39 protein-coding genes (1 of these 39 running past the window's edge) are annotated in these 45,685 nt (G+C 38.3%); 9 read left to right on the forward strand and 30 right to left on the reverse strand.

Annotated elements, in window-relative coordinates:
• Nucleotides 1-1,079, reverse strand: the 5' portion of a protein-coding gene (locus tag A7A78_RS02935) for a GH3 family acyl-acid amido synthetase (protein WP_068760954.1). It extends 448 nt beyond the left edge of the window; only the first 1,079 of its 1,527 coding nucleotides appear in the window; its start codon is at nucleotides 1,077-1,079; its stop codon lies off the left edge, out of view.
• A 110-nt stretch (nucleotides 1,080-1,189) separates the two neighbouring features.
• Between A7A78_RS02935 and rluF the strand changes: the two genes are divergently transcribed.
• Nucleotides 1,190-2,044 (forward strand): 23S rRNA pseudouridine(2604) synthase RluF, encoded by an 855-nt coding sequence (rluF, locus tag A7A78_RS02940; protein ID WP_094746021.1) that lies wholly within the window; start codon nucleotides 1,190-1,192, stop codon nucleotides 2,042-2,044.
• A gap of 73 nt (nucleotides 2,045-2,117) precedes the next feature.
• Here rluF and A7A78_RS02945 read toward each other — a convergent pair whose 3' ends face one another.
• The gene (locus A7A78_RS02945; protein WP_068760956.1) at nucleotides 2,118-2,549 is read right to left on the reverse strand and encodes an Hsp20/alpha crystallin family protein; all 432 of its coding nucleotides are present in this window, start codon (nucleotides 2,547-2,549) and stop codon (nucleotides 2,118-2,120) included.
• Nucleotides 2,550-2,757: 208 nt separating this feature from the next.
• Here A7A78_RS02945 and A7A78_RS02950 point away from each other — a divergent pair, with 208 nt between their 5' ends.
• On the forward strand, nucleotides 2,758-4,032 hold the full coding sequence (locus A7A78_RS02950) for a DUF2254 domain-containing protein (protein ID WP_068760957.1): 1,275 nt from the start codon (nucleotides 2,758-2,760) through the stop codon (nucleotides 4,030-4,032).
• Here the strand turns inward: A7A78_RS02950 and A7A78_RS02955 are convergent.
• Nucleotides 4,029-4,424 (reverse strand): tellurite resistance TerB family protein, encoded by a 396-nt coding sequence (locus tag A7A78_RS02955; RefSeq protein WP_068760958.1) that lies wholly within the window; start codon nucleotides 4,422-4,424, stop codon nucleotides 4,029-4,031. The two genes, A7A78_RS02950 and A7A78_RS02955, sit on opposite strands and share 4 nt — an antisense overlap.
• 63 nt (nucleotides 4,425-4,487) lie before the next feature.
• Complete coding sequence (sucC, locus tag A7A78_RS02960) at nucleotides 4,488-5,678, reverse strand: ADP-forming succinate--CoA ligase subunit beta (RefSeq protein WP_068760959.1); 1,191 nt, start codon at nucleotides 5,676-5,678, stop codon at nucleotides 4,488-4,490.
• A gap of 194 nt (nucleotides 5,679-5,872) precedes the next feature.
• Here sucC and lysA point away from each other — a divergent pair, with 194 nt between their 5' ends.
• From lysA to A7A78_RS15185, 3 genes are all read left to right on the forward strand, one after another.
• Nucleotides 5,873-7,078, forward strand: a complete 1,206-nt coding sequence (gene lysA, locus A7A78_RS02965) for a diaminopimelate decarboxylase (protein ID WP_068760960.1) — start codon at nucleotides 5,873-5,875, stop codon at nucleotides 7,076-7,078.
• A gap of 160 nt (nucleotides 7,079-7,238) precedes the next feature.
• Nucleotides 7,239-7,430: a cold-shock protein gene (locus tag A7A78_RS02970; RefSeq protein WP_026451656.1), complete on the forward strand. Its 192-nt coding sequence runs from the start codon at nucleotides 7,239-7,241 to the stop codon at nucleotides 7,428-7,430.
• A gap of 160 nt (nucleotides 7,431-7,590) precedes the next feature.
• Nucleotides 7,591-14,763 (forward strand): M36 family metallopeptidase, encoded by a 7,173-nt coding sequence (locus tag A7A78_RS15185; protein WP_207489319.1) that lies wholly within the window; start codon nucleotides 7,591-7,593, stop codon nucleotides 14,761-14,763.
• Between the two features lie 81 nt (nucleotides 14,764-14,844).
• Here the strand turns inward: A7A78_RS15185 and A7A78_RS02980 are convergent, their stop codons facing one another.
• The 13 genes from A7A78_RS02980 to bshC all read right to left on the reverse strand — a co-directional run bounded on the left by A7A78_RS02980 (nucleotide 14,845) and on the right by bshC (nucleotide 30,646).
• The gene (locus A7A78_RS02980) at nucleotides 14,845-15,786 is read right to left on the reverse strand and encodes an NAD(P)H-dependent flavin oxidoreductase (RefSeq protein WP_068760961.1); all 942 of its coding nucleotides are present in this window, start codon (nucleotides 15,784-15,786) and stop codon (nucleotides 14,845-14,847) included.
• Nucleotides 15,786-17,420, reverse strand: coding sequence for a S8 family peptidase (locus tag A7A78_RS02985; RefSeq protein WP_094746017.1), 1,635 nt, complete (start codon nucleotides 17,418-17,420; stop codon nucleotides 15,786-15,788). The genes A7A78_RS02980 and A7A78_RS02985 overlap by 1 nt, the downstream gene beginning before the upstream one ends.
• 8 nt (nucleotides 17,421-17,428) lie before the next feature.
• Nucleotides 17,429-18,619, reverse strand: a complete 1,191-nt coding sequence (gene mnmA / locus A7A78_RS02990; RefSeq protein WP_068760962.1) for a tRNA 2-thiouridine(34) synthase MnmA — start codon at nucleotides 18,617-18,619, stop codon at nucleotides 17,429-17,431.
• Nucleotides 18,620-19,059: 440 nt separating this feature from the next.
• Entirely contained in the window at nucleotides 19,060-19,749 is a 690-nt protein-coding gene (locus A7A78_RS03000) for a toxin-antitoxin system YwqK family antitoxin (protein ID WP_068760964.1), read from the reverse strand.
• An 82-nt stretch (nucleotides 19,750-19,831) separates the two neighbouring features.
• Nucleotides 19,832-21,718, reverse strand: coding sequence for a membrane protein insertase YidC (gene yidC, locus A7A78_RS03005; RefSeq protein WP_068760965.1), 1,887 nt, complete (start codon nucleotides 21,716-21,718; stop codon nucleotides 19,832-19,834).
• 99 nt (nucleotides 21,719-21,817) lie between these two features.
• Nucleotides 21,818-23,437 carry a CTP synthase gene (locus A7A78_RS03010; RefSeq protein WP_068760966.1) on the reverse strand — a complete coding sequence of 540 codons (1,620 nt, stop codon included), beginning with the start codon at nucleotides 23,435-23,437 and terminating at the stop codon, nucleotides 21,818-21,820.
• A 111-nt stretch (nucleotides 23,438-23,548) separates the two neighbouring features.
• Nucleotides 23,549-24,199: a spermidine synthase gene (locus A7A78_RS03015; RefSeq protein ID WP_068760967.1), complete on the reverse strand. Its 651-nt coding sequence runs from the start codon at nucleotides 24,197-24,199 to the stop codon at nucleotides 23,549-23,551.
• Nucleotides 24,196-24,423, reverse strand: coding sequence for a DUF3820 family protein (locus A7A78_RS03020; RefSeq protein ID WP_068760968.1), 228 nt, complete (start codon nucleotides 24,421-24,423; stop codon nucleotides 24,196-24,198). Before A7A78_RS03020 ends, A7A78_RS03015 begins: the two co-directional genes overlap by 4 nt.
• Nucleotides 24,410-24,940: a DUF922 domain-containing protein gene (locus tag A7A78_RS03025; protein ID WP_068760969.1), complete on the reverse strand. Its 531-nt coding sequence runs from the start codon at nucleotides 24,938-24,940 to the stop codon at nucleotides 24,410-24,412. The genes A7A78_RS03020 and A7A78_RS03025 overlap by 14 nt, the downstream gene beginning before the upstream one ends.
• Before the next feature lie 72 nt (nucleotides 24,941-25,012).
• The gene (locus A7A78_RS03030; RefSeq protein ID WP_068760970.1) at nucleotides 25,013-25,417 is read right to left on the reverse strand and encodes an OsmC family protein; all 405 of its coding nucleotides are present in this window, start codon (nucleotides 25,415-25,417) and stop codon (nucleotides 25,013-25,015) included.
• Nucleotides 25,414-27,315, reverse strand: a complete 1,902-nt coding sequence (locus A7A78_RS03035; RefSeq protein ID WP_165593540.1) for a LysM peptidoglycan-binding domain-containing protein — start codon at nucleotides 27,313-27,315, stop codon at nucleotides 25,414-25,416. Before A7A78_RS03035 ends, A7A78_RS03030 begins: the two co-directional genes overlap by 4 nt.
• A gap of 51 nt (nucleotides 27,316-27,366) precedes the next feature.
• Entirely contained in the window at nucleotides 27,367-28,896 is a 1,530-nt protein-coding gene (guaA, locus tag A7A78_RS03040) for a glutamine-hydrolyzing GMP synthase (protein ID WP_068760971.1), read from the reverse strand.
• Between the two features lie 154 nt (nucleotides 28,897-29,050).
• The gene (gene bshC, locus A7A78_RS03045) at nucleotides 29,051-30,646 is read right to left on the reverse strand and encodes a bacillithiol biosynthesis cysteine-adding enzyme BshC (RefSeq protein ID WP_068760990.1); all 1,596 of its coding nucleotides are present in this window, start codon (nucleotides 30,644-30,646) and stop codon (nucleotides 29,051-29,053) included.
• A 181-nt stretch (nucleotides 30,647-30,827) separates the two neighbouring features.
• Between bshC and A7A78_RS03050 the strand changes: the two genes are divergently transcribed.
• Entirely contained in the window at nucleotides 30,828-33,290 is a 2,463-nt protein-coding gene (locus tag A7A78_RS03050; RefSeq protein ID WP_068760991.1) for a M14 family metallopeptidase, read from the forward strand.
• Nucleotides 33,291-33,294: 4 nt separating this feature from the next.
• On the opposite strand, the gene A7A78_RS03055 is transcribed toward A7A78_RS03050, so the two are convergent.
• The 4 genes from A7A78_RS03055 to A7A78_RS03070 form a co-directional block, all read right to left on the reverse strand.
• Nucleotides 33,295-34,047: a DUF6503 family protein gene (locus A7A78_RS03055; protein ID WP_068760972.1), complete on the reverse strand. Its 753-nt coding sequence runs from the start codon at nucleotides 34,045-34,047 to the stop codon at nucleotides 33,295-33,297.
• A gap of 85 nt (nucleotides 34,048-34,132) precedes the next feature.
• Nucleotides 34,133-34,552 (reverse strand): CopD family protein, encoded by a 420-nt coding sequence (locus A7A78_RS03060; protein WP_068760973.1) that lies wholly within the window; start codon nucleotides 34,550-34,552, stop codon nucleotides 34,133-34,135.
• Nucleotides 34,553-34,729: 177 nt separating this feature from the next.
• Nucleotides 34,730-35,251, reverse strand: coding sequence for a sigma-70 family RNA polymerase sigma factor (locus tag A7A78_RS03065; protein ID WP_068760974.1), 522 nt, complete (start codon nucleotides 35,249-35,251; stop codon nucleotides 34,730-34,732).
• 295 nt (nucleotides 35,252-35,546) lie between these two features.
• Nucleotides 35,547-36,524, reverse strand: a complete 978-nt coding sequence (locus tag A7A78_RS03070; RefSeq protein ID WP_068760992.1) for a GlxA family transcriptional regulator — start codon at nucleotides 36,522-36,524, stop codon at nucleotides 35,547-35,549.
• A gap of 136 nt (nucleotides 36,525-36,660) precedes the next feature.
• Here A7A78_RS03070 and A7A78_RS03075 point away from each other — a divergent pair, with 136 nt between their 5' ends.
• Both A7A78_RS03075 and A7A78_RS03080 read left to right on the forward strand, forming a co-directional pair.
• The gene (locus tag A7A78_RS03075) at nucleotides 36,661-37,110 is read left to right on the forward strand and encodes an SRPBCC family protein (RefSeq protein WP_068760975.1); all 450 of its coding nucleotides are present in this window, start codon (nucleotides 36,661-36,663) and stop codon (nucleotides 37,108-37,110) included.
• A gap of 13 nt (nucleotides 37,111-37,123) precedes the next feature.
• Nucleotides 37,124-37,537 (forward strand): VOC family protein, encoded by a 414-nt coding sequence (locus A7A78_RS03080; RefSeq protein WP_068760976.1) that lies wholly within the window; start codon nucleotides 37,124-37,126, stop codon nucleotides 37,535-37,537.
• A 14-nt stretch (nucleotides 37,538-37,551) separates the two neighbouring features.
• Here A7A78_RS03080 and A7A78_RS03085 read toward each other — a convergent pair whose 3' ends face one another.
• The 6 genes from A7A78_RS03085 to A7A78_RS03110 all read right to left on the reverse strand — a co-directional run bounded on the left by A7A78_RS03085 (nucleotide 37,552) and on the right by A7A78_RS03110 (nucleotide 42,478).
• Nucleotides 37,552-38,388 (reverse strand): hypothetical protein, encoded by an 837-nt coding sequence (locus A7A78_RS03085; RefSeq protein WP_068760977.1) that lies wholly within the window; start codon nucleotides 38,386-38,388, stop codon nucleotides 37,552-37,554.
• 18 nt (nucleotides 38,389-38,406) lie between these two features.
• Entirely contained in the window at nucleotides 38,407-38,706 is a 300-nt protein-coding gene (locus A7A78_RS03090) for a hypothetical protein (RefSeq protein WP_131811098.1), read from the reverse strand.
• Between the two features lie 70 nt (nucleotides 38,707-38,776).
• Nucleotides 38,777-39,433, reverse strand: coding sequence for an endonuclease/exonuclease/phosphatase family protein (locus A7A78_RS03095; RefSeq protein ID WP_068760979.1), 657 nt, complete (start codon nucleotides 39,431-39,433; stop codon nucleotides 38,777-38,779).
• 26 nt (nucleotides 39,434-39,459) lie between these two features.
• Nucleotides 39,460-40,038 (reverse strand): HutD/Ves family protein, encoded by a 579-nt coding sequence (locus tag A7A78_RS03100; protein ID WP_068760980.1) that lies wholly within the window; start codon nucleotides 40,036-40,038, stop codon nucleotides 39,460-39,462.
• A 49-nt stretch (nucleotides 40,039-40,087) separates the two neighbouring features.
• Nucleotides 40,088-40,957 (reverse strand): cation diffusion facilitator family transporter, encoded by an 870-nt coding sequence (locus A7A78_RS03105; protein ID WP_068760981.1) that lies wholly within the window; start codon nucleotides 40,955-40,957, stop codon nucleotides 40,088-40,090.
• A 1,140-nt stretch (nucleotides 40,958-42,097) separates the two neighbouring features.
• Nucleotides 42,098-42,478, reverse strand: a complete 381-nt coding sequence (locus A7A78_RS03110; protein ID WP_068760982.1) for a DoxX family protein — start codon at nucleotides 42,476-42,478, stop codon at nucleotides 42,098-42,100.
• A 113-nt stretch (nucleotides 42,479-42,591) separates the two neighbouring features.
• On the opposite strand from A7A78_RS03110, the gene A7A78_RS03115 reads away from it, so the two are divergent.
• Nucleotides 42,592-42,972, forward strand: coding sequence for a winged helix-turn-helix transcriptional regulator (locus A7A78_RS03115; protein WP_242649244.1), 381 nt, complete (start codon nucleotides 42,592-42,594; stop codon nucleotides 42,970-42,972).
• 20 nt (nucleotides 42,973-42,992) lie between these two features.
• Here the strand turns inward: A7A78_RS03115 and A7A78_RS03120 are convergent, their stop codons facing one another.
• The 3 genes from A7A78_RS03120 to A7A78_RS03135 form a co-directional block, all read right to left on the reverse strand.
• Nucleotides 42,993-44,177, reverse strand: coding sequence for a porin family protein (locus A7A78_RS03120; RefSeq protein ID WP_068760983.1), 1,185 nt, complete (start codon nucleotides 44,175-44,177; stop codon nucleotides 42,993-42,995).
• Nucleotides 44,178-44,558: 381 nt separating this feature from the next.
• Nucleotides 44,559-45,413 carry a DUF4435 domain-containing protein gene (locus tag A7A78_RS03130; protein WP_068760985.1) on the reverse strand — a complete coding sequence of 285 codons (855 nt, stop codon included), beginning with the start codon at nucleotides 45,411-45,413 and terminating at the stop codon, nucleotides 44,559-44,561.
• A 2-nt stretch (nucleotides 45,414-45,415) separates the two neighbouring features.
• Nucleotides 45,416-45,685: AAA family ATPase (locus tag A7A78_RS03135; protein WP_131811099.1), on the reverse strand; the 270-nt coding region annotated here is incomplete at its 5' end.

Here is a 45,685-nt window from a genome sequence, read left to right on the forward strand (position 1 = left end):
GTAAAAGCAATGGTATCACCAATCAAATAACGCCAAGCTCCGGAAACGGTGCTGATTATCAAAACGTAATCTGTATCGGGCTCGACTTCCGCAAGGGTTAGGGCAGGGGCGTCCTGAGAAAGCGAACCGTCCTCGTTTATATATTCAGGTTTAAAGGGAACGAATTCAAAATAGATTCCGTTATCGGTCACCAGTTTCATCGAAGTGGTATCGGGCCTATTCTGAAACGCCAAAAATCCTTCCGAAGCCAGATAAGTATCAATCACAATAATGGGATGTGCCAGCAATTGGTTGAAACTTTTCTCATACGGCTGAAACGCAACGCCACCTGTGGTATAGACTTGCAGGTTTGGCCAGATTTCGTGAATGTTTTTTGCATCGTGATATTCAATTACCTTTTTCATCATCAGTTCCATCCAAGATGGAATTCCGCTCAAGGCGCCAATGTCCCAATTACGGGCATTTTTGGCGATGGTTTCCACTTTTTGGTCCCAGTCGTCCATTTGCGCAATTTCCTCACCCGGTTTGTAATAACCCCGAAACCAAAACGGAATGTTGCTTGCGCTGATACCGCTTATTTCACCCTCCAAAAATTGATCTTGTTTCTCTAGATTTGTGCTGCTTCCGAGCATCATAATTTCCTTTTCGTAAAAATCGGAAGGGATTTCGAAATTGGTCAACGCGCCCACCTGCTTTATTCCCGTGGTTCTTATTGCCTCTATCATTTCATCGGTAACCGGAATTCTTTTTGAGGTTTTTCCCGTGGTGCCACTGCTTCGGGCAAAATACGTGGGCGTTCCCGGCCAGCTAATATCCTTTAGACCTTCTTGGGTTTTACACCACCATTCCTTCTCCATTTGGTGGTAATCAAAATAGGGCACTTTTTCAGAAAATGATTTTTCCAGATCTTCAGATTCCAAGATTTGTGAGAAACCGTAATATTTTCCGAAGGCGGTATCCTTTGCTTTTTCGAGCAGCTGTTTTAAAACCTCCTTTTGTGATTCAACGGGAGATTTTTCCGAAACGATTGCGCCGCGAAGATCTATCGCTGTTTTTATAATTGAGCCAAGTATTGCCATTTAAATTTTTTTTGAAACTACGATTTTTCATAAAGTTGGAAGGCGCAATTAAATCAATTTTAACCTTTTTCTTTTTGCGCTTCAATAGTGTTATCTTTACCAAAAAAAGAATGCACCACCCAGACTCAGTACGTTTAAACAAAGCAATTAGCGATAGCGGTTACTGTTCCCGCCGAGAGGCCGATACCTTAATTGAAAAGGGACGCGTAACCGTGAACGGCGAAAAGAGTGGGCTGGGCGATAGGGTGATGCCCAATGATGAGGTTCGCGTGGACGGAAAACTCATCAAGGAAAATACAGCAGAAGTATTTATAATGCTAAACAAACCTGTTGGAATTACTTGCACAACCGACACCCGTTTTGATGACAATGTGGTGGATTTTATAAACCATCCCGAACGTATTTTCCCCGTGGGAAGACTGGATAAGCCCAGTGAAGGCCTTCTTTTATTGACGAATGAAGGCGATATTGTAAACAAGATCCTTCGCGCTGGAAACAAACACGAGAAAGAATATATCGTAAAAGTTGATAGGCACGTAACGGATGAATTTATAAAACGGATGGGCTCCGGAATTCCTATTTTAGACACGGTTACCAAGCGATGTAAAGTTGAACGAATAAGCAGGTTTGAGTTTCGAATTATATTAGTGCAGGGTTTAAATAGACAGATTCGCAGAATGTGTGAGTATTTGGGGTATGAAGTGGTAGCACTGCAACGGGTACGATTAATGAATTTGGAATTGGGGGATTTGCCAGTAGGACAGTGGCGCGACCTTACTCCTGAAGAGCTAAAAACCCTAAGGGATTCCGTAAAGGATAGTGACGGTTTGCCTATGGCATACTTAAAGGATGGCCGCCAAAAGGCTGTGGAAACAATAAAACCGGAAAAGAAAAGGCAAGAGGAGCGGAATTTAAAGAGGGAGCAAAATAGTACTGGAGGACGAAGAAGGAGAGGCCCAAAATAGTGCCATGAAAAAACCGCGCACCGATTGAGTAGCACGCGGTCATTTTCAACTAACTAACCAAATTAAATTTCAATTATGAAATCTCAACCATTTTCTTCAATGCTTTCTTTTCTTCCATTTTAGGAAGGGTAACCCGAAGGACCCCATTTTCGTAACTGGCCTGAATTTCTTCAGTTTTTATGTTTTCAGGAAGCTTGAAAGTGCGCTCGAAACTGCTGTAATTAAACTCCCTTTTCTTGAAGTGTGAATCGCTGGTTTCTTCTTTCTTTTCTTCTACCTTTTTTGCAGCTATTTTAAGTGTATCTTCCTCAGCCTCAATGGTAAAATTTTCTTTCTGCAATCCCGGTGCAGCCAATTCGACTACAAAATTCGGCAAATTTTCAATAATATTTATCGCTGGAATGCTAAATGTTTCATAATTATTTAGCGCATCCATTCGGTTCTCCAAAAATAGATTGTCCAAAAGTCCGGGCAACCAAATACTGTTTTTATTAACTGTTTTCATAACTATATATTGTTTGTGTTATTTTTTAAATTCCCTATTACTTATTCAATAACAATTCCAAGTAATAAAACAGGTCATTTTGACCGATTTTTAATTTTTTTAAATGACTTTTTGTCTGGGTTTTGAATATTTATTTCAACATTTATTTCATTTTTAAGAATAATGACATTTGCATTGATTAATTTTAAAATTGAACTAACTCCCGTTTATGAAAAAACTCTTCATCCGAATTTTTGATTTCTTCAATACCATAGAAAGTAAGATTGCCTTTTATCCAACCTTGTTGGCCTTTTCAGGATTTTTGGTAGCGCTTTTAATGATATATTTAGAGCAACAGGGTATTTCCAGAAAAATTATGGATGTATTCCCTCTATTGATGGTCGAGGATGGAGATACCGCATTGACGGTGTTAAGCGCGTGTTTGGGTGGGCTTATTTCGTTAATGGTTTTTAGTTTTTCAATGGTGATGCTGCTTTTGAGCCAAGCATCGAATAATTATTCCCCGCGATTGCTTCCTGGATTGATTAGTGATAAGCGGCACCAATTGATTTTAGGGATTTATTTGGCTACCATTCTCTATAATATCTTTACGCTTTTTTCCATTGAGCCCAGTGAGGATAAATATACGCTTCCGGGATTTTCCGTACTCTTGGGGATTGCTTTCACCATTCTTTGCTTGGTTGCTTTTATATATTTCATCCATAATATTTCACAGAGTATTCAGATCAATAATATTCTTGAAAATATTTTTCACGATGCCGAAAAAAGGCTTCAAAAACTCATAAAATCTGAAGAAAATTCAAACAGGAATTTCCCAAATACTGAAAATTGGCATGAATACAAAGCTGGTCGCAGTGGCTATTTTCAGAATATTTCAACAAAAAATATTTTGAATATTTGCGACGAGGAAAAAACCAAGATTTACATAACAGTTCCCAAAGGATTCTTTGTTTTGAAGAACGGAATTTTTATAAAATCTGAAAAGAAGCTTGATGAAAAGGTTGTGGATGCTATTATTTCAAACATTAGTTTCGCACGGGGCGAGTTGGTGCAAGACAACTATCTTTTGGCGTTTAAACAGATTACCGAAATTGCCGTAAAAGCAATGTCTCCCGGAATAAACGATCCGGGAACGGCCATTAACGCTATAGACTATTTGACGGAACTTCTTGCGCTGCGAATGCAAAAAAGGGACAACGGAATAATTGTCCACGACGAAAAGGCGCTGCTGAAAATAGCCATTGTTAGTTTTAAGGAAGTTGTATATAATGTGATGGCGTCGCTGCGAACCTATTGCAAGCACGACCCGATTATGGTTGAAAAATTATTGTGGATGCTGAAATATCTTGAAAGACAACCTACTGCCCAAGAAAATTATCACACTGTTATAAAAGAGGAAATGGAAACATTGTTAAAGCAGGCAAAGAAGGCTTTTGACTCTAATAAAGATGTTGTTTCTATTGAGAATATTGCTTCAGACTAATTGTAATAGATTTTGAAGATTTTAAGAAGCTCTTCCGCTGGAACCATTTTATCTTCGTAGCATTCCATTTTTTTAAGGATTTGGTCGGCAACTATCGGACGGATACCCATTTTCAACCCAAAATTTTTTAAAGCGATTACTTCTTTTTCGTGGGTTTCATTGTCCACGTTCATCACTAGAATCAATTTGTAGAAATGCGTGATTCGTTCCACTTCAGAATATAAAGGTTTTGAAGGCTGTGGATTCTCAAAAAGCGCCATCACTTCTTTATTGGAAATGTCCATTCGCTTTGCAATCTTTTGGATAAATTCAACTTCGGAAACGTTTATTTTTCCGTCGGCCATCACCATATTTATTAAATCACTTAGTAAGGATTTGGGGTTTTTATCCATAATTAAAACTCAAAAAAAAGACCCTTGCTAAATGCGAAGGGTCTTTATGTAAATTATTAATTTTTAAGAAAGCACAGCTTTTACTTTATCTGCTGCTTCTTGAAATTCAATAGCGCTTTGTACGTCCAAACCACTGTCGTCAATCAATTTTTTTGCGATGTCGGCATTGGTTCCCTGCAAACGCACAATGATTGGAATGTGAATAGTTCCCATGTTTTTATAAGCATCAATAACGCCTTGTGCAACACGGTCACAACGAACAATTCCACCAAAAATATTTATCAAAATTGCTTTTACGTTCGGGTCTTTCAAGATTAGTTTGAAAGCAGCCTCAACACGCTCGGCATCTGCGGTTCCACCAACGTCAAGGAAGTTTGCAGGTTCCCCGCCGGCTTGTTTAATAAGATCCATCGTTGCCATAGCAAGTCCGGCGCCGTTCACCATACAGCCAACGTTTCCGTCAAGATCTACATAGTTCAAGCCTTTTTCCTTTGCTTCAACCTCTACTGGATTTTCTTCGCGTTTGTCGCGCATTTCCTCATAATTTTTATGACGGAAAAGTGCGTTATCGTCAATACTTACTTTCGCATCAACCGCGATAATTTTATCATCACTTGTTTTTAAAACTGGATTTATTTCAAAAAGCGAAGAATCAGATTCGTTGTATGCTTTGTAAAGCGCAGTAACAAATTTTGTCATTTCCTTAAAAGCCTTTCCGCTCAAACCAAGATTGAAAGCAACTCTTCGCGCTTGAAAGCCCAAAAGACCAACAGCGGGATCTATTTCTTCCGTGAAAATTAAATGTGGAGTTTCTTCGGCAACGGTTTCAATATCCATCCCACCTTCGGTAGAATACATAATCATGTTTCTTCCTGTGGAACGGTTTAACAGTACGCTCATATAAAATTCATTTGGCTCGCTGTCGCCAGGATAGTAAACATCTTCGGCAACCAAAACTTGGTGAACTCTTTTTCCCTCAGCAGAAGTTTGTGGAGTAACAAGGTCCATTCCAATGATTTTTCCTGCAATATCCTCAACTTCCTGTAAATTCTTTGCAAGCTTTACACCACCACCTTTACCACGGCCGCCGGCGTGAACTTGTGCCTTAATAACATGCCAGCCCGTTCCGGTTTGTTCGGTAAGTTTTTTTGCAGCTTCCACGGCCTCTTTTGGGGTGGTTGCCACGATACCGCGTTGTATTTCAACGCCAAAACTGTTTAAAATTTCTTTTCCCTGATATTCGTGTAAATTCATAGTAGCGGTTTTGTACTTGTTTATGGATTGCAAAAATAACAAATGTTGCAGGAATGGACTAATGTTTTTTAAGGCATTACTTGTGAAATTTCCAAAGAATTATTGAAAATGAAAAATTAAGTAATTATTAATGAAGTAATTGCCAAGACATCCCTATTTTTGCGCCTTAATTTTTAAAAATTTATTCAAAAAAGATGAAAAATCAAGACCTTTTGGCAATTGCCCAAGAATTCGGAAGCCCTGTTTATGTTTATGACGCCGCTAAAATTGAAAAGCAGTATAAACGTTTAACCAGTGCTTTTGATAAGGTGGAGAGTTTGAGAATAAATTATGCAGTGAAGGCACTTTCAAATATTTCAATATTGAAATTGCTCATAAATATGGGAAGTGGTTTGGACACTGTTTCCATACAGGAAGTGATGCTTAGCTTGGAAGCTGGTGCAAAACCTGAGGATATAATCTACACACCCAACGGAATTTCATTGGAAGAAATTGAAAAAGCCGCAAAATTAGGCGTGCAAATAAATATTGACAACCTTTCCATTTTGGAGCAATTCGGGACCAAGCATCCTAAAACTCCGGTTTGTATTCGAATAAACCCGCACGTTATGGCTGGTGGAAATGCAAATATTTCTGTGGGACACATTGATAGTAAGTTCGGGATTTCAATACATCAGATGCCTTTGCTGAAAAGGATTGTTGAAAATACTGGAATGAACATCAATGGAATCCATATGCACACGGGGAGTGATATTCTTGATATTGATGTTTTCCTTTATGCTTCGGAAATACTTTTCAACGCTGCTGAAAATTTTGAAAATCTTGAATTTATCGACTTCGGAAGCGGATTTAAAGTTCCCTATAAAGAAGGCGATATTGAAACAAATGTGGAAGAACTCGGGAAAAAACTGAGCAAGCGTTTCAATGATTTCAGCAAAAAATATGGTAAAAAACTAACTTTAGCTTTTGAACCAGGCAAGTTTTTGGTAAGCGAAGCCGGACAGTTTTTGGTAAAGGTAAATGTAATAAAGCAAACAACTTCAACTGTTTTTGCTCAGGTTGATAGCGGTTTTAATCATTTAATTCGTCCGATGCTTTATGGTTCTCAACACGAAATTTCAAATATTTCCCGTCCGCATGGCAGGGATCGTTTTTACACCGTTACAGGTTATATCTGTGAAACCGATACGTTTGCGAACAACCGCCGTATTCCAGAATTGCACGAGGGTGATATTCTTTCTTTCCATAATGCGGGCGCGTATTGCTTTACTATGGCCAGCAATTACAATTCCCGTTATCGTCCCGCTGAAGTGCTATGGTATAAGGGGAAAGCGCATTTAATTCGTAAAAGGGAGACTTTTGAGGATATCCTAAAAAATCAAATTGCTGTGGATTTATAAATGGAGAAACGATATTTTTTTTAGATTTATTAAATAAATCAGTTAAAATTTTAAGTATCGAATAAAATTTTAAGTTTTTAAAATAAACAATCCTAAAAAGCTAATTTGTCAATTTTAATAGTATCTTTGCCACTTATTATAAATTTTTTAATTAAATACAATGAACAAAGGAACAGTAAAATTCTTCAACGACACCAAAGGTTTTGGTTTTATCACTGAAGAAGGAACCAACAAAGAACATTTTGTACACATTTCAGGCCTAATCGACGAAGTTCGTGAAGGTGACGAAGTAGAATTTGATCTTCAAGAAGGCAAAAAAGGATTGAACGCGGTTAACGTAAAAGTACTTTAATATACGCAACACTTTTTTAAGACAAAGCCTCCCATTCGGGAGGCTTTTTTTTTGATCAATTTTTTTGAAATGAAAACTAATTTGAAATTTTCTGATGACAAGTGGCTGATATTTACGATTTTATTCTAAATTTATAATACTAACTAAATCAAATTTCAAAATGAAAAGATCAACACTACTCTTATTAGTGTTGTGCATGCTGACTATTCAGCTATCTGCGCAGCACAAAAATCCGGAAAAAGAAAAACAAGCAGCACAACAGGCCACAAAACCTTCAACAACTTCGCTAGAAAAAATTATTACACAAAAAAGTGACTCTTATGTAGTCACGAATGAAAACGTAAGTAAAAAGAGTGGTATTCGCCACGTATATTTACGACAAGCCATTAATGGGTTGGAAGTTTACGGAACAGAATCAAGTGTTCATTTTGATAAAACTGGAAAAGTTTTAACAGAGCACAATAAGTTTTTGGCTGATGTGCAAGCCACCCTTAAAAATAGCGCACAGGGAATAGATGCCCGTGCTGCTATTGCTGCGGTAACCAACCAAATGGGCTACAAAATTTCCAATCTGCAGGAAATAAAAAGCATCGGCGGTAAAAATAAAGCTGCCGTTTTCAATAAAGCGGATATTTCTTTGGTAGATATTCCTGTTAAATTGATGTATTACTATAGGGAAGGAATAGGCACACAATTGGTTTGGGAGCTTTCAATTGCTGAAAAAACATCTACTGATTGGTGGAACTTCCGAGTGGATGCCGTTACTGGAAAAATAATTGATAAAGAAAACTGGACTGTTTCCTGTAATATTATGGACGGCCATAATGAACATTTCCACGGGGAAGAAGCTGTCGCAATACCAACAATGATTGGGCCTCTCAATGAAAATGAAGCAACAAAAAAATACAATAAAACTTCTAAAAATATTGTTTCTGAAGTTGTGCCAGCTTTAGTTGGGGGCTACAGAGTGTACGCAATGCCAACGGAATCACCAAATCATGGCCCGCGTACGTTACAGAACAATCCAGATAATGCAACTGCATCTCCTTTTGGGTGGCATGACACAAATGGTGTTGCAGGACCTGAATTTACTGTTACTACAGGGAATAATGTGGATGCCCATAAAGGCTCCGATCGCCCTGATGGAACAGCGTCTTTAATTTTTGACTTTCCTATTGACTTAAATCAAAATCCAGCCTCAAACACAGCTCCATATATCACAAATTTATTTTATTGGAATAACATAGTTCACGATGTATTATATCAATATGGTTTTGACGAGGTAAGTGGTAATTTTCAGGAAAATAACTATGGAAATGGCGGTGCTGGATCTGATAGCGTAAATGCTAATGCTCAAGCATCCGGAAATTGTAACGCCAACTTCGGTACTCCTGCCGATGGCTCAAACCCTACTATGAATATGTTTTTGTGCAACAATTCAACTCCGTCCCATGATGGTGATCTTGATGCAGGGGTAATTGTGCACGAATATGGTCATGGGGTTTCAAATAGACTTACAGGAGGTCCTTCCAACGTTGGGTGTTTAAATAACCAAGAGCAGATGGGTGAAGGATGGAGCGATATCTACGGCTTAATATTGACTATTGAACCAGGCGATACGGGTACTGACGCCAGAGGGGTAGGAACTTATTTGTTAGGTCAGCCTATTACTGGGAATGGTGTAAGAACCCAACGTTACAGTACAGATTTCGCGGTTAACAACCATACTTATAACGATATTATAACAGCTGTAGCACCTCACGGAGTTGGGGAAGTTTGGGCTACTATGTTGTGGGATATGACTTGGGGAATTATAGGAACAGATGGCTTTGATCCAGATGTTTATAATGGTACTGCAGGAAACAATGTTTCCCTTGCACTTATTACAGAAGGATTGAAATTGCAGCCATGTAGCCCAGGCTTTGTAGATGGTCGTGATGCAATATTAGCGGCTGACCAAGCATTATATGGAGGTGCTCACATTTGCACCATTTGGGAAGCTTTTGCTAGAAGAGGTTTGGGATACAGCGCTAACCAAGGTTCTTCCGGAAGCAAAACGGATGGTACTGAAGCATTCGATTTGCCACCAACTTTTTCAGGATTAGATACTGTTGACGAAGTTTGTCTTTCCGATGGAATTCAAACAGGGCTTTCAGGCGGAAATCCAAATGGAGGTGTTTATAGTGGTGCAGGTGTAACCGATGATGGCAATGGAATGACTTTTACATTCGATCCAACAGTTGGAGGGCCAGGCTTAGTTACAGTTACTTATACAGTAAATGATTTTTGTACAGGCACACCAACAGCTATAACAGATGATATTAATGTAACCAATGATCCTCCCGAAATTGTATGTATGGGTTCAGGGAATATACCAATGACCGGCTCACAATCCAGTAGTCCAGGGACAGCAATCCCAGATAATAATCCAACGGGTGTTACGGTAACTATGAATGTTACCGAAAATGTTTCCATGACGGATTTAGATGTAAACTTAAACATTTCGCATACTTGGGTTGGTGATCTTATCGTAACAATAAAATCGCCAACCGGAACAATAGCTACAATTATAGATAGGCCTGGAGTTCCTGCAACAACATTCGGATGTGATGGAAACAATATAGTAGCTACCTTGGACGACGAGGCGGCTGCTCCAGTTGAAAATGTTTGCGCAGGATCGGTACCTACAATTAGTGGCTCATTCACACCAAACAATCCACTCTCTATTTTTGATGGAGAAAACACTATGGGTATTTGGGAGCTAACAGTTTCTGATAATGTTGGTTCAGATACTGGAACCATAAACAGTTGGGGAATAGATTATGATTATGAAGTAATTGCCCCAGTATTGGATGTTACCCTCGACGGTAGCGGAAATGCAACTGTAAATGCTGAAGATTTATTATACAGTGTTTCTGTGGATTGTGGAGGCTATACAGTATTAGCAGGAAGTCCATTGGCGGCAACGGTTAGTTTTACTTGTTCAGATACAGGCTTAAATACTGTTGCTGTTGAAGTTACAAATGATAACGGTGCAGTTTCAACCTGCTCTGCCATTGTAAACGTAATTGGCAGTGGCGGCGGAGGCGGCGGACCCTTTGTTTGTCCTGGCGATATTACCCAAGACAACGATCCAGGGATTTGTGGCGCAGTTGTAACCTATACCGTTGAAACTCCTTCGGGTGGTTGTGGTGGTGGTTCTGGGCCTTTGGCGACTGGGGTTGCAACTTTGGAATTAATTTCTTCCGCAGGGGGAACTGGAAATAGATCTGGAGTTAGCTATAATCCATCAGCAGACAGGTACTATAGTGTAAATGCAGGTTCGTCTGGTTATCCTGTTGATTGCTTTGATGGCACCACCGGAGCTATTATTAGCAATATTACAAGTGGTTTTGATTATAGAGGTGCTTGGTGGAATCCTTCCTTAAATCAATCTGAAGGAAATGGATTTGATATAGCCGGAATTGTTCTTACGAATTTAGCGGGTGATTGTCCTAACGGGACAACAACCCCAATTCTTCCGGTAAATCAACCCGATGGCCAATCTTGTGGTGATTTAGATTATGACAACAATGAAATAATCTACTATAATGCAAGCTCCATCACACAAGTGGACAGAGCTACAGGTACCACAAATGCAACATTAGCACTTTCTGGTACACCTGGAGGTTCAGCCTATGCATTAAATTCTGTAGGATATACAGGGGTAGTCGGGTATGAGTATGCAATCTATGATAACACAACCCAATCTGTTCATTTATATGATCGCGCAACTGGCGCTTATGCTGCTGCAAGTTCAATTGGTTTGACTACAACTAACTACGGTTTTGCTTATGAAAATGGCCAGGCTTGGATATACAATAACAACAGATGGAACGGTTTTACCATTTTTGCTGCCGCAAGTGGAACCATCACCCAAACAGCAGGTCTTCCAAGCGGAAGCACTTTCCCTGTTGGAACAACTACCAATACTTTTGAGTATGACGATGGTGTAAATCCTGTTCAAACCTGTTCTTTTGATGTAACCATAAATGATGCTGAAGCGCCAGTAATTACGTGTCCGGGTGACATTACGGTAGATAATGATCCGGGAGTTTGTGGTGCTTTGGTAAACTATACCGTTACAACTTCAGATAATTGCTCATCGGGCAGTTCAAATTCAATAACATACACCTATACTGGATCTGTTGAAACTTTTACAGTTCCTCCAGGTGTTACAAGCATTTCTATTGAAGCTTGGGGAGCATCTGGACAAGATTTCACGGTAGAACAATATACACCAAGTACAGGTGGTTTAGGCGGCTATGCAAGTGGTGACCTTACTGTAACTCCTGGAGATATCATTTCAATTTATGTTGGCGGTGCTGGTGCAGATAATAGTGCTGGATATAATGGAGGTGGCTTAGGCGGTTATGGAACTCCTTCAGACGGATGGGCTGGACGTGCCGGAAGCGGTGGTGGAGCCTCAGATGTAAGAATTGGAGCTGCAACATTAACAGATCGTGTGCTTGTTGCCGGCGGCGGCGGCGGAGGCGGTCGAGATTATGTAAATGGAACTTGCCAACCCTGCGGAATGGGCGGAAATGGTGGTGATGGAGGAGCCTTAATTGGCATTGATGGGCAAGACCCTACAGATCCAATTTATGGATTTTATTTTAATCCTGGCGCTGCAGGTAAAGGTGGTACACAAGCCACTGGAGGTGCTGGTGGAGATGGCCCTCAAGGGCCGGACGGAATGCCTGGTGTATTAGGAGTTGGAGGAATAGGAATTGATGGGGTTTATTCTCTTGCCAGTGGCGGCGGCGGCGGCGGATACTACGGTGGTGGTTCTGGAGCTGGAGCTGATACTGGTTCTGGAGCGGCAGGTGCTGGTGGAGCAGGAGGCTCTTCTTATATTGATGGTGTTGACAATGGAGTAACCTTGGCCGGAGTTAGATCTGGCGATGGAGAGATTGTAATATCTTATGAAACACTATTATTAACTCAGACTGCAGGGCTTCCTTCTGGAAGTACATTCCCTGTAGGAACCACAACCAATACGTTCGTGGTAACCGACGGAGCAGGAAATACAGCAACCTGTAGTTTTGATGTTACGGTAAATGATACAGAAGCTCCAGCAATCACTTGTCCTGGAAATATAACTCAAGATAATGATCCTGGAATATGTGGAGCTGTTATAACCTATACCGCTCCGGTTGGAACTGATAATTGTTCAGGTTCAACTACAGTTCAGACTGCTGGTTTGGCCTCAGGTTCAACTTTCCCTGTTGGAACAACAACCAACACATTTGTAGTTACTGATGCCTCGGGCAATACAGCAACCTGTAGCTTTGATGTTATAATAAATGATAACGAAGCTCCTGTAGCAAATTGCGCCGCACCATTTACCATTCAACTGGATGCCAATGGAATGGCAAGTATTACAGCCGTCGATATTGATAATGGCAGTACAGACAACTGTGCAATTGCAAGCACAAGCATAGATGTTACAGATTTCACTTGTGCCGATGTAGGTCCAAACACAGTTACACTAACGGTAACCGACGTTAACGGAAATTCAAGCACTTGTACCACTGTTGTAACGGTAGAAGACAATGTAGCACCAACGGCAGTTTGCCAAAACATAACTGTTTATTTGGACGCTACTGGAAATGTTTCCATTGTTGCAGGAGATGTTGATGGAGGCAGTACCGATGCCTGTGGAATTGCAAACACTTCAATTGATATTACAGATTTCACCTGTGCAGATTTAGGTCCAAACAACGTTACCCTAACGGTAACTGATGTAAACGGAAACACTAGCACTTGCATAGCTGTAGTTACAGTTGAAGATGATATTCCACCCACAATAGCTTGTCCTGCGGATGTTACCGCGAATACAGACCTAGGAATGTGTAGCGCAATAGTGAATTTTCCAATGGCAATAGGATTTGATAATTGTAGTGTAACAGTTTCCCAAACAGGTGGCCTTGCAAGCGGAAGTGCTTTCCCTGTTGGGGTAAATACTGTTGAGTTTACCGCAACAGACGGTAGCGGAAATACTGCAGTTTGTAGCTTTACTATAACAGTTGTTGATAATGAAGCGCCAACAATGGTTTGCCAAAATATCACAATTCAATTGGATGAATTTGGTAACGCATCTATAACCACAGCTGACGTTGATGGAGGTTCTACTGATAATTGCGGAATTGCAAGCATGTCGGTAAGCCCGAGTACATTTGACTGTAGCGATGTAGGCGATAATCCTGTAGTGTTAACGGTTACCGATATTCACGGAAACTCAAACACTTGTACAGCAATAGTAACTGTTGAGGATGTTACCCCTCCTGTTGCAGTTTGCCAAAACATTACAGTTGAATTGGATCCAGTAACTGGAACGGTAACTATTATGGGAGCAGACGTTGACGGCGGAAGCACCGATGCCTGCGGAATAGATACTTATACTTTAGATATCGATACCTTCGATTGTTCAAATGTAGGCGACAACACAGTTGTGCTTACGGTAACAGATGTTAACGGAAACGTTAGTACCTGTACTGCAATTGTTACGGTGGAAGACAATACAAATCCAGAGCTAGTTTGTCAAGACTTTACTTTGGAACTTGGCCCTGACGGTACAGCAATGTTAGATCCTAATGATGTAATAGCAAGCAATACCGACAATTGCGGAATTGCAACTGTTGCTGTTGATATTAATGAATTTAGTTGTGCCGATATTGGAACACCAGTAACAGTTCAAGTATTCGCAAGTGATGTGAACGGTAATTTAAGCACTTGTACTGCCGTGGTTACTGTGGTAGATCTTTTGGCGCCAGTACTTACTTGTCCTGCCGATCAAACTGTTGATCCAGGCCCCGGCAACTTATTCTATATTGTTCCAGATTATTTTGCAACGGGTCAAGCAACAGCAATTGATAATTGTACAGACCCTGTTACTATACTATCACAAAGTCCTGCTGCTGGTACTCCATTATCTGATGGGGTCTATACCATTACGCTTACAGCGGAAGACGAATATGGTAATGTATCAACCTGTACTTTTGAACTTACCATTGAAAGTATCTTGGGTGTGGACGATCATAGCAATGATTTTGGAAGCTTACAGATGTATCCAAACCCAGCCAAGAATACAGTGACTATTGGAAATCCACAAAGCCTTTCTCTTGAAAGTCTAAGTATTTTCGATATAAGAGGAAGAATGGTAAAATCAATCGACCTTAGAAGTATGGGAACCCAGAAAACAATTGATGTTTCTGAAATGGCTGCCGCTACATACCTGGTTATTATTCAAGGTGAAAACGGACAGACAACCAAAAGGCTTATCAAGGAATAAGCATTAAGTTTTAATTAAAAAGAAAACCCTTCCGATTAAATTCGGAAGGGTTTTTTATATTGTGAATATTTATAGGAAATTTTAAAGACCAGAAACTTCTTTTTTGGCAATTTCAAATTCGGCGACCATATCTTTCAGAATTTGGGGCGCAGGTTTTATATCGTGGATAAGCCCAGCAATTTGACCTATTTCCAATTCACCTTCCTCTAAATCGCCTTCAAACATTCCCTTTTTTGCACGGGCGCGACCCAAATGATTGATTAAATCTTCTTTGGTAGGGCCAGTTGTGTAGAGTTGTATTACACTTTCAAAGAATTTATTTTTTAGCATCCTAACAGGTGCCAATTCTTTTAAAGTAAGTTGGGTGTCACCTTCTTTAGCATCTACAACCATTTTTTTAAAAGAGTGATGCGAGGAAGCTTCTTCTGAGGCTACAAAGCGACTTCCCACTTGCACGCCGTCTGCACCCAAAACCATTGCTGCCAACATTCCGCGACCTGTGGCAATTCCGCCAGCGGCAATCAAAGGTATTTCCAACTGTTCCTTTACCATCGGAATTAAGGTGAAGGTTGTTGTTTCTTCGCGACCGTTATGTCCGCCAGCCTCAAAACCTTCGGCAACTACTGCATCAACGCCAGCTTCCTGGGCTTTTAGGGCAAACTTCACACTGCTAACTACGTGAACCACGGTAATTCCGTGTTCCTTCAGTTTTGAGGTATATGTCTTTGGATTTCCCGCTGAGGTGAAAACTATTTTTACGCCTTCCTCAATAATGATATTGATAATTTTGTCAATATCGGGATAGAGCATAGGGACGTTTACACCGAAAGGTTTATTGGTTGTATTTTTACATTTCAGAATATGCTCCCGAAGAATTTCAGGATACATAGATCCTGCGCCCAAAAGTCCCAAGCCGCCTGCATTTGAAACAGCACTGGCAAGCCGCCAGCCGCTGTTCCAAATCATTCCGGCTTGAATAATAGGGTATTGAATATTAAAAAGTTCGGTAACCCGGTTTTGCACTACTTCTTAATAATTTTATAGCTTGTTGTTTTGTTGTTTGAAGTGATTGACGCAATATACATTCCAGAGGAAAGACTTGAAACATCAATAGTGTTCTTTAAAGCTGTAATTCTTGTTTGAAGAATTTTTTCGCCCAAAACGTTGTAAAGTGAAAACTCAGCATTTTCAGCAGATTTCGGGAAAGAAATATTGATTTGTGTAGTTACGGGGTTTGGATACAATGCAAAGTTATTATCAAGAAGTTGTTCCTCATTGCTCAAAGTCAAAAGATAATTCAGTGCATCTCCAAAATTTGGAACGCCATAACCATATTCATCTGTAGGATTGTTATATCTATCAGCAGATTCACGGATGGCTTGCATCACTACATCATTTTTTAAGTGGGGAACCGCTGACCATAATGAAGCTACCGCTCCTGCTGTTATTGGGGAGCTAAATGAAGTTCCACTTGCAGTAGTAACATTACCGTTTTGACTAACAACTGCAGCATCTAAACCTTTGGCCATTACATCTGGCTTTATAACTCCAGCTGAATTCGGTCCGCGCGAACTGAAAGAAACATAATTTTCATTGGCATCAACAGCACCAATTGTAAATGAACCAGGAGCATCGGATGGTGTTGCTACATATCCGAAATCATTTCCAGCATTTCCGGCAGATACAACATTTATCATCCCTTTATCAAACCCAGCATTAGAGCCACGAGCGGCAATTGTTGTTTGTCCATCCAAGTCTGGGTATTCGTGATCAAAGCTAAGATTATCAAATGTTTGGTAGCTTAATGATGTATTTGTAACATAAACCCCTAAACTATCTGCACGCTCTAAGGCTTCTACCCAATAGGCTTCTTCCGCGGGTGATTCACTATTGTCATCTTCTGTAACATATAGATAATATGAAGCGCCTGGAGCAGTGCCCACAAACTGACCGTTTAAAAAACCTGCGGCATCACTAAAAGTTGAAGCCCCGTGGCTTCCAGTTCCATTTGGGTTTTCCACACGTGCAACAAAATCATACCAACCCAATAGTCTGCCCTCATTTCTTAGCGTGGCATACGCAGGATTGCTCAATACATTTGGGTAGCCATTATCCATAAAAGCTACAATTATATCCTGACCTGTAAAATCATTTTCATGTAGATAATCTACATTTATCATTTCTGTTTGATTTGTGGCACTACCATAATTATAAATAGGTCTTGAAGGAAATTGGTTTTCAACTTCAAATTTGTTCGGGGTAAATTGCTTCCCACCAGTTGGTCTGTTTAAGGTTTTATCGGCAAACTCAATATCCGTTACAAAAGAAAGATTCAAGAGATTGTTGATATTGGTTTCAGTACCACGAACATAAACTGCGTTTAGCCATTTTGACTTGGCAAGAACTGAAATTCCAGGAGAAGCCTCAATAGCAGCTTTGTAAGTTTCATTCAAAGGCACATCGCGGTCATCAATCATTATTCCTTGGGTATCTTTTCTGTCAAGGGCTGCTTGTGTCAAAATTGTTATGGGATCTGCCAACGCTGCGGAAACAACAGCTGGATCTTTAGCTTCTAAAAACACCAAAGCATCCTCTGTCTGTGCAAAACTAAAGGTGGAAACAAAAACAATAAACAATAGGGATAATTTTTTCATCATAGATTTTTTTAAGAGATAACGCCACTTCCCAAAAGCTCTTGGCCATTGTACCATGCTACAAATTGACCTTCGGTTATTGCGGATTGTGGTTTGTCAAATATAATATAAAGTCCGGAAACTGTGCGGTGTAAAGTTGCTTTTTCCAAGGGTTGCCTATAACGGATACGTGCCATAACTTCCATCTTCTCTTCTTCAGCTAATTTGAGATCTTCCCGTATCCAATGTATTTCTTCGTTTTTAACAAAAAGTCCGCGACGGTATAAACCTGGATGATCTTTTCCTTGGCCAGTATAAATTATGTTTTCGTTAACGTCTGTTGCAATCACAAAAAGCGGTTCTTTGGTTCCGCCTACGGCCAAACCTTTTCGCTGGCCTCGTGTGAAATAATGCGCCCCGTGATGGATGCCAACCTGCTTCCCGTCTACTTTGGAATATTTTCTTTTGGCAGAAAGGTATTCGAATTTTTCCTCTTCGGAAGAAAACTCTTGTTTGGTTCTTTTATATTCTGAAAAAGTTGCTGGTACCTCTACAATGGCTCCATCTTTTGGTGCTAACTTTTGCTGAAGAAATTCTGGCAATCTCACTTTTCCTATAAAACACAACCCTTGTGAATCCCGCTTTTCGGCAGTAATTAGGTTTTGTTCCGAAGCTATTTTCCGAACTTCAGATTTTAATAATTCCCCAATAGGGAAGAGGGTTTTTGAAAGCTGTTCCTGCGAAAGTTGGCATAAAAAGTAGGATTGGTCTTTATTTGGATCCTTTCCGGCGAGTAATTGATACACTTCAGTACCGTCTTTTTCAAAAGTGCCTTTTCTGCAATAATGACCCGTTGCCACAAAATCTGCACCCAAACTAAGGGCAATTTTCATAAAAACATCAAACTTTATCTCGCGGTTGCAAAGCACGTCTGGGTTTGGGGTTCGTCCCATTTGGTACTCCCGAAACATATAATCAACAATCCGTTCTTTATATTCTTCGCTTAAATCAACAGTTTGGAAAGGTATGCCAAGTTTTTCAGCAACCAGCATAGCGTCATTACTGTCTTCCAGCCACGGGCACTCGTCTGAAATAGTTACTGAGTCATCGTGCCAATTCTTCATAAAAAGGCCAATAACATCGTAGCCTTGCTCCTTTAAAAGATAGGCTGCAACGCTGGAGTCAACACCTCCACTTAATCCTACGACTACTCGTTTTTTCATAAAGTTTTATGTGCCTGCAAAGATAAGAAAAGTGATCAGTATTCAGTTTCAGTATTAGTAGTTACCTATGATTGTTTTTGGATTAACTTATTTACTTCTTTCTTGTTGGGCATCCACAGCCACATACCAATTATACCAAAGAATAAAATTAAGAATGTATTGTTTGATTTAGATTTTTTCTCAAGCGGCATTTTTTTCCAAATAAACCAAATAAAAATTGCCGCGATACTATAATGAATCCCGAAAATTACCCATTGGAGATTATAAAATTTAAACCATAAAACGTCACGGGTAAACATCAAAAGTATGTTTGCCAATTCTATAATTGTTAGACCTATTAAGAGAAATTTTAATTTTTTTAAATCGCTCCTTAGTTTTATAGTTTCATCTTTCAAATTATTCCAAATATTGGGTTTAATTTCTTGGAAATATATGGAGGGTTATTTGTCTTTTTTAGGAAATGTTTCTTCCAAAACCACTTTGCCGTCTTTGTAGTATTTCCAAAGCCCGTGCTTTTTGTCGTCTTTATAAAAGCCTTCTATAACAACATTTCCAAAGGCATCATAATAAAATGCTTGTCCCTGTAGTTGGTCTTCTCTGTAAAGCAATTTTTTTAGAAGCACTCCTTCCGGGGAGTAATAATTATCCTCACCTTCCTTTACACCATTTTTATAAGTGATTTCTTCGGTGATTTTTCCGCTGGGATAATAAGTTATCACTTTTCCTTCCAATTTTCCGTTGCTGTAATTTTCACGCGTCATTACATTATTGGACTTTTCGTGATAGTAAACCCATTCGCCAATGCGGTCTTTATCCTTCATTTTTCCTTCGCTGACGAGTTTTCCCTTAATAGTGAAATATTTCACTTCAGCAACGTCATCTTTACCGTTGAATTTTTTTATTACGGTAGGTTTGTCTTTACATTCCTCGCAATAAAACTTGAATTCACCCACTTCTTTTCCGTGCTCAAAAGTGCCTTCGTACCGAAGTTGGGTTGTGCCTTCATAGTTTTTTTTCCAAACTCCGTGGCGTTTTCCCTGCGCATCCATTTGATTGATTTCGCTTTGCGAAAAAGCATTCAAGGAGCAGAAAAGTATTCCGAAGAAAAGGATAAAAGCAATTTTTTTCATTGTTTCATTTCATTTACTTAAAAAAGTAAACGTTGAATTTTCAGTTCTATTTTCAAGTTAATTTTCAAAAGTTAGCCAAAACCTATCGTTTTCCGCTTTTTTTCTGTTGCTCAGCCTGTTCCATCATTTCAGACATTTTGCGCTGAAACTTGTTTTGTTTTTTTGGCTGTGCTTTTTTCACTTGAATTTTTGCGTGAATTTTGTCTTCATCAATAATGAAGTTCTTTATTACAAGCATAATACCAATGGTAATGAGGTTTGAAATAAAATAGTACAACGAAAGTCCACTTGCGTAGTTGTTGAAGAAAACCAACATAAACAATGGCGAAAGGTACATCAGGAATTTCATGTTCGGCATTCCAGGCTGTTGCTGCTGTTGCATGTTTTGGCCCATAGTCATCATCATATAAACAAAGATGGCGATGGATGCCAAAATAGGGAATAAGCTAACGTGATCTCCATAAAATGGAATGTGGAAAGGCAATTCCGCAATGGTATCATAGCTGGAAAGATCATCCGCCCAAAGGAAACTTTTCTGCCTTAAGTCAAAAGCCGAAGGGAAGAACGTAAAGAGCGCATAAAACACCGGAATCTGCAATAGTGCTGGCAAACAACCTTTCAGCGGACTTGCGCCAGCAGAAGTTTGCAACTTCATGGTTTCCTGTTGGATTTTAAGCTTATTGTCTTTGTATTTTTCTTTTATTTCGTCCATTTCAGGTTTCAAAACCTTCATTTTTGCCTGTGCCAAATACTGTTTGTATTGAACAGGTGAAAGCAAAAGTTTTATAAGAATTGTCAAAACAATAATGGCTATTCCGGCAGGAAGGAAATCAGTTAAAAAACCAAATACTGGAATAATGATGTATTTGTTTATAATTCCAAAGATTCCCCAACCAAGAGGCATGGCTTCGTCAAGATTACGATCGTACTTTTTGAAAATCTGATAATCCGACGGGCCGTAATACATATTCATATTGTAGGCCAAAGCGCCATTTTTAGGCTCTAAAAGCATTTTTGCGCCGTACTGTTTTGTGTAAACTGTATCTACTTCCTCGTCTTTCACTAAATCTACAGAGGTAAGTTTCACTTCTTTAAAAGGTGTGTCCGTCAGCAACATAGAGCTAAAGAAATGTTGGCGGAAGTTCATCCAAGTAACGTCTTTTTCAAGTTCGTCATCTTCCCCGGTAGGAGAAAGTTTTGAATGCTTCTCATCATCATACTCATACGTCAATCGCGAGTAACGGTTTTCATATGAAATGCTTTTCGCGTGGCGATACCCTTTTAACTGCCAATCTAAATACATCGGCTGCGAAGTATTAATAACACCGTCCAAACCTTGGCTGTTGATGCTGAAATCCATCATATATTCTCCTGGGTGCAAGGTGTATCGGTATTCAATAAACCCGTTTTCAGAAGTTTTTAGCTTCATGGAAAGCACTTGGTCTTCACCATTTTTGCTTAAAGTAGGTTCAAAATATAAATCTTGTGAGTTTAAAGTTCTGTTTTCTGCTGAAAACTGAAGGTTTAATGAAGCGGTTCCGTTTTTTATCAAATAGATGGGAACGGAATCATACTTATGAAAATCTTTTAATAATGCTTCCGTGATATAACCCCCTTTGTTACTGATCTCTAACTTTAGGACGTCATTTTCCAAGACAGTTTTAGCATCAGTTGCTGAAGGAAGCGTTCCTGAATATGCAAAAGAACCGAGTTTATTCTTTAGTTGCTCATAAGCCAAAGAATCTCCAGGTTTCACAGAATCCATGGTGTCAGAAGTTGCTTGCGCAAGTGTAATGTCTTGCTTGGATTTTTCAACTTGAGCCTTTTCTTTTGCAGCGGCTTCTGTCTTTGCTTTTTCCGCTTGAAGTTCTTCTTCGGTTGGTTTGTTTAGGTATAACATCCAAATTAGGATTCCACCGATTAATAAAAAGCCTATGAGTGAGTTAAAATCGAATTTCTTTTGTTCCATCTTTTATTTCTTCTTTTGAACTAATTCAAAAGTGTGTTATCGTTAATTTTAGTTGGCAGGGCAATAATCCCGCCTTTTTTAGTATTGCGTCAAATTGTCTTATTTCTTTTTTGAGGAATGTTCGTGCACTGCTTTAACAAAAGCCACAAAAAGTGGATGCGGATTGGCAACGGTACTCTTGTATTCAGGGTGATATTGAACGCCTACAAACCAAGGGTGGTTTGGTATTTCAACAATCTCCACTAATTCCGTATCTGGATTTATACCGGTTGCAATCAAGCCTGCTTCCTCAAATTGTTCACGATATTTATTATTGTATTCATATCTGTGACGGTGACGTTCCTCAATGGTCTTTGATTTGTATATTTTGCTTACGATGCTGCCTTTTTTCAAATCACACTTCCAAGAGCCCAAACGCATGGTGCCGCCCATGTTGGTAATGTTTTTTTGATCTTCCATAATACTTATTACGGGATTTTTGGTCTGCGAATCCATCTCTGTACTGTTGGCGTCTTTCAGTTTTAGTACGTTTCGGGCAAATTCTATTACAGCCATTTGCATTCCCAAACAAATTCCTAAGAATGGTAAATTGTTTTCACGCGCGTATTTTACAGCTGCAACTTTCCCTTCAATACCACGCTCCCCAAAACCTGGAGCGACTAAAATACCATCGAGCTTTGATAGTTTTTTACCGATAGTTTTGGCGTTTATATGTTCAGAGTGGATGAATTCTACTTTTACTTTCACTTCGTTTTCAGCGCCAGCATGGATGAAAGCTTCAAGAATGGATTTGTAGCTGTCCTGCAATTCCACATATTTACCAATAAGTCCAATATGAACGTCGCCTTTTGGATTTTTGTGTCTTTGAAGAAATTTGTTCCACTGTTTTAAGTCTGGTTTTTTGGAATCCTTCAAATTTAATTTCTGAAGCGTAACCGTATCCAAACCTTCCTCAAGCATCATATTGGGCACGTCGTAAATGGTGGAAGCATCGATGGATTGTATAACTGCTTCTTCCTTCACATTACAGAAAAGCGCAAGCTTTCTTCGTAAATCTTTGGAAAGTTCATGCTCGGTTCGGCAAACCAAAATATCTGCACGTATTCCGCTTTCCATCAATGTTTTTACGGAGTGTTGGGTTGGTTTTGTTTTCAATTCCCCAGCGGCGGAAAGGTAGGGCACAAGTGTTAAATGGATAACCAAGGCGTTATCATCGCCCATTTCCCACTTCATTTGGCGCACAGCTTCAATATATGGCAATGATTCAATATCGCCCACGGTACCGCCAATTTCAGTGATGATTATATCGTAATCGCCTGTATTTCCAAGCAATTGCACGCGTTCCTTAATTTCGTTTGTAATGTGTGGAATAACCTGCACGGTTTTTCCTAAAAATTCACCACGGCGTTCTTTTTCAATTACACTTTGGTAAATTCTGCCTGTAGTAACGTTGTTTGCTTGGGAAGTATTTACGTTCAAAAAACGCTCGTAGTGGCCCAAATCAAGATCGGTTTCGGCGCCGTCATCGGTTACGTAACACTCGCCATGCTCGTATGGATTCAACGTTCCCGGATCCACATTTATGTATGGATCCAATTTTTGGATGGTTACACGGTACCCTCTGGCCTGCAATAATTTAGCCAGCGATGCCGCAATAATTCCTTTTCCTAAAGATGATGAAACCCCGCCCGTAACGAAGATGTATTTTGTAGTGCTCATAAATGCCTTTGCTGAAATAACTATACGGGATGCAAAGGTACATTTTATTGTGGAAAGCAGGAAAGGATACTGGTTAATTGTTAACAGTTAATTTAAGTTTGTCAAATTAATTTACTGCATCAGTTTTTGTCCTACTATTAAAGTATTCGTACCATTTACTTTTGGTAGTATTTGAAGTTTAAAATTATCTCCAAAATAGGAAGTTACTGATTCAAGAGTGTTTGAATTTTTTTTGAGGTTCATCCCAACGTTGAATATGAATGAACCTTTATTTTGAATTGAATTTGCTAAATTTTCGCAAAATTCTTTTCCATAGAAAATAGGAGGAACGTTGGTATCTATAAAAAGATCAATGATTATAAGTTGGAATTTTTCCGTGGAATTTTTTATGAATTGAAACGCATCACCTTCAATAATTTGAAGTTTTTTAGAAGGGATAGTGCCAAATTCCTCTTTGGCGAGTTTTATAACTTCCGGGTCAATTTCAACGGCAACAATGTTTTTTGTGTACTCAAAAGTATTCCGAAGGGAATGAATAACACTGCCGCCGCCCATTCCTAAAAGCAATATGTTTTCAACTGCGTTTAAATCAACTTTTGTGAGCCCAATTTCCAGTATTTTTTGAAGCGAACCGTAGGAATAGTTTGCATTTTCGGTATCCAAAACCTTTTTTCCATTCACATAAGTAACCTCTAAAGTACCGTTTATTGCTGAAGGAAATCGCCGTGTAGTTGGCCAAATGTAACTGAAAAGCTTCTTCATTTTTTTATAAGCTTTTGAAGCAATCCTTCCAAGCCGTTTAATTTCAGTTCATACATTTCGGCCATCATCCGCCCCAATTTTCCCTCGGGAAAACCTTTCTGTTTGAACCATACAAAATAGTATTCGGGAATGTTTGCCAAATAATAACCTTCGTATTTTCCAAAGGGCATTTTGTAGTTTGCCAGTTCCACCAAGTGGCTTGGGTTTGGGTTACTTCCAAGCATCGTATTCGGCAAGTTGATTGGCAATATATTTCTGCCAGAAAGCTTCTTTTTCCTCATTGCGGGAATGGTCAGTCTCAGCGTCAAATTTTGTTTGCATCGCACGTCTTTTTTGTTCCACTTGCTGATAGATTCCTTCAATTTCAGATTTTACTTTTTTGGAAAATTTTCTTCCCTCAAGATTTTTTCGAAGCATGCGTGCGTGAAGTTCCGAAATATCAAAATGTGCCTGTTCGTGTTTTAAAATATAGGGACTTACTCTTTCCGGAATATACCAAGAACCTTCAGGAGCGAAAAAACTTTGAACCGAATATTCCACATCTACCGCTCCATTTTTTATGGAATAGGAATAATGAAAACTAATACCAGTATTGGTACTGGCCACAAAACTGGCACTGCGAACGGGTTTTCCGCGGAAATCTTCCCAAGATAATTTTTGGTTTTTATTCCATATAATCTTTTCCGGATTGTTTTGCGGGAAGAGAAATAAGGAAAATATAAAAGCGAAAAGTAGTTTCATAATAAAGTGAAATCAAAAACAATACCTAAAATGAAGTTCTCGACTGCGCTCGAACGGACAATTGAGGATTTTTTATTCCCAATTAAAAGTAATCACTCTTTCAATATCTGGATGCAGGCTATAATGAACAGGACAAGTGCGTGCTGTATTTTCAAGTATTTTTTTTGATTTATCGTCTATTCCGGTAGGAAAATTTAAAACCACTTCAATTTTTGAAATTCGGCGTGGGTCTGCAGCCATAGTTTTGGTGACCATTGCCGTGGTGCCGTCCATGTTCACTTTCATGTCGCGTGCCTTTATGCCCATCATGGTTATCATACAATTTGCAAGTCCTGTGGCAACAGTATCAGTTGGGGAAAAAGCTTCCCCTTTCCCATTATTGTCTGTTGGGGCATCCGTGATAAATTTGCTGCCCGATTTAAGGTGTTCGTTTTCGGTGCGAAGATTTCCGAGATAAGTTACTTTGGCGGTGCTCATTCTACTACTTCAAATTTAAGTTCGTCGTTATATTTTAAAATATAGGCAGCTTCGTTGCAGTAACCTTCGGTGTTCGATTTCTCGTAACGGAATTTATTTTCAATATAAACGGTTTCGCTCTCGGGCATTATGGCGTCATAAATATCTTTTTCCGAAGCCAAACGGAGCAATACATCATAGGTTACATCAAAGCCGCGAATAGCATATCTGTTGGGAAGCACGCCGTATTTATTTTTGTAGCTAATCAAAAACGGATTGCGGTCATCTTCTGAAATATTCTTATTTACTGATGGAAAGGTAAAGTTCAATTTTGCCAAACGCGTACTGGAAACCTCGTGCCATTCATAGGCTTCGTTTCTATCCAAAGTGAATAAACGGACTTTATAATTGGCTGGCATGGCTGCAAGTACGTTCACGGCACTACTCACCAACACTGGGTTTGTGGATTCAAGAATTACCCAACTTTCCCTTCCTTCCGAAGCTACTGCCGTAATATCGCTAGCTTGAATATAACCGCCGCCCCTAGGTGATACTGTTTTAGCTTCAGGTATTGCAGCTTGTATCATTTCGCGCTGTTTCGCTTTTTTTGAATCTGAAATAATGATGATGTTTTTACCATCGCTATGATCTTTAATAAAACGAATCATCTTTTTTTGAAGCACGGCGTCTGTGGGAAGTGTTTGAAACAGATTGTCATTCATCGCCATCTCTCTATTGCTCAAAGGTGAAAAGACCGGGATTTTTTCATCTTTCAACATAGCTGAAGCTTTTTCCACATTTTTTTGGAGTAGTGGCCCAATTACGGCATCCACATTTTTGAATTCGCTTTTTGAAATGATTGAAGCTACTTTACTATCACTTTTTTCGGTGTCATAAACATTCAATGTTACCGAAATACCTTTGTCCTTTGCAAATTCTGCCGCCATTAATGCTCCGCTATAAAAATCCAAAGCCACGCGAAGGGTCGGGTCTTTTTTTAGCCAGTCTTGGTCATTTCCTGTAGAATCTGTTGCGGTGCGTGTTAAACGAAAAGGAAGCATTAACGCTACCGTTTTCATCTTTTTGTTGTCGATTCTATTTTCAAGATTGACTACTGATATATCTTCCTGTGAAATTGTATTTTCTTCTTTTGGTATTTTTAAAATCATTCCATCCTTCAACCCATCCTTTGCATAAGGATTTAGTGCAATAACTTCTTCTTCGGAAAGCCCAAATTTTGCTTTTAACCTATAAAATCCTTCTTTCGGTTTTACTTCGTAATACTGAAAATTCTCGTCGTCAATTTCAGCATTTTCAATTACGGTTTTATCGGGAACGATAAGCACGGAGCCAAGCTTTAAACTTTCGCCTAAGTTTGGGTTTAAATCTTCAAGTTCGGCAATGGATATTCCAAATTTTCTGGCAATGCCAAACTTTGTTTCTTTTGCTTGAACGGTATATTTCTGTGTTCCGGGTAAAGTAGTTTCAGTATTGGAACCGTTGGTTTCACTATTATTGCCCTTTGCAGGAATCAATAAGTTTTCTCCTTTTTTAAGTCCACGGGAATAAAGATCTTTATTCAGTTTTTTTATTTCGTCAACGCTTACATTGTACAATTGTGCAATTCCGTATAGTGTTTCCTTCTTTTTTACTTTGTGTTGGCGGAAATTGTTATTGTTTGTGCCAGAACTAATAACGCTGTTTGAAGGAATAATAAGCACACTGTTTACCTTCAACCCATTTTTTGCATCTGGATTGAGGTTGTAAATGGTTTCTTCAGAAATTCCATATTCCTTAGAAATACTGTAAACCGTTTCGCCTTTTTGAACCGAATGGCTTTTGTATTGCTGCTGCGCTACCGAGCCACAGCTTACCATAAAAAGGAAGGTTACCGAAACGTATATTAAACACTTCAACATAGAGATAATCAATTTTTTAGATTTGCCAAACATAGTCTCGATTTCAATTTGTTATTCCCACTCGATGGTCGCGGGCGGTTTAGAGCTGATGTCATAGACTACTCTATTAACGCCTTTCACGCGGTTTATTATATGGTTGCTCACTTCCTGTAAAAATTCATAGGGAAGATTTACCCAATCTGCGGTCATTCCATCTGTGGATTCAACGGCGCGTAAAGCAACTACTTTTTCGTAAGTACGTTCGTCGCCCATTACGCCTACGCTATTCACAGGTAGTAAAATTGCTCCTGCTTGCCACACCTTATCGTAAAGTTCCCACTTTTTCAAGCCGTTTATGAATATTGCGTCAACCTCTTGTAATATACGAACTTTTTCGGACGTAATATCGCCCAAAATTCGAATTGCCAAACCTGGCCCGGGGAAAGGGTGTCTGCCCAATAATTCGGGGTCAATGCCCATTTCTTTTCCAACGCGTCTCACTTCATCCTTGAAAAGCATTCGCAAAGGTTCCACGATTTTCAGTTTCATAAAATCAGGCAATCCGCCTACGTTATGGTGACTTTTTATGGTAACCGAAGGGCCGTTCACTGAAACACTTTCAATAACATCTGGATAAATTGTTCCCTGCGCCAACCAATCTACTCCGGTTAATTGATGCGCTTCATCATCAAAAACTTCTATAAATGCGTTGCCAATGGCTTTGCGTTTCCGTTCGGGATCGCTTTCGTTTCGCAAAGCTTCCAAAAAGCGTTCCGAAGCATCCACACCTTTTACGTTCAGCCCCATATCCTTGTATTGGTGCAGCACGTTTTCAAATTCGTTTTTACGAAGCAAACCGTTGTTTACGAAAATACAGAATAGGTTTTTGCCGATGGCTTTGTTCAAAAGAATTGCCGCAACCGTAGAATCTACGCCGCCACTTAAACCAAGTACTACCTTTCCGTCGCCAATCTGCTCTTTTAAAGTTTCAACAGTAGTTTCAACAAAAGCTGCGGGTGTCCAGGTTTGTGGCACTTCGGCAATATTTACTAAGAAATTTTCAAGCAACTGCTTGCCGTGGGTGGTGTGATATACTTCCGGATGAAATTGTATGGCATACGTTTCCTCGCCTTCAATTCTATAAGCAGCGTTTAGCACATCAACCGTGCTCGCCAAACGCACCCCGTTTTCGGGAAGTTGCGCAATGGTGTCGCTATGGCTCATCCACACGTTTGTGTTTTCGGGAATATCCTTAAAAAATGCCTCGCCAGATTTTATCATGGATAGTTTTGCCCTTCCGTACTCGCGTATGTTTGAAGGTTCCACGCTTCCGCCGTTGAAATGTGCCAAATACTGAGCGCCATAACAGACCGCCAAAAGGGGTTTGTGGCCGCGAATCTTTGAAAGGTATGGGTGGGGCGCATCTTCCGCGCGAACGGAAAACGGACTGCCCGAAAGGATTACGGCCTTAAACGGGTCAAGGCTATCCGGAATGTGATGGTAAGGGTGAATTTCGCAGTAAATGTTCAGTTCCCGCACGCGTCTGGCGATAAGTTGGGTGTACTGCGAACCAAAATCTAAAATGAGGACGTTGTTTTGCATAGGCAAAAATACTTTAAATATATAAGTTGGTTAAATGGTTGAGTGGAATTTTTTTATGATATTTATTTTGTCAGGTCGAGCGCAGTCGAGACCTCATTCGGATATAAAAACTGATAGTTCTCGACTGCGCTCGAACTGACATTTAAAAGCTTTTTCATAATTCTAATACAGTAAAATTTGTGTCAAGTGGTTTCAAATTTTCTTTCAAAATGTCAAGTAAGTTTTCTCCATATTCCAAATAAAACTCAGAAAAATTAACCTGGCGTTCCTGCAAACTATGGTTTGGAAACAATTGGGTTTGAATATTTTTAACCCGTTCCAATTCTTCGGAAAGATTGCGCTTTTGGGCTTTTAGCAATCGTTTTTCAAGATTGTCCAAACCGTTCAATTGCTTTTTTTCTTGCGCGCCAACGGCTCCCAAAAACGATGCGTCGGTTTTTTTTGCCAATTCGTATAAATCCTTAAACTGTTGTTTGAGGAAATCTTTCTGTTTTGAAAAATCTATATCTATTTTTGAAATTTCCTTTGTGTGTTTAGTCATTAATTCGTGCTGCGGAAGAAATAAATCTTCAATCGAAACATTTAGTTTTTGCAATTTTTCAGAAAGCATTTTAGGAACCAAAAGCACAGAATTACGTAGTAACAAAATAGGGAAGGGGACTTCCACTTTATTGAAATAATCCTTTAGCTGAAACCAATACGCCAATTCCCCGCCGCCACCAATGTAACAAAGATTTGGCAAAATTTCTTCTTGATACAACGGACGAAGCAATGCATTAGGCGAAAACCGTTCAGGATTTTCGTGGAGTTCCTTTAAAATTTCTTCTTTTGAAAAAGATATATCGGTTTCATTTATAAAAAACCGTTCTCCCCTTTCAACAATCCGTTCTCGAAGGTTTTCCTTTAAATAGAAAAGATTTATTTCCCTGGGATGTACTTGTTCAGAAAATCCAAAAACAGTAAGCTTTTTAGTAGTTTCCGAAACTTTTTTAAAGCTGAGGTTTTCGGTCAGTTCCTTTTCTGCATAGGGAATAAAACATTTTTTCAACTCATCATCATTTCCGTCAACTATAACCAAACCGTGATGATAAAAGAGACAATTGGCCAAAAATCGAGTGGCATCGGCAAGGTTATCGTGTTTAGTATAAGCGTCTGAGAAATAGGAAATCAACTTTTTGGCATTTTCGCTTTCGCCAAATTCCTTTTTCAATTGCTGTTTCACTTCCTTTAAACCTTCGGTGGAAAGCTCTCCAACTGCGCCGGAAGCTTTTCTGTCCCATTTTACCTTTTTCCCAAAAAGATTGAAATAATTGATCTCCTCAAAATCGTGGTCTTCCGTAGCCATCCAATAAACGGGTACAAAATGGTTTTTTGTGTAGGTTTTGTTTAACTCTTCAGCAAGGTTTATGGCTGAAAATATTTTATAAAGAAAATAAAGCGGCCCGGTAAAAAGATTGAGCTGATGCCCCGTGGTTATTGTAAATGTTGTATGTTCCCGCAACAAATCTATATTGCTTAGCGTAGATTGCGAAATGGAATTGTCGCCATACTGAAACATAATCCGTTTCGACAACAAATGCCGTTTTTCATCCGTAAAATTCTTTTGCTTTTCCGTTAGTTGATGCTTGAAATTTTCCAAGTTCGGAAAGCGATTGTAAAAAGGTTTGAAACTTTCATCTTCAGCGAGGTAATCGCATATCAATTTTGAAAAATACCCTGTATTTTTATACGGAATGGAATGCTTTGGCATAGGTTCTTTGGAAAAAGTCAAACAAAAATAACCGTTTTATGTGGGTCGCAGGTTTAAAGATACGTTAATATGGTTTTCAAATCCCAAATTTCAAGCACCAAATACCAAAATGTACCCATTGGAATTTGGAATTTCGTTTTTGGAATTTAACTATCTTTGGCCTTCAATTAAAATATTCAAAATGGTTCGCAAGCTAGCTTTTCTTCTATATTTAATGCCACTTTTTATTTTCGCCCAACTGCAATCTCCTTCCGAATTCTTGGGTTATGAAATTGGAACCGAATTCTCCCGTCATGCCGATGTTGTTTCCTATTTTGAACATGTGGCTGCAAATAGCGGAATGGTAAAATATTTCGACTACGGAAAAACCAACGAACGCAGAAGATTGACTTATGCGGTGATTTCTTCCGAAAAAAACCTTGCAAATCTTGAACAAATACGCACCGACAATTTAAAGAATATTGGCATTCTTTCGGGGAGTGCGACTCCCGATAAAACCATTGTTTGGCTAAGTTATAACGTTCACGGAAACGAAGCCAGCAGTAGCGAGGCGGCTATGAATACCGTCTACAAACTTATAACGGAACATTCAGATTGGTTGAAAAACGTAGTTGTGATTATGGATCCAGGCGTAAATCCTGATGGTCGCGATCGTTATGTAAATTGGTACAATCAAGTGAAAGCTTCACCCTATAATTCATCCCGTGACGCAATAGAGCACAACGAACCTTGGCCCGGTGGAAGACCAAACCATTATCTTTTCGATTTAAACCGCGATTGGATGTGGGCAAGCCAGGTAGAGACCCAACAGCGTTTAAAAATCTACAACCAATGGATGCCGCAGATACACGTTGATTTTCACGAGCAATTTATCAACAACCCCTATTATTTTGCGCCTGGAGCAGAACCGTATCACGAGATAATTACAGATTGGCAGCGCGAATTTCAAAATAAAATAGGGAAGAACAACGCAAAGTATTTTGACAAAAACGGCTGGCTTTTCTTTACCCGTGAAAGCTTTGATTTGCTATACCCGAGCTATGGCGATACTTATCCACTTTATATGGGCGCTATTGGAATGACCTATGAACAAGCTGGTCACGGAATGGCTGGTTTGGGAATTATTAATGACGAAGATGTTGAGCTTACCCTTGTGGACCGTGTGGCACATCACACTACCACTGGACTTTCAACCATTGAAGTTGCTTCACAAAATGCTGCTTCCCTTAATTATGAATTTAAGAAATTCTTCAAAAACGATGATCTTAATTATAAAAGTTTTGTATTAAAAGGCAATCCCGATAATATAAAATCGCTAACGGAAATGCTGGACCGTCACGAAATAAAATACGGATATGCAACTGGCGGAAGTGTAAGCGGCTTCAATTATTCTGAAAATAAAAAAGGCGCGATGGACGCTAAAGGCGCATTGGTTGTAAGCACAAACCAGCCGAAAGGGAAAATGGCACAAGTACTTTTTGAACCCAACGCAGCACTGTCAACGCCCATTACTTATGATATTACGGCTTGGAGCTTGCCATATGCTTTCGGACTTGAAACTGTGGCTAGCACTACTTTTGTTCCAGCAATGGGAGCTAATCCAAACAATACCGTTTCTAATACTTCTTCACCAATTGCTGCTGGCTATATTGCAAAATGGAACAGTTTGCAGGATGCCGAATTTCTTTCAGCTTTATTACAGGCAGATATAAAAGTGCGTTTTTCTGAAAATGAACTCAGTTTTGGTGGAAATAATTTCGGTCGCGGTAGCTTGATTATTACGCGAAGTGACAATAAAACGAATCCAGATTTTGATAAAACCCTTATAGAAATCGCGAACGAAATGGGCCGCCAATTATACGCTTCCCCAACAAGTTATGCAGATAGTTTGACTGATTTTGGGTCGCAATATGTTCATTTAATTAAAAACAAAAAAGTTGCAATGCTTCAAGGGGAGGGAACTTCCTCATTGAGCTATGGGGCACTTTGGCATTTTTTTGAAACTCAATTGAAATACCCAATCACTTCAATAAATACGAGCGATATTGGAAATATTCAATGGAGCGATTATGATGTGTTGGTGCTGCCGGACGGTTATTACAAATCTATATTGAATGAAGGGGCTTTCAAAAATCTTGAAGAATGGATTAACAAAGGTGGAAGGGTAATCGCAATTGGCAATGCAGTAGCAACTTTTGAAGGAAAGGAAGGTTTTGATCTTAAAAAAAACGGTGATGAAAAAGCGGAAAAAGAAAAGGACACTTTGGGAAATATGATTCCCTACGCACAACGCGAACTGGAAAGCACCAAAGATTTCATAACAGGAAGTATCTATAAAGTAATGTTGGACAATACCCATCCTTTGGCGTTTGGTTATGGTGATACTTACTATAGTTTAAAATTGGGTAGCGATTCCTATAAATTTTTAAATGAAGGTTTTAATGTAGGCTATATAAAAGAACCTGAAAGCGTTTCTGGTTTTTCTGGTGAAGCAGCCAACGCTTCTTTAAAAAACTCAATAGTGTTTGCCGAAGCGAAAAAGGGCAAAGGTAGTGTGGTTTATATGGTGGATGATGTTTCCTTCCGTTCCTTTTGGCAAAACGGGAAGTTGTTTTTGGCGAATGCGGTGTTTTTTATCAATTAAGAGATTAGTTATTCCCTAAAATTTCAACAGAAATATCTTCCGTCTTAATTTCAGAAAGCAACTCCAGTTTTCCTGCTTCAAAGAGCTCGTCAACTGTTTTTAGATCTACGGATTGCCAAGGTTCCAATTTGTAGTTTTCGTAATCCACAAACCGTATTCCGTTTACCATTCTTGGGTTAAAAGCCTTTCTGAAACGGATGCCACCCTTGTCTGTATAAAATTTATAGGCGAAATAATCCATCATAAAATCATCTTGATTTATCCAGTACATATACTCATCTTCGTAGTCTGTGCCGCCGCCTTCTTCAGAAAAAGTCACTTTTATTTCATAATATTTCTTGCCGTTTATTTCGGCTTCGCCAACCAATTCTTTATTTACCGCAGGGTCATTTAGCCCGAAGGGAAGTTGTACAAAATAGTGCACGGAGTTTACGGAATTGGCATATTTAGTCGCAGTGGAATCAGCTAAAATCAGTTTGGTGCCATTGGCAAAACGCTCAAAGCCGGAATTGGTGAGTACGTCGCGGGTTTCTCCCAAGGAATCAGTACTTGTTCGTGTAAGTTCATAATTGCCGTTTTTCCTATGGCTGCTGTATTTAGTGTCGCGGAAAGTAAAATGAATTGTTGCGGCATCATATTTTTCTCCACCGGCAGTTTCAATGGTTTTATCTATAATTTGCTGGGCGGTAAGTTGTTTTGGTTCTTGCTTGCAGGATAGAAAGACGAATAGAAAACCAATTATTGGGAGGACGCGCATAGGGTATAGATTTTTTTCAAAGGTACATTTTGTTTGCCCTTTGCCTTACAACTTTTTCAGAAGATACGTTAAATGAACTTCAAACTTAACGGAAAATAAAAACTGCCAGCGCAACAATAGTGATACCTATAAGCAAGGTAAGCTTGCCCAATGGTTCTATTTTTTTTAGGCTTTTCTCAGCATTGCCTTTCAAAGCTTCTTGCGTACCACGCCCAATCAACAGAATTAAAATTACTAAAACTAAAACTAACACCAATTTCAAAATTAAAAGCGGATTGCTGGGTAGGGTGGACCAGTAGGGAAGGATAAGATAAGCGCCAGAAACCACTAAAAGAATGATGCCTATATAGCCCATTCTGCTCAACGTCATTGCTTGAAGCCTGAATTTTATCGCTTCCTCTTTGTCCATTTTTGATATTATTCTATCCAGAAAAGCATGTGCAAAGCTTGTTCCCAATCCCATGGTTAAGCCTATAAAGTGAAGTATTAAGGCAGTTTCTCTCATATTTTTAAATTAGTTTAAAATATAATGCAAATGGAAAAAGATATTGATCAAGTGAGGAGGGTAAAGCGCTGAGCTTCAAATCAAATATAGTGAAAAAAATGAATGAAAAATAATTTGTAAATAAAATGAATTTGTAGAAGGTTGAATCTATAGATTCTATTCGCGATAAACTGAAGGTTATTTGCAACTTGAGCAATCAGGTTCGCCAATCAAACTGCCGTTTTTGTCAAATTCATATTTGCAGCATTCGCTGAATTTTTCCTTTAGAATATCTTTTGAGCGCCTAATTCTTGCCTTTACGTTTGCAAGGCTGATTTCCAAAATTTTTGCAGCTTCATCTTGTTTCTTTCCCTTTATATAAACCAACTCGACGGTTTCTTTATAAATGGAAGGCAGGTCATTTATAAACCTATCAAAACAGCAATAGGCCTCATTCCTTTCGGAATTTACCTCAGCGATTTCTTCCACGGGAGCTATATATTTTGCTTCCTTTTTGAAGTGGTTGGCAATCTCATTCCGCGCAATTTGAAACACCCAAGCCTTTGCTTTTTCTTCTTCCTTAAGTTGGTGAAGGTTGTTGTGGATTTTCAGAAAGGTATTTTGAAAAATATCGTTGGCGGCGTTTTCGTCCTTTACCTTTTTAAGAATAAAAAAATAAAGGGCGTCATTAAATTGCTTCCAAATTTTCTGTGTTTCCATATTCAAAAATAAAAAAGGTTGGCTTTTATACCAACCTTTATTGGGTTTAACAACAACTGCATTTGTCGCATTCACATCGCTCGCAAGGGCAAGTGTTTGCTGAGCAGTCTTTGCAGTTACACTTGGTGCAATCGCAGTTGGTACAGTTACAAGTATTCATAATGATTGTTTTAATATTCATAAAGAAGACTCAAAAACTATAAAAAGGATACTTTTTTATGTTGTTTCGTAAATATGTGAATTTGTGAGTGGTCAACACAATTCAACAATCAAACAATTCCACACTTAAACAATATCAAACTTCATAAGCCATCTTTGCGAACTTATTCCGGTACTCAATGGGGGTCAAGCCGGTAATTTTTTTAAAAATATCACGAAAGGCCTTTGTGTCGGTATAGCCTACATCAAACATAATTTCTGAAACATTTTTTCTGGATGCTTCAAAGAATTTTTTGGCGGCTTCAATCCGAACTCTTTGGGTGTATTCAATTGGAGTGTTGTTGGTCGCTACCTTAAATCTTCTTTCAAAGGTCCTTCTACTGGTACTGATTAAATTAGCCAAACTCTCAATGGTTATTTTATCTTCGTAATGCGCTTCTATGTAATCCTGCACTATCTGTATTTCTTCGTCCTCGTGTGTTCTTTGCCCTCTGAAAATTGCAAATTGCGATTGGCTGTCCCGCCCGATATCCAATGCAAAATATTTGGAAATCATCACCGCAGTTTCCCTGTCGGAATACTTTTCAATTAAGTAAAGCACTAAATTCCACAAACTACTTGCCCCGCCGCTGCTGTAAATATTCTCGTGTTCAGTTATGATGGCTCCGTCCTCCACTTCCACTTCGGGGTATTTCTCTTTAAACTCCTCAATATGCGCCCAATGTGTAGAACATTTTTTACCATTCAGCAAACCTGTTTCCGCCAAAAGAAAAGCGCCGATGCACAAGCTGGCTAGACTGGCACCGTTTTCATATAATTTTTTAAAATAGGGGATGGCTTCAGCATTGGCTTCTATTCCTTTGTTTGTATCGCCGAAAGTGGGAGGAATAATTAATAAATCGGTTGCTTTAACATCCTTCAGCAATCTATCTGTTTTAATGGTATATTCCCCATTATTGGCAGGCACATATTCGCTTAAGCCCACATATTCTACTTTAAAAGCTGGATCTTTTCCAAATGCAGTTAAAAATTCATTGGCGGTATTAAAACTTCTGAAAGGGGGCGTAATGGCTTCAATTACCCCGTGCACTGGCACAAAGACTGAAATTAGCATAATCTTCAAATTTAAAAGCATACTAAAGTAAGAATTGTTTTGGCATTATTCACCCCTAAAGTTGTCATTTTCACAATAGCTTAAATTCTATGGTCTGTTGTAATTTTGATTTATCAAACATTAAATATTAATAATTATGAAAAACAACACAGTTTCATTACACCGCGTAATCAAAGCCAGCCCCGAAAAGGTATTCCGGGCATTTGCAGACCCAATTGCCCATTCCTGTTGGTTGCCTCCCTACGGTTTTATTTGTACCATTCAGCATATGGATTTTAAGATAGGAGGAACTTATAAAATGACCTTTATTAATTTCAGTACGGGTAACGGACATTCCTTTGGCGGGGAATATCTGGAAATAAAGCCCAATGAGTTTATTAAATATTCCGATAGGTTTGACGACCCAAATTTACCTGGGGAAATGACAACAACCGTGCAGTTGCAAAAAGTTTCCTGCGGCACGGAGTTAAAAGTATTGCAGGAAGGAATTCCAGATGTAATACCAACTGAAATGTGCTATTTGGGTTGGCAGGAAAGTTTGGAAAAATTGATCAAACTAGTAGAACCTGAAATTCCAGACGCTTAATTTTTTTTTTAAAATGGTGGCGCAAAATAATGAGAAATCAAGGAGTGCCGTTTTTATAACTTTTCCCGGAAATTGTAAAAAGGCACTCACTTTTTATCAATCCTGCTTTGGAGGCATATTGCATTTTGAACCTTTTGAAGAGGAATTAGAAGCTTATAAGGAAATTGTAGTTAGCGGAACGCTGCTTGCCGATAGTATAACCATTTACGGCTCGGACCTTGTGCATAACGAAGGCAGAAAGTTGGGAAACTATATTTCCATTTTTTTGGCCTGTAAAAATACTGCCGATAGAAAGCAACTTATTGAAAAGTTGGCAGCTGATAAAAAAAATCTTTTCAAAGAAAATCAGGAGGGACAAAAACTTATTGAGTTAACCGATGTTTTTGATGTTCGGTGGGTGTTGGGCCTTGATGATTTAAAATTCTAAAAAGTGAAAAAAATTCAGTCTTTTTCTTTTTCTTGGTCATAGATCTTTTCCCAAGCTTCTCTTTTCATCGTAAAAAGGGATTCTTTCTCCAAATCAAAGATAGACACTTCTTTTTCGCTTATTACAATATGTTGATTCCAATCCACAAAATCTTTATAGAGCAATAAGGTACAAATATCGGTAGACGAAATGTATTCTGTTATAACGTGCGAATGGAATGTAGTGATCGTTTTCTCCTCGTCTTCCTCTTCAGAGGCAAAAGGGAATTGTAAAATGCTATTGTGAATTTTCTCTTTCCTTTCAAATTCAAATTTCCTGTTATAGCTCAGTTTATAATCATTGCCAATTAAAACGGCTTTTAAGGCATTTGTACCAGTCAATATAAATACATTTCTTTCCTTATCAGTAATTACAGGAATGAAGTTATACAGTGTATTCTCGTAGAAACTAAAAAAAGTATCTTTTTCGGAAAATGCCCTTTCTTTCGCATCTTGTCTTATTTTTATAAGATTCTTTTCCAGTTCCGTTGCTTTTTGATTTATGGTATCAATTTTTATGGGTTGGGGTTTTGGCATGCTGTCAAAAGCATATCGTATTAAAATTCTATCATTGTCAAAGCGACTGAAAAAAATGGTATTTATATTCTTATCGGCTGTTTCGTATGATAGATAGCCACCCACTGAATCCCTTTTTGTTTTAAAACGTGCCAACATATCATCAGTGCCATACCAAGAACCCTTTTCCAGCCGGTATAGCAACTTCCCTTCATTTAATATTTTTTCGGTCTTTTTATTTTGGGAAAAAGCCAGTGAGCTTACTATTAATAAAAGCGTTAAAATCAGTCTCTTCATTTATTTTCTTTTTGATAATTATTGTACAGTGTTGTGTTTTTTGATAAATAGTAAAATCAGTTTCCAAAGGAAATGTATAAGCACTCCCGCAATGGTCCCAATAATCCAAAAGACCATAGTTATTGCCAGAATGGGCATACCGCAGTTTACCCCATCTCGTCTTGGTTCTGGATAGAAAAATTGAGGCAGAAAAGCATAATACAAAACCAAAAAAATAATAAGAATCAAGAAATCGGGAAACTTCCATTTCATCCTGTAGCTGAGGAAATACAAAGCCAATTGAAGTAAAGATGTTCCAGCAAATACTAGTAAAATCATTTTTAAGGCTTGAAATTAGTTGTTTAAATATAAATCTATTTATTTTTTTAGTGCTTCAGCAGATTATGAATTATTCTATGCTTAAACAAATGCCAATATGGTCACTTAACTTTTTGTCTTGATTCCAAATGCTTAGTTCCATTTTGCGGTTATTGATAAAGTTATTGCTGAGTAGTATGTGGCCCACATTGTTTTCGAGCTTTGAAGTAGGACAATTCAAATCCAACTTTTGTATTATATCATTTAATTGGTTTCTCGCTTGATGACTGGGATACGCAAATCCTGATAACATAATATTGAAATCCCCTGCAATACAAATGTTGCCTTCCAATTTTTCAAAATCCTTTATTTGTTTTTCAAAATCGCTTATAAAGCGGTCTCCTTTGCCTCCAAAAACTCCTATAATGGTTCCATAAACGGTTAATTGCCAAGATTCAGTTTCCAATTGTGCACAAACAGTAGTATGCTTATCAAATGTTTCCATTTGTCTTTTTATGGGATATTTTGTCCAAATAGTAGTTCTGTTCTCGCCCAATTTATAAGCAATCCCATCATAATCACCTTCAAGGGTTTCGGTTTCAATACTTTGATAGCTTTTGCCGGGATTTATTTTTGAACTTGTTTCAGTAAGAATTAAAATATCGGCATGGTGACTTTCAATAATCTTTAGGATTGTTTCATTTCTTTTTTTTTGCAATCTCTCCAAGTTCCAAGTTAAGATTTTCAAGTTTTATATTATTTAGTTAGAAAAAACTAATATAGTTCCAAAACAACAACCCCAAAACCCATATCATCATTGATAGCAATGGAAGAAACACTGCCGTCTTCTATGACCATTAAGTTTCCAGTTTCCAGTATATAGTTTTCATCCTTAAGCTGCAACTGTAGCGTGCCCGAAGTAACATAAAGGAATAACTTCTTACACTCCGCTTTAGGTTTTAAGGTATAACTGCTACCTGCCTCCATAGCTATATGATAGAAGGCGCTTTGCTGTTTGCCCGTAGTCATCACATTAAAGTCAGTACAAGTGCCTATAGCAGTGGTTTTCCAATCCCCACTAAATTCATCCACCTCAAAAGGGTTGAGGTGCTTGCTGTAGTGGCCTTCATGGGTAATGCTGATTGCTCCTTCCAAAATCATTAGCTTCCTATCTATACCCGGTAAGGCCGTAAATGTAGATTCCTCAGCTTCTACTTTTGCTGTACTTAACCGTAGCTCAAAATCTCGTGCTGTATAGGAAGCGGTGGAAGGGAATATAAAAAGTTGGGTAGTGCTGCCGCCAGACCATTCGCTTTTTTTGAAATGCTGTGGAGTGAGGATTGTTATTTTCAAAATGGTTGGGCAAAGGATTGTTTAATTATGCAATTATGAATTGTTTTTTTTAGTCGTTTGGTTCTATATGAATTAAAACGTGTCCTAAATTTGGTATTTCGTTACGTAAATAATCTTTTAGTTTGTGTGCAATATCGTGTCCTGTTTTCACGGAAATTTCTCCAGCGACAATAGCGTGTAAATCAACATGAAATTTCATTCCGGATTTTCTGACGAAGCATTTCTCTGTGCCTAACACACCTTCTACTTCAAGAGACTTTTCTCTTATTTCAAGTATTAGATGGTCATAAAGTTGTTCGTCCATTACTTCACCCAAAGCAGGCCTTAAAATTAGGTAGCTATTGTATAAAATAAAGGCGGAAGCAAATAAGGCTGCCCAATCATCAGCGGTTTCATAACCTTGTCCGAAGATGATTGCTATTGAAATTCCAATAAACGCCATTACCGATGTTATTGCATCGCTTCTATGGTGCCAAGCATCTGCTTTAAGGGAAGAACTATTTGTTTGCTTACTTTTCTTAATTACAATTTGAAATGAGATTTCCTTCCAAATTATTATTACACCCAGAACAATTAAAGTCCACGCCTTCGGGATTTTATGGGGCGTCTGAATGTGTTGAATACTTTCGTATGCAATTACTGTTGCAGAAACCACAAGAAAGGCAACAACTCCAAAGGTAATTAAGGGTTCGATTTTACCGTGGCCATACGGATGGTTTTCGTCTGCGGGTCGCTTTGCATATTTAAAACCTAATAAGACCAAAAAGGAAGCAAATATGTCGGTAGTGGATTCAATAGCATCTGCAACTAAAGCATACGAATTGCCAAAAACGCCTGCAATTCCTTTTATTAACGCTAAAGAAGTATTTCCAATGATACTGAAATAAGTCGTTCTTATTGCAGCTTTTTCGTTAGTCATTTATTTATAATTTAGGATGCCCCATCTATGGTATTATTATTTGCCTTCAAATATACTATAAAACACATTATTTGTGCCCGAGCGGTTTGATCTGATTGGATTGTTGGATTGTTAGAATGTTTAAGTGTGTAATTGTGTAACTGTTTAAGTGTTGAGTATGTGAATTTGATAATCTGTGAATTTGTTATTATAATGCTTTGGGCTTTAAACATTAGGGTGGTTTGTTAGACAATTAACATTGTAGCCTTAACCTAGGCTTTGAGTACCTTTATGATAGATTAAATGTACTATTCAAGTAGCATTCAACCCCCTTGAACCATACATTAGGGCAACCTGAACATAGTATTAACAGCTGTTATGTATAGCCCTAGCGCACTCTGAGTGTAGCCCTAGTAGCTATTTTGGTAAATTATATTTTTGGTATTTTATACCGATGTAGATGTGCTTCCATATATTTTGAACCATTTTTCTTATGGCCTCTCATATTGATATAGAAATAATGGGGAATAGTGGGGGTATACTAGGAGTATCTATGGCGTGTGGTCGGCATGGAGTCGGCATGCAATCGGCTTACGGTCGGCTTAGGGTTAGCTTGAGTGATTTTGAATGGGAAAGGAACGAATTACTAATATAGTAAAAAAAAATAAGCTTTTCGACATTTCATTCCATTTTGGAATGACTTTTTTTGAAAGCCTTGATATATCTGGGGTTTCGGACTTCAAATTTATTACACAACTGTGGCTGATATGATAATTTATATGCGCAATGAGCAATTTTTTGGGCATATTTTACGAACGTGTGCGTGCCTTAGGAACAATTAGCAATTAGCAATTAGCAATGAGCAATGAGCAATTAGCAATTAAAAAAAAGGCTTTAGGCTGTAAGCTTTAAGCTTTAAGCGGATTTGTTAATTTGTAAATAGTTGCTATTTATTACAAAGCGCATTGCAAATGCTTAATTTAGATGGGCACGCTTTTAAAAAGCACGCCAGATGGAGTGTACTGACTCACATTCCCAATCTGGCAAACCTGGGTGTATGCATTAGGGTGAAACGCATTGCAAATACTTTATAAAATTGAGCAAGCTTTGCACAGTGCCAGATGGGGCAGCGATGAATATTAAAAAATCCTATTATTTGTTCTATTCACCCTTTAAGATTGGTTTGTATTTATTCCAGTTGGCAACTATGGCCCAAATATTAATTGCGAATAATAGTAATACCATTCCAATACCTGATGGATCCCATACGGCGTGATGAATTAATATTCCTACCATAACTGGAAAAATCATTAATGCTCCTAATGCTCTTGTTTTTGGGATAGCTATTAATATGCCTCCTATTATTTCTACTACTGCTACAAGGGGTAATATCCATTTTAAGGTCATATAGGCACCCATAATTTGCATCATCTCTTCAGACATTTCGGGCATGGGCATATAGTGGAAGAATTTGTTTAATCCTGCATTGACCATCATTAAGCCGAATAATATACATAAAACTGTAAGAATCTTGTTTTTCATTTTTAAATCGTTATAGTTAATACTACAGCAAAATTACTTATTTTTGATTACCATTTGTAATCAGTTACCTTTTGGTAAGCAGTTACTTTGAGGTAATCATTAATCCGATAATTATGAAAAAAATGGAGCATAAAGAGTGTATGTCTGCCTTGTTACCCGTGCGGGATACTTTGGATGTAATAGGTGGCAAATGGAAAATTTTAATCATAATTTCCCTTTGGGAAGGGAACAAACACTTTAGGGAAATAGAACGCAGCATTCCAAAGCTAAGTACCAAGGTTTTGTCTAAGGAATTAAAAGACTTAGAGGAAAATCAGTTGATCACAAGAACTGTTTTAAACGGCTTTCCTGTGCGAACGGAATATAAACCTACAAAGCATTCCCGTACGTTGGAAAAAGTTATTTTGGAATTGCAGCATTGGGGCATCAATCATAGAAAGGAAATGTTTGGCGATAGGAACGAAGCGGATAATGCAATAGCTGTTTCAGGTTAGCGCGGAAGGGGATGGTTTTTTTAAAACAGTGAATATCCCAGAATCAACGAAATTGAACTGTATTGCGTACGGTAAAAATTATAATCTACCAATAGTCCTCTTGGGCTTTGGTATCTAAATTCCAGGCTCACCTTATTATTATAATTATAACCAAACCCTACAGCCGCGTTACTGCTGGATTTAATCTCCAAATCTATATCACTTTCATAGATAATTGTGGAACTTAAATTTGCATCTATAACATAGGAAGCGTTTAAGAATAATTTGGATTTGTCAGTTAAGAAAAAATAATGACGGACCCCTAATGGAAACTCGATAGACCTATAATCTATCTCAATATTCTGGCCGTCCACAATTTTTTGGGATTTGTAACTTTGATATGTGGGCTCAAATAATACCGCCCATTTCCCTTTATTGAAGGGTAAGATTACTTCTGCTTCAAGTCCTAGCCTAAAGTTTGTTTCATTGTCGAATGTTACATCTCTGTTCTTATCTAATTTATTTTCAAGGGAAGCACTGGCGCTATTTACTCCGGGACGAATGCTAAGGTGAAATATGTAGGTGGATTTATTTGCTTCAAAATTTACTAATTCGGAATTTTCGCATTCGTTGTACTTTATGAAAAATTTCAATAACTCAGATTTTTGGTATTCTAAATTCTCAACGTCATCTAAGCTTATGGACTCACATTTTAAAGTGTTGTAAAGTTGCTGTTTGTATTGTTCGTTTTTGCCAGCCTGAAAATTTGTTATCTTGTAATTTTTAAAAACCAAAGGCTCAATAGGGTTGTTTTCAGTTTTATAGAAAAAGCGCGTTAAATTGCCTTCTTCGTACGAGTACAAACTTGCCTTTGAGTCAATCAGAACTTTTAAAAACAAGGTTTCCTTTTGAAATTCCGGGTTTTTATTATAGCTTAATTGACTGGTATTATCGCTGGACTTGTCAATATTTACAGTGGTGTTTACATAGCGGGAGTCACCATTGATGCCAAATTCCTTCACGCTGTTTAAGGTTCCGGTTGTTATTTCACCATTTTCGCCCATTCGGTATTCAAAACTTACGGGATTGTCTTTCCATTCCACATTTTTAATAAATACGGTTGATTTTTCATTGGAGGTGCTAATAATATACCCTTCCTCAAAATTTATTTGGGCATTGGCAAGGGTACTAAAAAGTATAACTGAAAGCAGTACAATTCTTTTCATAGCTGATATTTAGATAGATGGAAAATGGATGGTTGGTTAATAATTGCGGGCAATATAATTAAAATAATTAAACTTAAAAATGGACCATTTTTTCGCAACAAACGCTGTTTTCCCCACCTGCAAATTATAATGCCTAGTGCGAGCGTTTCGCTTGTACCGTTAAAGCTTGGACTTTTCTGTGCTGAGGACACGGGCGAGACGCCCGCGCCAGTTGGGGGTAGATCATTGACTTGTTATAAAATTCTGAGGAGAAAGAATTTCTATTTTCAAAAGGTAAAGATTGTTTTATAAGTCAAAGATAGGATTTTCAGAGTGGGGAATTGTGCGATGGACACTGGTTGGAGGTCCGTGCAAGTTATGCACAATGCACCTTTATCTGTTTTATTGCCTGTATGCGTGTATTTCACTTCTCAAATAGTGCAGAGAATCTAAATTACATTCTTTCGATAATTTATATGTTAAGGATTCAATACTGATTTGATTAATGAGTCCCGCTTTTTCTAATTGATGTTTAATAACATTAATTAGATATTTTCCAGGAATATTTTTCAACGCATTGGTTAATAATTTGAAATGACTTTTAAATTCACGCTGTTTGGATTTTAGCGTATATCTACCATCTTTTTCTTGCAATAGTTGTTCTACTTCATTGAAATAATTAGGTAAAAAATTATTACGAACAGCAGGAGGGGTAGACTCAAGATTAAAATCTCTTGCTGGGCTAAGTCCGAAATATTCTTTTCCCAACTCATATTTTTGAATTACAATAAAAGTACATGTTAAGTCTGATAGAATTAGTTTACACTGTTTTAGATTTGAATTTAAATCAATTAAATCTTCGATTTCATCATTCTTGAGTTTTGGTTTTTTTTCTCGAATAATTTCAAATATTCCTTCCTTTTCAACTAAGAAATTTTCAATGGAATATTTGTTCAGGTAAAAGACATTTTCTAATTCTTCCTTAGTTCCTAAAATATCCTCAAAATCACTGTCAGCAATATATACTTTTGTATTGTCTTGGCTATTATCGCGTGCGTGATTCTTTAAGTTGTTTTTGCCATTAAGTGGAAAAATTTTGTCAAATTGAACATTAACAAAAAGACGTTTCAAAATATTGAAATATAAATGTTCCTGCTCTGTGTCTTCTACGTAAAATGAAACATCATTGAATTGAACATAAAAAACATCCTGACCTGCTAAAAAAGAGTCTGTTAACTCTGGAAATCCATCAACCATAATTACACATTAAAAGGTAAGAGAGTTACAGCTTTGTTTTTCTTTTTATTTGCTAGAATTGGAGAGTGTGTCGCAAGTAAAAGCTGTGTGAATTTTGGAGTTATATTATCTAATTTTTCTAAAAAATCTTCTTGCCACTTTATATGCAAAGAAAGCTCTGGTTCATCAATAATAAAAATTTTACCATCTTGGCTGTTAAATGCTATATATGAGAAAAGGATTAGTATTTGTTGCTCTCCTGAAGAAAGGAACTTAATGTCCTTATATTTAGT

Origin of the sequence: Aequorivita soesokkakensis (genome assembly GCF_001641085.1) — a bacterium.
In the GTDB taxonomy this organism is placed as follows: Bacteria; Bacteroidota; Bacteroidia; order Flavobacteriales; family Flavobacteriaceae; genus Aequorivita; species Aequorivita soesokkakensis.

Excerpts from the sequence above, each read along its gene's own strand:
- rluF (WP_094746021.1), top strand. The coding sequence starts at position 1,190 with ATGCACCACCCAGACTCAGTACGTTTAAACAAAGCAATTAGCGATAGC.
- A7A78_RS02945 (WP_068760956.1), bottom strand. The coding sequence starts at position 2,549 with ATGAAAACAGTTAATAAAAACAGTATTTGGTTGCCCGGACTTTTGGAC.
- A7A78_RS02950 (WP_068760957.1), top strand. The coding sequence starts at position 2,758 with ATGAAAAAACTCTTCATCCGAATTTTTGATTTCTTCAATACCATAGAA.
- A7A78_RS02955 (WP_068760958.1), bottom strand. The coding sequence starts at position 4,424 with ATGGATAAAAACCCCAAATCCTTACTAAGTGATTTAATAAATATGGTG.
- sucC (WP_068760959.1), bottom strand. The coding sequence starts at position 5,678 with ATGAATTTACACGAATATCAGGGAAAAGAAATTTTAAACAGTTTTGGC.
- lysA (WP_068760960.1), top strand. The coding sequence starts at position 5,873 with ATGAAAAATCAAGACCTTTTGGCAATTGCCCAAGAATTCGGAAGCCCT.
- A7A78_RS02970 (WP_026451656.1), top strand. The coding sequence starts at position 7,239 with ATGAACAAAGGAACAGTAAAATTCTTCAACGACACCAAAGGTTTTGGT.
- A7A78_RS15185 (WP_207489319.1), top strand. The coding sequence starts at position 7,591 with ATGAAAAGATCAACACTACTCTTATTAGTGTTGTGCATGCTGACTATT.
- A7A78_RS02985 (WP_094746017.1), bottom strand. The coding sequence starts at position 17,420 with ATGATGAAAAAATTATCCCTATTGTTTATTGTTTTTGTTTCCACCTTT.
- mnmA (WP_068760962.1), bottom strand. The coding sequence starts at position 18,619 with ATGAAAAAACGAGTAGTCGTAGGATTAAGTGGAGGTGTTGACTCCAGC.
- A7A78_RS03000 (WP_068760964.1), bottom strand. The coding sequence starts at position 19,749 with ATGAAAAAAATTGCTTTTATCCTTTTCTTCGGAATACTTTTCTGCTCC.
- yidC (WP_068760965.1), bottom strand. The coding sequence starts at position 21,718 with ATGGAACAAAAGAAATTCGATTTTAACTCACTCATAGGCTTTTTATTA.
- A7A78_RS03010 (WP_068760966.1), bottom strand. The coding sequence starts at position 23,437 with ATGAGCACTACAAAATACATCTTCGTTACGGGCGGGGTTTCATCATCT.
- A7A78_RS03015 (WP_068760967.1), bottom strand. The coding sequence starts at position 24,199 with ATGAAGAAGCTTTTCAGTTACATTTGGCCAACTACACGGCGATTTCCT.
- A7A78_RS03020 (WP_068760968.1), bottom strand. The coding sequence starts at position 24,423 with ATGCTTGGAAGTAACCCAAACCCAAGCCACTTGGTGGAACTGGCAAAC.
- A7A78_RS03025 (WP_068760969.1), bottom strand. The coding sequence starts at position 24,940 with ATGAAACTACTTTTCGCTTTTATATTTTCCTTATTTCTCTTCCCGCAA.
- A7A78_RS03030 (WP_068760970.1), bottom strand. The coding sequence starts at position 25,417 with ATGAGCACCGCCAAAGTAACTTATCTCGGAAATCTTCGCACCGAAAAC.
- A7A78_RS03035 (WP_165593540.1), bottom strand. The coding sequence starts at position 27,315 with ATGTTGAAGTGTTTAATATACGTTTCGGTAACCTTCCTTTTTATGGTA.
- guaA (WP_068760971.1), bottom strand. The coding sequence starts at position 28,896 with ATGCAAAACAACGTCCTCATTTTAGATTTTGGTTCGCAGTACACCCAA.
- bshC (WP_068760990.1), bottom strand. The coding sequence starts at position 30,646 with ATGCCAAAGCATTCCATTCCGTATAAAAATACAGGGTATTTTTCAAAA.
- A7A78_RS03050 (WP_068760991.1), top strand. The coding sequence starts at position 30,828 with ATGGTTCGCAAGCTAGCTTTTCTTCTATATTTAATGCCACTTTTTATT.
- A7A78_RS03055 (WP_068760972.1), bottom strand. The coding sequence starts at position 34,047 with ATGCGCGTCCTCCCAATAATTGGTTTTCTATTCGTCTTTCTATCCTGC.
- A7A78_RS03060 (WP_068760973.1), bottom strand. The coding sequence starts at position 34,552 with ATGAGAGAAACTGCCTTAATACTTCACTTTATAGGCTTAACCATGGGA.
- A7A78_RS03065 (WP_068760974.1), bottom strand. The coding sequence starts at position 35,251 with ATGGAAACACAGAAAATTTGGAAGCAATTTAATGACGCCCTTTATTTT.
- A7A78_RS03070 (WP_068760992.1), bottom strand. The coding sequence starts at position 36,524 with ATGCTAATTTCAGTCTTTGTGCCAGTGCACGGGGTAATTGAAGCCATT.
- A7A78_RS03075 (WP_068760975.1), top strand. The coding sequence starts at position 36,661 with ATGAAAAACAACACAGTTTCATTACACCGCGTAATCAAAGCCAGCCCC.
- A7A78_RS03080 (WP_068760976.1), top strand. The coding sequence starts at position 37,124 with ATGGTGGCGCAAAATAATGAGAAATCAAGGAGTGCCGTTTTTATAACT.
- A7A78_RS03085 (WP_068760977.1), bottom strand. The coding sequence starts at position 38,388 with ATGAAGAGACTGATTTTAACGCTTTTATTAATAGTAAGCTCACTGGCT.
- A7A78_RS03090 (WP_131811098.1), bottom strand. The coding sequence starts at position 38,706 with ATGATTTTACTAGTATTTGCTGGAACATCTTTACTTCAATTGGCTTTG.
- A7A78_RS03105 (WP_068760981.1), bottom strand. The coding sequence starts at position 40,957 with ATGACTAACGAAAAAGCTGCAATAAGAACGACTTATTTCAGTATCATT.
- A7A78_RS03110 (WP_068760982.1), bottom strand. The coding sequence starts at position 42,478 with ATGAAAAACAAGATTCTTACAGTTTTATGTATATTATTCGGCTTAATG.
- A7A78_RS03115 (WP_242649244.1), top strand. The coding sequence starts at position 42,592 with ATGAAAAAAATGGAGCATAAAGAGTGTATGTCTGCCTTGTTACCCGTG.
- A7A78_RS03120 (WP_068760983.1), bottom strand. The coding sequence starts at position 44,177 with ATGAAAAGAATTGTACTGCTTTCAGTTATACTTTTTAGTACCCTTGCC.
- A7A78_RS03130 (WP_068760985.1), bottom strand. The coding sequence starts at position 45,413 with ATGGTTGATGGATTTCCAGAGTTAACAGACTCTTTTTTAGCAGGTCAG.